The 57671-nt window shown below is 34.9% G+C and carries 51 protein-coding genes and 1 other RNA gene (2 of these 52 cut by a window edge); 24 read left to right on the forward strand and 28 right to left on the reverse strand.

The window, feature by feature from the left end:
• The 3 genes from HGP29_RS24985 to HGP29_RS25000 all read left to right on the forward strand — a co-directional run.
• On the forward strand, nt 1-155 hold the 3' portion of the coding sequence (locus HGP29_RS24985) for a MerC domain-containing protein (protein ID WP_168885191.1). 265 nt of this gene lie to the left of the window's left edge; 155 of the gene's 420 nt are visible here — the last part of the coding sequence; the start codon falls outside the window, past its left edge; its stop codon occupies nt 153-155.
• Between the two features lie 305 nt (nt 156-460).
• Complete coding sequence (locus HGP29_RS24995; RefSeq protein WP_168885193.1) at nt 461-1519, forward strand: YncE family protein; 1059 nt, start codon at nt 461-463, stop codon at nt 1517-1519.
• A 325-nt stretch (nt 1520-1844) separates the two neighbouring features.
• Nucleotides 1845-2849 (forward strand): VOC family protein, encoded by a 1005-nt coding sequence (locus HGP29_RS25000; RefSeq protein ID WP_168885194.1) that lies wholly within the window; start codon nt 1845-1847, stop codon nt 2847-2849.
• A 97-nt stretch (nt 2850-2946) separates the two neighbouring features.
• On the opposite strand, the gene HGP29_RS25005 is transcribed toward HGP29_RS25000, so the two are convergent.
• Nucleotides 2947-3933: a helix-turn-helix domain-containing protein gene (locus HGP29_RS25005; RefSeq protein WP_168885195.1), complete on the reverse strand. Its 987-nt coding sequence runs from the start codon at nt 3931-3933 to the stop codon at nt 2947-2949.
• 233 nt (nt 3934-4166) lie between these two features.
• On the opposite strand from HGP29_RS25005, the gene HGP29_RS25010 reads away from it, so the two are divergent.
• Nucleotides 4167-4655, forward strand: a complete 489-nt coding sequence (locus HGP29_RS25010) for a DUF2391 family protein (protein ID WP_168885196.1) — start codon at nt 4167-4169, stop codon at nt 4653-4655.
• A 51-nt stretch (nt 4656-4706) separates the two neighbouring features.
• Here the strand turns inward: HGP29_RS25010 and mnmE are convergent, their stop codons facing one another.
• The 6 genes from mnmE to nth form a co-directional block, all read right to left on the reverse strand.
• Nucleotides 4707-6086 carry a tRNA uridine-5-carboxymethylaminomethyl(34) synthesis GTPase MnmE gene (mnmE, locus tag HGP29_RS25015; RefSeq protein WP_168885197.1) on the reverse strand — a complete coding sequence of 460 codons (1380 nt, stop codon included), beginning with the start codon at nt 6084-6086 and terminating at the stop codon, nt 4707-4709.
• 168 nt (nt 6087-6254) lie between these two features.
• On the reverse strand, nt 6255-7037 hold the full coding sequence (locus tag HGP29_RS25020; protein ID WP_168885198.1) for a type 1 glutamine amidotransferase domain-containing protein: 783 nt from the start codon (nt 7035-7037) through the stop codon (nt 6255-6257).
• Between the two features lie 73 nt (nt 7038-7110).
• On the reverse strand, nt 7111-7686 hold the full coding sequence (locus HGP29_RS25025) for a Crp/Fnr family transcriptional regulator (RefSeq protein ID WP_168885199.1): 576 nt from the start codon (nt 7684-7686) through the stop codon (nt 7111-7113).
• A 93-nt stretch (nt 7687-7779) separates the two neighbouring features.
• A complete protein-coding gene (locus HGP29_RS25030) occupies nt 7780-9078 on the reverse strand; it encodes a FecR family protein (RefSeq protein WP_211093415.1) in 1299 nt (432 codons plus the stop codon).
• A gap of 52 nt (nt 9079-9130) precedes the next feature.
• On the reverse strand, nt 9131-9760 hold the full coding sequence (locus tag HGP29_RS25035) for an RNA polymerase sigma-70 factor (RefSeq protein WP_168885201.1): 630 nt from the start codon (nt 9758-9760) through the stop codon (nt 9131-9133).
• A 198-nt stretch (nt 9761-9958) separates the two neighbouring features.
• Complete coding sequence (nth, locus tag HGP29_RS25040) at nt 9959-10624, reverse strand: endonuclease III (protein ID WP_168885202.1); 666 nt, start codon at nt 10622-10624, stop codon at nt 9959-9961.
• A 406-nt stretch (nt 10625-11030) separates the two neighbouring features.
• Here nth and nagB point away from each other — a divergent pair, with 406 nt between their 5' ends.
• Together nagB and HGP29_RS25050 are read left to right on the forward strand one after the other, a co-directional pair.
• Nucleotides 11031-12959 (forward strand): glucosamine-6-phosphate deaminase, encoded by a 1929-nt coding sequence (gene nagB / locus HGP29_RS25045; protein WP_168885203.1) that lies wholly within the window; start codon nt 11031-11033, stop codon nt 12957-12959.
• Between the two features lie 185 nt (nt 12960-13144).
• Entirely contained in the window at nt 13145-14392 is a 1248-nt protein-coding gene (locus tag HGP29_RS25050) for an exo-beta-N-acetylmuramidase NamZ family protein (RefSeq protein ID WP_168885204.1), read from the forward strand.
• Nucleotides 14393-14488: 96 nt separating this feature from the next.
• On the opposite strand, the gene HGP29_RS25055 is transcribed toward HGP29_RS25050, so the two are convergent.
• From HGP29_RS25055 to HGP29_RS25075, 5 genes are all read right to left on the reverse strand, one after another.
• Nucleotides 14489-14902: a hypothetical protein gene (locus HGP29_RS25055; protein ID WP_168885205.1), complete on the reverse strand. Its 414-nt coding sequence runs from the start codon at nt 14900-14902 to the stop codon at nt 14489-14491.
• Between the two features lie 31 nt (nt 14903-14933).
• Entirely contained in the window at nt 14934-15359 is a 426-nt protein-coding gene (locus tag HGP29_RS25060) for a hypothetical protein (protein ID WP_168885206.1), read from the reverse strand.
• 75 nt (nt 15360-15434) lie between these two features.
• Complete coding sequence (locus HGP29_RS25065; RefSeq protein WP_168885207.1) at nt 15435-16601, reverse strand: hypothetical protein; 1167 nt, start codon at nt 16599-16601, stop codon at nt 15435-15437.
• A gap of 115 nt (nt 16602-16716) precedes the next feature.
• Nucleotides 16717-17376 carry a nitroreductase family protein gene (locus HGP29_RS25070; protein WP_317169965.1) on the reverse strand — a complete coding sequence of 220 codons (660 nt, stop codon included), beginning with the start codon at nt 17374-17376 and terminating at the stop codon, nt 16717-16719.
• A gap of 66 nt (nt 17377-17442) precedes the next feature.
• Complete coding sequence (locus HGP29_RS25075) at nt 17443-18210, reverse strand: alpha/beta fold hydrolase (protein ID WP_168885208.1); 768 nt, start codon at nt 18208-18210, stop codon at nt 17443-17445.
• A gap of 80 nt (nt 18211-18290) precedes the next feature.
• Here HGP29_RS25075 and HGP29_RS25080 point away from each other — a divergent pair, with 80 nt between their 5' ends.
• The 8 genes from HGP29_RS25080 (at nt 18291) to HGP29_RS25115 (ending at nt 25294) form a co-directional block, all read left to right on the forward strand.
• Nucleotides 18291-18785, forward strand: coding sequence for a hypothetical protein (locus HGP29_RS25080; RefSeq protein ID WP_168885209.1), 495 nt, complete (start codon nt 18291-18293; stop codon nt 18783-18785).
• A 51-nt stretch (nt 18786-18836) separates the two neighbouring features.
• A complete protein-coding gene (pth, locus tag HGP29_RS25085; RefSeq protein ID WP_168885210.1) occupies nt 18837-19397 on the forward strand; it encodes an aminoacyl-tRNA hydrolase in 561 nt (186 codons plus the stop codon).
• A gap of 3 nt (nt 19398-19400) precedes the next feature.
• Nucleotides 19401-20153 (forward strand): SPFH domain-containing protein, encoded by a 753-nt coding sequence (locus tag HGP29_RS25090; protein ID WP_168885211.1) that lies wholly within the window; start codon nt 19401-19403, stop codon nt 20151-20153.
• A gap of 21 nt (nt 20154-20174) precedes the next feature.
• Nucleotides 20175-20702, forward strand: a complete 528-nt coding sequence (gene rimM, locus HGP29_RS25095) for a ribosome maturation factor RimM (RefSeq protein WP_168885212.1) — start codon at nt 20175-20177, stop codon at nt 20700-20702.
• A gap of 259 nt (nt 20703-20961) precedes the next feature.
• Entirely contained in the window at nt 20962-21528 is a 567-nt protein-coding gene (locus HGP29_RS25100) for a hypothetical protein (protein ID WP_168885213.1), read from the forward strand.
• A 104-nt stretch (nt 21529-21632) separates the two neighbouring features.
• On the forward strand, nt 21633-22490 hold the full coding sequence (locus HGP29_RS25105; protein ID WP_168885214.1) for a LytTR family DNA-binding domain-containing protein: 858 nt from the start codon (nt 21633-21635) through the stop codon (nt 22488-22490).
• A 144-nt stretch (nt 22491-22634) separates the two neighbouring features.
• Nucleotides 22635-23060 carry a DUF2141 domain-containing protein gene (locus HGP29_RS25110; protein WP_168885215.1) on the forward strand — a complete coding sequence of 142 codons (426 nt, stop codon included), beginning with the start codon at nt 22635-22637 and terminating at the stop codon, nt 23058-23060.
• Between the two features lie 2 nt (nt 23061-23062).
• A complete protein-coding gene (locus HGP29_RS25115; protein WP_168885216.1) occupies nt 23063-25294 on the forward strand; it encodes an FAD-dependent oxidoreductase in 2232 nt (743 codons plus the stop codon).
• 60 nt (nt 25295-25354) lie between these two features.
• Here the strand turns inward: HGP29_RS25115 and ffs are convergent.
• Nucleotides 25355-25445, reverse strand: an RNA gene (gene ffs / locus HGP29_RS25120) — signal recognition particle sRNA small type.
• Nucleotides 25446-25568: 123 nt separating this feature from the next.
• Nucleotides 25569-28490, reverse strand: coding sequence for a DEAD/DEAH box helicase (locus HGP29_RS25125; protein WP_168885217.1), 2922 nt, complete (start codon nt 28488-28490; stop codon nt 25569-25571).
• 288 nt (nt 28491-28778) lie between these two features.
• Between HGP29_RS25125 and HGP29_RS25130 the strand changes: the two genes are divergently transcribed.
• The 5 genes from HGP29_RS25130 to HGP29_RS25150 all read left to right on the forward strand — a co-directional run bounded on the left by HGP29_RS25130 (nt 28779) and on the right by HGP29_RS25150 (nt 35226).
• On the forward strand, nt 28779-29393 hold the full coding sequence (locus tag HGP29_RS25130) for a DUF4230 domain-containing protein (RefSeq protein WP_168885218.1): 615 nt from the start codon (nt 28779-28781) through the stop codon (nt 29391-29393).
• A 377-nt stretch (nt 29394-29770) separates the two neighbouring features.
• Complete coding sequence (locus HGP29_RS25135) at nt 29771-33244, forward strand: SpoIIE family protein phosphatase (protein WP_211093416.1); 3474 nt, start codon at nt 29771-29773, stop codon at nt 33242-33244.
• A 124-nt stretch (nt 33245-33368) separates the two neighbouring features.
• Nucleotides 33369-33863, forward strand: a complete 495-nt coding sequence (locus tag HGP29_RS25140; protein ID WP_168885220.1) for a hypothetical protein — start codon at nt 33369-33371, stop codon at nt 33861-33863.
• Between the two features lie 81 nt (nt 33864-33944).
• On the forward strand, nt 33945-34877 hold the full coding sequence (locus tag HGP29_RS25145) for a hypothetical protein (protein WP_168885221.1): 933 nt from the start codon (nt 33945-33947) through the stop codon (nt 34875-34877).
• 121 nt (nt 34878-34998) lie between these two features.
• Entirely contained in the window at nt 34999-35226 is a 228-nt protein-coding gene (locus HGP29_RS25150; protein WP_168885222.1) for a hypothetical protein, read from the forward strand.
• An 89-nt stretch (nt 35227-35315) separates the two neighbouring features.
• Here the strand turns inward: HGP29_RS25150 and HGP29_RS25155 are convergent, their stop codons facing one another.
• The 11 genes from HGP29_RS25155 to HGP29_RS28795 all read right to left on the reverse strand — a co-directional run bounded on the left by HGP29_RS25155 (nt 35316) and on the right by HGP29_RS28795 (nt 50184).
• The gene (locus tag HGP29_RS25155; protein WP_168885223.1) at nt 35316-37499 is read right to left on the reverse strand and encodes a L,D-transpeptidase; all 2184 of its coding nucleotides are present in this window, start codon (nt 37497-37499) and stop codon (nt 35316-35318) included.
• 120 nt (nt 37500-37619) lie between these two features.
• Nucleotides 37620-39821, reverse strand: coding sequence for a cation:dicarboxylate symporter family transporter (locus tag HGP29_RS25160; protein WP_168885224.1), 2202 nt, complete (start codon nt 39819-39821; stop codon nt 37620-37622).
• A gap of 162 nt (nt 39822-39983) precedes the next feature.
• Complete coding sequence (locus tag HGP29_RS25165; RefSeq protein ID WP_168885225.1) at nt 39984-41219, reverse strand: dicarboxylate/amino acid:cation symporter; 1236 nt, start codon at nt 41217-41219, stop codon at nt 39984-39986.
• Between the two features lie 176 nt (nt 41220-41395).
• Complete coding sequence (locus HGP29_RS25170) at nt 41396-41806, reverse strand: hypothetical protein (RefSeq protein ID WP_168885226.1); 411 nt, start codon at nt 41804-41806, stop codon at nt 41396-41398.
• Nucleotides 41807-41888: 82 nt separating this feature from the next.
• Complete coding sequence (locus tag HGP29_RS25175) at nt 41889-42503, reverse strand: ABC transporter ATP-binding protein (protein ID WP_168885227.1); 615 nt, start codon at nt 42501-42503, stop codon at nt 41889-41891.
• 100 nt (nt 42504-42603) lie between these two features.
• Complete coding sequence (gene lpxA / locus HGP29_RS25180; protein ID WP_168885228.1) at nt 42604-43398, reverse strand: acyl-ACP--UDP-N-acetylglucosamine O-acyltransferase; 795 nt, start codon at nt 43396-43398, stop codon at nt 42604-42606.
• A gap of 89 nt (nt 43399-43487) precedes the next feature.
• Nucleotides 43488-44888 (reverse strand): bifunctional UDP-3-O-[3-hydroxymyristoyl] N-acetylglucosamine deacetylase/3-hydroxyacyl-ACP dehydratase, encoded by a 1401-nt coding sequence (locus HGP29_RS25185; RefSeq protein ID WP_168885229.1) that lies wholly within the window; start codon nt 44886-44888, stop codon nt 43488-43490.
• A gap of 82 nt (nt 44889-44970) precedes the next feature.
• On the reverse strand, nt 44971-46014 hold the full coding sequence (gene lpxD, locus HGP29_RS25190; protein ID WP_317169966.1) for a UDP-3-O-(3-hydroxymyristoyl)glucosamine N-acyltransferase: 1044 nt from the start codon (nt 46012-46014) through the stop codon (nt 44971-44973).
• A 78-nt stretch (nt 46015-46092) separates the two neighbouring features.
• Nucleotides 46093-47307, reverse strand: coding sequence for an HD domain-containing protein (locus HGP29_RS25195; RefSeq protein WP_168885230.1), 1215 nt, complete (start codon nt 47305-47307; stop codon nt 46093-46095).
• Between the two features lie 4 nt (nt 47308-47311).
• The gene (locus HGP29_RS25200; protein WP_168885231.1) at nt 47312-49075 is read right to left on the reverse strand and encodes an OmpP1/FadL family transporter; all 1764 of its coding nucleotides are present in this window, start codon (nt 49073-49075) and stop codon (nt 47312-47314) included.
• A 122-nt stretch (nt 49076-49197) separates the two neighbouring features.
• The gene (locus HGP29_RS28795; protein ID WP_211093417.1) at nt 49198-50184 is read right to left on the reverse strand and encodes a hypothetical protein; all 987 of its coding nucleotides are present in this window, start codon (nt 50182-50184) and stop codon (nt 49198-49200) included.
• Nucleotides 50185-50381: 197 nt separating this feature from the next.
• Between HGP29_RS28795 and proS the strand changes: the two genes are divergently transcribed.
• The 3 genes from proS to HGP29_RS25220 all read left to right on the forward strand — a co-directional run bounded on the left by proS (nt 50382) and on the right by HGP29_RS25220 (nt 53651).
• Entirely contained in the window at nt 50382-51857 is a 1476-nt protein-coding gene (gene proS / locus HGP29_RS25210; RefSeq protein ID WP_168885232.1) for a proline--tRNA ligase, read from the forward strand.
• Between the two features lie 29 nt (nt 51858-51886).
• Complete coding sequence (locus HGP29_RS25215; RefSeq protein WP_317169967.1) at nt 51887-52594, forward strand: NeuD/PglB/VioB family sugar acetyltransferase; 708 nt, start codon at nt 51887-51889, stop codon at nt 52592-52594.
• Between the two features lie 85 nt (nt 52595-52679).
• A complete protein-coding gene (locus tag HGP29_RS25220; RefSeq protein WP_168885234.1) occupies nt 52680-53651 on the forward strand; it encodes a radical SAM protein in 972 nt (323 codons plus the stop codon).
• On the opposite strand, the gene HGP29_RS25225 is transcribed toward HGP29_RS25220, so the two are convergent.
• The 3 genes from HGP29_RS25225 to serS all read right to left on the reverse strand — a co-directional run bounded on the left by HGP29_RS25225 (nt 53652) and on the right by serS (nt 56662).
• Nucleotides 53652-54872, reverse strand: coding sequence for an acyloxyacyl hydrolase (locus HGP29_RS25225; protein ID WP_168885235.1), 1221 nt, complete (start codon nt 54870-54872; stop codon nt 53652-53654). It abuts the gene before it with no gap.
• Nucleotides 54873-54988: 116 nt separating this feature from the next.
• Nucleotides 54989-55246, reverse strand: a complete 258-nt coding sequence (gene rpsT / locus HGP29_RS25230; protein WP_168885236.1) for a 30S ribosomal protein S20 — start codon at nt 55244-55246, stop codon at nt 54989-54991.
• A gap of 141 nt (nt 55247-55387) precedes the next feature.
• Nucleotides 55388-56662, reverse strand: coding sequence for a serine--tRNA ligase (serS, locus tag HGP29_RS25235; RefSeq protein ID WP_168885237.1), 1275 nt, complete (start codon nt 56660-56662; stop codon nt 55388-55390).
• Between the two features lie 100 nt (nt 56663-56762).
• Here serS and HGP29_RS25240 point away from each other — a divergent pair, with 100 nt between their 5' ends.
• Nucleotides 56763-57566, forward strand: a complete 804-nt coding sequence (locus HGP29_RS25240) for a sulfite exporter TauE/SafE family protein (protein WP_168885238.1) — start codon at nt 56763-56765, stop codon at nt 57564-57566.
• Nucleotides 57542-57671, forward strand: partial view of a hypothetical protein gene (locus HGP29_RS25245; RefSeq protein ID WP_168885239.1) — the 5' end (the start) only. It continues 830 nt past the right edge of the window; 130 of the gene's 960 nt are visible here — the first part of the coding sequence; it begins with the start codon at nt 57542-57544; its stop codon lies beyond the right edge, outside the window. The genes HGP29_RS25240 and HGP29_RS25245 overlap by 25 nt, the downstream gene beginning before the upstream one ends.

Below are 57671 nucleotides of genomic sequence, written 5' to 3' on the forward strand. Positions count from 1 at the left end.
ATAAATTGATGTGGGGAAGTTATATCATTTATGCATTGAGTATGATATCAAAATATATTGGTTTTGAGCCTGTTTGGTTAAGCGGTCTTTCCTATGCCATGTCTTTCATGCTGATAGGTCTTCATTTAAGAAACATAAAGAACTGCGAGCATTAGTAGGCATTGCAGAGAAAAGGTTCAATTGAAAATGAAGATTTCTTACAACTACTTACATTTTTCATTCAAGAGATTCCTTTTTTCAACCTCGATATTTATTTGTGATACAATCAAAATGATGGTGCTCACAGATTTATAAATACAATGAAAAACAATACACTATTTCACATCAATTTGTTTGTTCTAAATGGAGTCAATTTCTCATTTGCTCAATACGAAAATAAAACGATTGAAATAAGTTCTTCGATCTTACCCATCGTTGAAATTCCTAAAAAATTATTAATCAAAAATTAAATAACAAAACAATGAAAACAGTTGAACAATTCATGTCGAACGCCAAATTTAATATCGGTTTCTATAACGTAGAAGACATCATTCAGATACCAGGAACCAATTGGATCGTTGGTGGAGGTATTACATGTTATGGACCTAATTTCTGGGATAAAGTAATCACAACAGGTTATTGGCACTTATTTGACGCTGAAAAAGAAACTGGGTTTAGAGTTGATTCTTCGTCTATTAAAATAACTGCAGAAGAAGATCGTTTCCCATTAACAACCCCTCCAACTTGGAATGCATTTAGTCCTCACGGTTTTGACTTCCATAATCAAACAGAAACTACTATTGAAGTGTACGTAGCTAGCCACGCTAGTGCATCTGGTGAAAGTAGAGAAGCTGTAGAGGTATTTAGAATTGACTATTCAGAAGAAATTCCAACGTTTACATGGATTGGTGGGATTGATGTAGCCAAAGATTTTTGGCCAGATGCTGTTGCCTTATTGCCCGACGGTGGTGTAGTGGCAACATCTACAGGTAACCCGTTAATGCCTCAAGAAGAATCTATGAAATTGGCACTAAAAGGAGCCCCAATTGGAAATACTCGCGTTTGGTATAAATCAAATGGATGGCAAGATATTGAGGGATCAGAAAATATTTCAACACCAAACGGTATTGTGATTTCAGAGGATGGACAACAAATTTATGTCGCCGCTTCTACTGGTTTTTCTGTGGTGAAAATAGATCGAAGTGTATCTCCTGTTAAAGTCACTTCAATGGATTTAGGAGGTATTCCAGATAACTTACGTTGGTCAGCAGATGGAAAATCGATTTTGGCAGGTATCCATGTAGTAGATGAACCATTGGATTTTGCCAAGCAACAAGAAGTGGCTGCCGCTTATGGTGGTAATCAAATGACGACTTTCAAAGTCACACGTATTGATCCTGAAACGCTTGAGTTGACCGAAGTAATGCCGGCTGCTGTTTATGGTGTACTAGGAGCAGGAACAAGTGCAATCGAAGTGGGAAATCGTATTTGGGTAGGAAGTACAAAATCCGATCGTGTAGGGATTTTTGATCTAAAATAAAGAAAACAAATAATTTATATCAAGAGGTAACATATCATACTATGTTGCCTCTTTTTTTTGCTTTTAGGCCATTCAATTGATGTAGGAATCTGCTCTTTAAGCGTGAAGTAGTTTAGAATATTATTCAAGTATTAAAAAGAAAAAAACAAGTTGAAGATTTCTTACAACTACCTGCCTTTTTCCTTCAAGAGATTCCTTTTTTAAACCCTGATATTTGTAATGTAAACAATGAGGGAGATGTCGAAAAGACTTTAAAGTCAGAAGTTTACAAATAGAAAAATTCAAAATATATCATTCGTCTGAAAAGACACAAACAATTAAAATTATGTCAGAAAAAAATTTCAAACCAGTACCAGTAATTTCAATTAATCATGCTTCAATGCGCGTATCAAATCCTAAAAGAATGGTGGAGTGGTTACAAGGCATTTTCGGTTTCCCGATCGTAGCCCGTCAAGGCGAGAGCGTAGTATTCAGAGTAGGCGATGGCCCTCAATATTTCTCTATTTTAGGAGAAGCAACGGACAAGCCGGGTTATACTCACTTTGGTTTCTCTGTAGAAAATTTTGATCCTAATGAATTTATTGAGCGTTTAACAGCTTTAGGTTATGAACAATCAATTTATCCAGATCCAGGTAAATTTACATTAAGAAACAGAGGAACGGATAAAGGTGGTGCAGTTGAAGGTACTCCTGAATTATTTATTGGTGACCCTGATGGAATTATTGTACAGATCCAAGATGAGAAATATGCCGGTGGTAGCGGACTTCTAGGCGATGTTACGTATGCTGTTCCTGAAGAAGCGCCAACAAAAGGATTAGTAGAGAGTATAGAATTAAACCACTGTACACTTGGAGTATCTAATGGAGCTGAGTCTTTAAAATTCTATCAAAGTATTTTTGATCTTCCAGTAGATACATATCAAGGTCCAACACCAGTATTAAGAGTAGGAACGGGTAATGCTTCATTGGTACTTTATGAATTAAGTGGTCCAGAAGCTAAAGGTGTGAAACCTCGTATCGACCATACTTGTTTTGCAGTGAAAGATTTCGATGTAAATCGTATTGAGAAAGATCTTGGAGAGTTCGGAATGAATGTTTTAGGTCAATCTTGGAGAGCGACAGGTCCATTGCAAACTTACTACACACAACGTATGCCTGACCGTGGTGGTGACGCAAATGGAGATACAAAAGAGTTATACCTTACAGATTTTGATAACAACGTCATTCAGCTTCAGGATATTCGCTATGCCGGTGGATGTGGCGCATTGGGTGATGTTCGTGGAACTGGTGTTGACAAGCCATTTGAACCTTGTGGTTGTGGTGCACACTAAGAAATAAATTAGTTTTGGTTTTATTTATGGTAAACCCTCTTGTATGAAAATGCTCATCAAGAGGGTTCTTTATCAAATAATCTTTTTAAGCGATAGGTTATTTTAATTTTCCAGTGTCTTTTTTGTCTTTGAGTTCAGAAGGTGCATATCCGTAGTATTTTTTAAAAACGTTGCTCATATGGGCATTATCACTAAAATTTAGATCCATAGAAATTTCAGTCAAACTTTTATCGGTATAAATAATTTGTCTGTAGACTTCTTCCACCTTTTGTTGTTTGTAAAATTGAAGAATAGGTTGATCGAAAATCGATTTAAAAATACGATTCAACTTAGAAATACTCATCCCAAACTCATCACTTAACTCAGATAAATTAGGCTGTTCAGTAAAATCAGAGAGATATTCATCCTTTAATTGCATCATAGCTTTTAGATCTTCAGGATGTATATTCTTTTTGACATTTGTACTCTCATACTCCAATTTTTCTTGGATAATACCGACAATATCTAATGCCTTACTAAAAAAATAAATATCTCTTCTTTTGTCTTTGTCCACATTCGCAATAATGGTACGCACAAAGTTTTCGATTTCTACATCAAGCGGAAGGTAATGAAACCAAGGAGTGTTATTCTGAAAAAGAGCTTTGATTTTGGAGTTGGCATTTTCTCGGGTGAATTTATTGAAGAAATCAACAGAAAACCGGATAGTAACGTATTCATATTTTGCTCCATGAGGAAGTTCGATTTCAAATTGTTGTGAAGAATTGTAGATAAAAACGCCTAGATTATGAAATTTTTTGGTGTCGCCTTTACTAAAGAAGGATCCTGTAAAACCTATTCTGATACTGATATAAGTTTTACCATCATCAGGTTCATATTTAACGGTAATTGGTTTTTTAGAATTCAGTTCAAAAATACCTACATACATTTCTTCTAAAAAACAGAAAGAATGTCCTTTATACGTGCACCAACCTGTGTCTATATTAAGTTCCTCACCATCCCAAGTACCTTTTAAATCCTTGGCAAATTTTTCATAGCTTCCATGAACTGTGTGTTCACTCGTCTCAAACGTATATTTATCTTCCATTTCCAAAAATTTGTCCTTATTAAAGATACCAAAGAAATTGTTTCATTAAACATCATTCTAAAAAATCAAGTTGACGATTTTACACAACTCCTTAAATTTTTTCATCAAGTGATTCCATTCCGTAAGGCGGACCTTTGTAGGGTGATCAAATGTTTAAGAATAACTTTTTGATACACGATAAATAGAAAAAATCACTAAAAATTTACTTTAGCATGAAACTCAATATTCAAGGAGTGAATCGGAAATATCATAGAATTAATGGAAAGCTTTACGAGTTATTTGAAATTTTGGATGAGCAGGGAAAGATACTTAGAACCATTGATATTCCACTTAAAGTTGAATTTAGAATCAATGATCTTTTAGAAATAATTGTGGGAGCTAGCATCCTTGCAGTTCCGACAGCATTCACAGAAGAAGTATGGACAATGGGTGATGCATTACCATGGCTAAATACTTTGATATTAAGTAGTATATCCATAGTCTTTATTGCTTCCTTTGTCTATTATTCATCCTACAAAATGAAACTAAAACTATTCAGAAAAGAATATGTAATTAGAATTTTCAGCACCTTTGTCTTATCAGTTTTAATTATTGGAATATTACTTACAGTGGTGGATAAATGTCCTTGGATAACAGATTTTAGTTTAGCATTTAAGCGAACTTTAATTGGTGCTTTTCCTGCTTCATTGAGTGCTACTTTAACGGATCAGTTTGGGGAGTAAACAAAAAAAGAGGCCCTAAAGCCTCTTTTTTCAAATATTTTAATAGATAAATTACTTACCGATACAGAACTTACTGAAGATATTCTCCAGTAAATCGTCGGTAGTTACTTCACCAGTGATCTCACCTAAGTGGTATAGTGCATTTCGGATATCCAATGCTAAGAAGTCTCCAGTCATACCCATTTCAACACCATTAATCACATCATCTAATGCTTTCATAGTTTCTCGAAGTGATTGGTAATGACGTGCATTCGTAACCATTGTATTTCCAGACTGAACCTTGTCAAGGTTAACCAAGTGTAAGGCTCTTTCTTTCAATTCTTCCACACCAGTACCTTGATCTGCTGAGATTTTGATCAAGTGGTCAGAGAATTCATTGAAATCAGTAGCTAACCCATTGGCCAATTGGTCCAATTTGTTAGCAACCAAAATATAAGGTACCCCTAACTTCTCTAATGCATCAACTTCTAGTTTTACATCCTCAATTGACGAAGTTGCTGCATCAAACATATACATGATCAATGATGCTTTTTTCATCTTCTCATAAGAACGTTGCACACCAATCGCTTCGACTCTATCTTGAGTTTCTCTAAGCCCTGCAGTATCGACAAAACGGAAAGTAACACCTCCAATATTGATTTCATCCTCAATAAAATCTCTGGTTGTTCCTGCTACATCAGAAACTATGGCTTTTTCCTCATTCAGTAATGCATTTAGTAAGGTTGATTTCCCCGCATTTGGCTTACCTGCAATAACAGTAGGTACACCATTCTTCAAGACATTACCCATAGAGAAAGAATCAATCAATGCTTTAATTACTCTTTTCAATTCATTGATTAATTCTACTAGTTCATCTCTTGAAGCGAATTCCACATCTTCTTCCGAGAAGTCTAATTCCAACTCTATCATTGAAGCAAAGTGAATCAACTTTTCTCTAAGCGCTTTGATATCTCGAGAAAAACCACCTCGCATTTGCTGCATTGCGGCATCTCTTGAAGCGTGTGAATCTGCTGCGATCAAGTCGGCAACGGCCTCTGCTTGTGCTAGGTCTAATTTGCCATTCGCAAAAGCTCTTTGTGTAAATTCACCTGCTTTTGCATACCTCGCTCCTACTTTCATAAAAAGTTGTAGAAGTTGGTCTGCAATAAATTGTGAACCGTGGCAAGATACTTCTACCGTATTCTCACCTGTATATGATTTAGGACCGTAGAAAATTGTAGCTAAAACCTCATCAACAATTACGCCCTCTTCGTCGCGAATCGTTCCGAAATGAGCGGTATGTCCTGCCTGTTTTTCTAGGTCTTTTCCTTTAAATACTTTGTTTACTATTTTAATCGCATCCGGACCAGAAAGTCTTATCACATGTATTGCAGACTGACCGGGTACTGTTGCTAATGCAACAATTGTATCTAATTCTATCGTATGATGCATTCGATTGATTTTAAATTCCTTGCAAAGATACAGCTTATTTTATTAAGAAAACTTTTATTCAGACTCATTCATATATGAGCAATAAAAAAGTGATAAAACTACCATTTGGAGCTTTATCACCTTTAATTTCATCCTTTGAATACAAGGACAAACCGATATTTATAAGTTCTACTTTGTCAGTTTTGCTAATAACTTTTTAGCTACTAACTCTGATGACGCTGGATTTTGACCTGTAATTAATAAGCCATCTTCTACTGCATAAGCAGCCCAATTATCTCCTCTAGAGTAGATACCTCCATTTTCTTTCAACATATCTTCAACTAAGAAAGGAACAACTTCAGTTAAATTAATTGCTGCTTCTTCCTCATCTGAAAAACCTGTTACTTTTTTTCCTTTTACTAGAGGTGAACCATCTTTTGCCTTTGTTTCTTTGAATACTGCTGGAGCATGACAAACGGCAGAGACAGGTTTACCTGCGTTATAAAAAGACTCAATTAAAGCAATGGACGTTTTATCAGTTGATAAATCCCATAAGGGTCCATGACCACCAGGATAGAAAATAGCATCATAATCATCTGCTTTTACGGCAGATAATTTTAGTGTATTCGCCATCTGCTTCTGTGCTTCTTGATCCGCTTTAAAACGTTTTGTCGATGGTGTTTGTGCATTGTCTGCATCACTTCTTGGATCGAAAGGCGGTTGCCCTCCTTTTGGTGATGCTAATGTAATTTCAACTCCTTGATCTTTTAGGAAGTAATATGGAGTGGCAAATTCTTCTATCCAGAAACCTGTTTTCTCACCAGTATTTCCCATTTGGTCATGACTAGTAAGTACAAATAAAACTTTTTTTGGTTGTGCTTCTGTATTTGATTGAGAGGTCTTTTCTGAACCACAAGATTGGAACATTAATAAAGAGATAAGACCGATTAATAAATGCTTTAAATTGATCATTTGAATTTTATTTTTAACAATGCAAAACTCAAAAAATAAATTCACTTATAAAATTGATCTATGATAAGAAAAGTTATTGCTTCGCTAGTTCTCTTCTTATTCTACTTAAGCTTTCTGTAGTGATTCCAAGGTAAGATGCGATATGATAATTCTTAATATGCTTCTCGATTTGCTTATGCGATGTTAGGAAATCCAGATATTTCTCTTTCGCTGTTTTTGAAAGGTTATTAATAATACGCAGTTGAAAAGCTCCAAAGCTATGTTCTAGCTTATCTCTAAAAAAACTCTCGACTTTGGGAATCTTTTCAAAAACCTCTTTTTGAGTTATTCTTGATAATTCTAAAACCGTTGTATCCTGAATACATTCTATTGTAAGTATAGCTGTTGATGCATCAAAATAAGCAGTATAATCACTTATCCACCAATCATGGATTGCAAACTGCAAAGTATGTTCTCTCTCATGAGTATCAATAAAAAAAGAGCGGAGACAGCCTTCTATCACATAATATTGGGTGAGAACTTCATCTTTTTCCTTTAAGAGGATATCTCCTTTTTTAAAATGCTGAAGTGCTATTCTATCCTTTATAAACTGCCATTCCTCTTCAGTTAAATCAACTCCGTTAAAAGCTGCTTTTATCAAATCTTCCATTCAAAATTTCAATCGGTCCGAAAAAATAAGATACAAAAAAAGACTACCCTATTAAAGAGTAGCCTTGATATATTTTGAATGATAATCAGTAATCTATTTTAATAATACTTTACCATCTTCTGTAACACCTGATGAACAACCAATTACTTCAGTTACTTGTTCAATAACTGTTTCAATTGATTTGTTATTAAATGTTCCTGTGAATTTTCTTGCCTCTAAGTTTTGGTTTTCGATAACTATATCAACACCATATGCTTTTGACAATACTTCTGTCACTTCTTTTAAAGTATTTCCTTGGAAAACTAAATTGGACTGTCTTAAAGACAATGCATCATGGCTATCGTAAGTAAGTTTGTTAACTCCTTCTGTAGACAGAATACCTTTTTCGTCTTTAACTAAAACAACATAGTCGCCCGAGTTTTTATCTTCAAATCTTACTTTACCAGTCACTACCTCTACTTCATTTTCTTTCAAATGAAAAGATGTTCCCAATACAGTCGTTTTTGCTTTATCAGTGATAATACTAAACGGCTTTTGTGGATTTCGATGAACATCAAAAAACGCATCCCCCTTTAGAGTCACTTGTCTTGAATCACTAGCAAATTCTTCTGGGTAGGTAATTGAACTGTTTTTATTCAACCATACCTCAGTACCATCAGGTAATTCAACCAATGCTACATCACTTCCTGATTCAAATGTTTTCAGATCAGCCTCTCCAGTTAAAGAGAAGTACAACGTAAAACCAACCGTTAGTAATACAGCCACAGAAGCAGCCATTCTTACTTGGAAGTTCCACATCGATTTCTTGCCCTGAGATACAGCTGTATTCTTTTCTACTTTGAAAGTGGTGTTTTGAGGCTTTTCTTCTTTCTCATCAACACTCATACGAAGCAGCATTTTTGCCATAGCAGCATCCATCTCTTCTCCAGAAACTTCTTTTCTTTGTTTATGACCCAAAGAAGAAGATGCTTTCCAGATGTCAAGAACATCCTGATCTACATTAGAATTATTTTCTTCTAATGAAGCAGCCATTTCAGATTCTTCAGATTCGATTTCTAAAATCTTTTGCCAGATCTGATCTACTTTTTCATCCAAAGCTTCAACATTCGTCCTCGAACGTCGGCCTTGTTCCATGGAGCCTGCTGTATTCCAGATCTCCGTCACTTCTGATAAAACACTTTTGAAAGTAGCATCCTGAGCAGCAACCTCTTTGGCTTTTACAACCGCTTGGTCATCACCGCCCAAACACTCAGCAATCAGTGTCCAATCAATGTTAATTTCCTTATCCATAAAAATTCGGATAAATTTATAATTACTCGTTAATCTTTTTTCTAGTATTTCGTGAAAGTTCTTACCTTTTCGATCCACAGTAGAAACGTAAAGCTTAGGCATAGTTACGCTTCAATCTATTGACAACTAGGTAAATGTTGTGGACAAAAAAAATCTAAAAAAATTTCCCCTCAAGAAGATTTTCTATAATTAATCCAATTATTGCCCATCCACCGAACGACATTAAACTTGGGTCTGCATGCCCTTTTAACTTTTCTCTTAGTTGTTTTAAAGCTAACCCGATTTGATAATGCACTGTTCTTACAGGGATATCCAATGCTTCTGCAATCTCCTTATAAGTTAGATCTTCAAAACGGCTCATTTTAAAAATCTCTCTCATTTTTTCCGGTAGTTCCTCGATAGCAGAAGTTAATCTTTTCTCTAATTCAGAAAAATGATAAGCATCTTCTGTTTCGTTTTTCGAAACTTCCATTCTTTCGGCTACCCCTCTTTGGTATTCCCTTTCAAAGTTTCTTCTTTTTATAAAATTGAGCGTATGGTTTCTTGCCGCTCTATATAAATACGCTTTTAAAGATAAATTAATATTTAGGTTTTCTCTCTTCGTCCAAAAGTTCACAAAGATGTCTTGCACTAATTCCTCAGCAGTTTCCCAATCGTGGACCATGCTGTTAATAAAATTAAGAATCGCTTGATAATATTCCTTTGTGATATATTCCCAAGCCAATCGATCTCCTCCTTTTACTAAGTCGATCAATTCGCCTTCTTCTATATTTTCAAAACTCATTTATACTAATATCACTTATACGAAAGTTTTATTTTGTTGCCTAATATACAAAGTTTTAGGAAGTAAGGTATATGATAAATATCCCTATCCTACTTTACAGGCTTATATTCGGCTTTTTTTTATGTAATGACGAATTATTTTTCCTATTACGTCATTTTAATTTGACGGTTTTAGAAGATTATAGACAAAATTGCTGATTTACTTCTTTGTCTTTTTCTTTTTTGCAGGAGCATTGAAAAGGGACTTTCGACCATGTTTCGAGCAAATAGGACAGGTATTAGGGTCATGTCTCTGTGCCGGACAATACTCTCTACCAAAATAAATGATTTGTAGATGCAAGTCGTTCCAATCTTTTTCTTCAAATAATCGCTTGGCATCTTTTTCTGTTTGGGTAACACTTTTTCCTGTAGAAAGTCCCCATCGGTACATCAAACGGTGAATGTGAGTATCAACCGGAAAAGAAGGAACACCAAAAGCCTGTGACATCACTACAGAAGCGGTTTTATGCCCAACTGCTGGAAGTGACTCAAGGTCTTCAAAATTATCTGGTACCTTACCATCAAACTTCTCTACAATAATCTTTGACATTCCATGAATCCCTTTCGACTTCATTGGAGATAATCCACATGGTTTAATGATTTCTTTAATTTCTTCAACCGTTAACTGCATCATATCATAAGGGTTGTCAGCTTTTGCAAATAATAAGGGTGTAATCTTGTTCACTCTTTCATCTGTACATTGAGCAGATAATGCTACAGCCACTAATAATGTAAAAGGGTCTTTATGATCTAATGGAATAGGTGGATTAGGATATAAAGTCTGTAAAGTATTTACGATATCTTGAACCTTCTCTTGCTTTGTCATTTTATGATTTTGATGTTTGATCTTGCAATTTATATGATTCCGAAAATATTACCCATTTTAAATTTTGCAACCCTTAAAATTGAAGCACAATTGTACTATTAGACGTTTTTTATACACTTAAATTAAGTATCAGCTTTTTAGGCTAAAAAAATTCCGATAATCCTCATTTTGGAGTGTTGTAAGATTATATATTAAATAAATATTAAGATATCGCTCAAAAGCAAACTTATCAACGACCAACGGCGTTTATCTATCGACGAACGTCTTGTATCGAAATAATTATGGATGCGCCCCCCGTATCTCTAATTTTGTAACGTATTCAATGATTTAATCATAACACAATGAATGTGTTACATCTTAAAATCATTTGAATAACCACAATTGATTTAAACAAAGCATTATTAACATGAACACTACAATTTTGAACCAACAAATGATGACAGACCGAGAGTTTGAACGTTTAGAAACACTTACTTTTAACACAAGTGCTGATGCATCAGTTGTTATTGCTCATGAGATCGCTGATTTGATCCGTGATAAAGCTTCAAAAGGAGAAAATGCTGTTCTAGGACTTGCTACAGGTTCTTCCCCTCTTAAAGTATATGATGAGTTAATTCGTCTACATAAAGAAGAAGGACTTTCATTTAAAAATGTGATCACTTTCAACTTGGATGAATATTATCCAATGCAACCTGATTCGGTACATTCATATGTTCGTTTCATGAATGAAAACTTATTCGATCACATCGATATTCAAGAGAAAAATATCCATATCCCTGACGGTACATTAGCAATGGAAGATGTATATGCTTTCTGTGCTGATTACGAAGCAAAAATTAAGCAAGCAGGTGGTTTGGATCTACAGATATTAGGTATTGGACGTACTGGTCACATTGGTTTTAACGAACCTGGTTCTACAGTAAACAGCCGTACTCGTATGGTTACTTTAGCTGCTGTGACTCGTATTGATGCTGCTCCATCATTTGGCGGTATCGAAAACGTTCCAAAACGCGCGATTACAATGGGTGTTAAGCCAATTATGAAAGCTAAGCGTATCGTAATGATGGCTTGGGGTTCTGGTAAAGCTCCTATCGTTAAACAAATGGTAGAAGGAAACATTTCAATGCAGGTTCCTGCAACATTCCTTCAGAATCACGATAATACTTCTGTTTTCCTTGACGAAGCAGCTTCTGAGCAGTTAACTCGTGTAACTACTCCTTGGTTAGTTCGTGAAGTAGAATGGACACCAGCAATGGTGAAAAAGGCTGTTGTTTGGTTGGCATACAAAGCTGAAAAGCCAATCTTAAAACTTACTACTAATGATTATTTAGAAAGCGGTCTTGATAGCTTGCTTTCAACAAAAGGTTCTGCATACGAATTGAATATCGAAGTATTCAACATGTTGCAGCACACAATTACTGGTTGGCCAGGTGGTAAGCCTTCTGCAGACGACTCACAACGTCCAGAAAGAGCTGAACCAGCTAAAAAACGTGTAATTATCTTCTCTCCACACCCTGACGATGATGTAATCTCAATGGGTGGTACTTTCCAACGTTTAGTGGATCAAGGACATGAAGTACACGTCGCTTACCAAACTTCTGGTAACATTGCCGTATCAGATGACGATGCGCGTAGATATGCAATGTTTACTCAGTCAATGATGAAGAACTTAGGTTTCGATTCTGCAGAGTCTAGATCAAAATTCAAAGAAATTACTGGTTTCTTGGATGCGAAAGAAGATGGAGACATCGATTCATTTGCAGTTCGTCAAATCAAAGGTCAGATTCGTAGAGATGAATCTATTGCAGCTTGTCGTTACACAGGTATTCCTGAATCACAAGTTCACTTCTTAGATTTACCATTCTATGAAACTGGTAAAGTTCGTAAAAACCCTGTAGGTGAAGCTGATATTAAGATCATCAATGAGATCATTTCAGAAATCAAACCTCACCAAATCTATGTGGCAGGTGATTTAGCCGATCCACATGGTACTCACCGTGTTTGTCTTGATGCCATCTTCGCTTCTCTTGAAGAGCTAAAAGCTGAAGATTACATGAAAGACTGTTGGGTATGGATGTATAGAGGCGCATGGCATGAGTGGCCAATCGACGAAATCGAAATGGCTGTTCCAATGTCTCCTGAGCAAGTGTTGAAAAAGCGTACAGCAATTTTCTTCCACGAGTCTCAAAAAGATGGTGTTGTATTCCAAGGTACTGATGACCGTGAATTCTGGCAAAGAGCGGAAGAGCGTAACTCAGATACTGCCAAGTTATACAATGCACTAGGTATGGCAGAATATGAAGCAATGGAAGCGTTTGTGCGTTACCATTTCTAAAAATACTAAGTGAGTGCGATAATTGAATTATTAAGCATCCGAGCGTCAGCTTGGATGCTTTTTCTTTGCACATAACTTTCTCATTCTAAACTCTCCCCACTTTGCATTACTTTTAATCATTAGGAATGTTTTTTTAGAATGATTATTTTTTGATTTTAATTCAAGAACGTTTATCCATTCTATTGATGAAAAGGCTGTATTTTTTCTTTTTAATCACTCTACTCTTAATTACAAATACCACTTTAATCGCCCAAGAAAACAACTATGTTAAAGTAGGTATAGAAGTCTTACGCGACCAAAACTTCAAGGCACTAGCCGGTAAAAGAGTTGGATTAGTGACTAACCCGACGGGTGTTGATATTCATTTCACCTCTACCATTGATATTTTACATCAGGCTCCGAATGTTAACCTAACGGCTATTTATGGACCTGAACATGGGGCAAGAGGTGATACCGATGCAGGTGCTCATGTCAACAGCTATATCGATCCAGTTACAGGACTTAATGTTTACTCATTATATGGTAAAACACGAAAGCCTACTCCCGAAATGCTCAGTAATATTGATGTTATTGTCTATGATATTCAAGATATCGGAGTAAGGTCTTATACTTTCATCAGTACTTTAGGACTTGTGATGGAAGCTGCCGCAGAAAATAACAAAGAAGTAATTGTTTTAGATCGACCAAACCCATTAGGGGGAAAGAAAATTGAAGGAAATATTGTTGAACCCGGTTTCTTTTCTTTCGTAAGTCAATTTCCTATTCCTTACATCTATGGTTTAACTGTTGGTGAACTTGCCTATATGATGAACTATGAAGGGTGGCTTAAAGGTAAGAAACAGTGTAAACTGAAAGTGATCCCAATGAAAGGGTGGAACAGAAATATGCGTTTTCAAGATACAGGAAGACCTTGGGTTCCCTCATCACCACATATTCCAAATGTAGCTACCGCTGAACTTTACCCTGCTACAGGTATTATCGGTGAACTGGAAGCTAGTTTTATTGGTATTGGTTATACATTACCGTTTGATGTTTTTGCAGCCGAATGGATCAATGGATTAAAATATGCTGCAGCAATGAATGCTCTAAAATTGGAAGGTGTATACTTCAGACAAATTACATTTACGCCTTATTATAAAGATAAGAAAGGAGTGAAATTACATGGTGTTCAAGTATATATCACAGACTTTGATAAAGTGAGACTTTCTGAAATTCAATTCCATGCCTTAGCTGTTTTAAAGAAATTATATCCAACAAAAAATCTGTTCCAAGGGAAAGAAAACAGATACAGCATGTTTGATAAAGTATGTGGTAGTGATCAGATAAGATTAAAATTCACTCAGAACTTTTCTTTTGAGGACATCAAAGCTTATTGGAGAAAAGATGAAACTACTTTCCTTAAAAAAGCATCCGGTTATATGATGTATCGATAAAACAACCTTACGGTTTGATACAAAACAGTCATCTTATTATGTTACTCACACATAACATAATAAGATGACTGTTTTTTTATTTCCTCCAAGAAGAGTTTAAGCTACTGCTATTCTTCTTTCTTTGGCTTGTGATAGTAAATAAAATATACCTCCAATGGTAAATAAAGTATCTCCTATAGTCACAATCAAGTAATGGTTTATAGTAATGTCGGGTTGTGTAAACATAAAATACCACCCCATTAATGCCATAATTCCCTTTTCAAAATTAGAATATAAAACAGCAGAAGTTCTGTATTTTTTATTTGTTGCAGCCATAAATAAATACACACCAATACAAGTTACCATCATGGCCCAATGTCCATAAAGTGGAGCTGCAAAAGGTAATTGCTGTAAATTTAATTTTAATAAAGCTTCTGTACCCAGAAACGGAGAAAAGATCATAGGAATGTTGGCTACAGCAGTAATAAAGCCTGTAATCCAGAAATAATATTTTATCGCTTTTTCGTTCATTGTTCTTTTATTTTGGGTAATAAATAAGAGTTTAGGCTAATTTTTTTTCTGATAATGTCTGCAGTGTAAACACACCTGAAATTACCATTAATGCTTCCAATACCATAAGCATAGAATAATCTGCTGCTACCCCAAAAGTGTGGATGGAAACTTGATTATAATCTGATAAAATGAACCATACTATACAGAAAACAATATATGTTTTTGATATAACAGCAAATAAAGCCGTAGCCCAACGAATTGTAGGGTGATAATGGGCTGTAATCATAATCCCTCCTAAACCAACTGCCATAACACCCCAATGAATAATAATAGGTAAGTATTCAGTTGGAATATTCGATGTAAAATCAAATAATAAATAGGTTCCCAACTCTGGCGATAACATGACAGGTAATGCACCCAATAAGGTCAGAATACCTGCAACAAGAAAATAATTTTTGGTGATAATGTTTTTCATATCTATCTGATTTATTGACGACTACAAAATTAGATATCAAACATTTTTATTCTATTGAGGTATGGTAAGAAAAACTTATTGACTCAAATTCAATACTTCATTAATTGTAGAAACAAAATCTATTTCACTTAGTAGTCTTTGGTTTAAAGCTTCTAACTCTTTTCTTTTTTCTTTAAAATAAAGACGATCATCTGATTTAGCGGTATTATAATAATTGGGGGCTATATCTCTTGGATCATCATACGGTCTAGGAAAATCATTCCAAAAGTCATTTTGTCCTTCTACACGATTCTTGTACTCTCTTCTTACTTTACCAGTCTTTGCATTATAAACGGGTCCTATATTTTTCATTTTTATAGGCTTTACTACATCAAATAAATTTATAGAAAAATAATAATATGAAGTCACACGTTTACCCGCAATTTTGGCTGGCATCCAAAAACCTAATGTATTTTTTAATCCTTCAATAAACTTATTATTAACCATTTCTGTAAACCCATTGACTACCTCTACATCTCCAACCCTTCCACTACTTTTTACCGTAAGTCGAAAGACCATTTCTTTTTCATAATAGCTTTCATACTGTATTCCCTTTAAGTATTTTTTCAAGTGCTCTTTAATAGTTAGATCAGTGGCTAGAACTTCAACCGGGTTTGTTGTTTCTACATAAATAGTATCATTATCAGAATTGATCAAATACTTACTCACACTGATTCCATCTTTGTAATTTTCAAGGTATCTAGTGTTATTATAAATATTTGATGTGAATACACCATTATAATTATCAACTAGTAATTTCCCTGTTCGATCAATAATTTTTTCAACTCTTTCTCTATTGTTAGAATAAACTGAATACTTGATGAAATGATTTTTATAAAAGTAATCTATCCATAATCCTTCTTTCTTTCCTAACGCATAGTTTCCTTTTTGAGTAACTCTACCCTCATCATTAAACATATAGAACTTTCCATTTTCTTTCTTTTGGGATAATTCTGTAAAACTAATTAATTGATTAGTATTGATTTGATAAGTAAGGGCATATTGTTTTCCATTATCAGCATTTAAGGTTACATAGCTGTAATGGATTTTTCTTTTATCATTCAATAAAATTGCATGATAGTTTTTATCTAACCATTTAATTTCTTTGTTACCAACCTTATTGATATGATAATCTTGGCAGAAACAAAAAAGTGGAGACATGGTCAATAGTAAAGTATACAATGATTTGAAGAGAATATTCATTAGTTTGTTTGCTTTAAATATTTTAGTTGTGGAGTCTAAGGTACAAAATCTGACGAATAAAAAAAGAGCAGAGAATTAACTTCCCTACTCTTCAATTATTTATTTATGAGTGATATTAATACCACTGACTAATTTCTTCTAAAGACTTCCTTGTAATATTAGGTACTGTTGCTTCCTCTTCAGGATAGCCTACCGGAATTAATAGAAATGGCCTTTCATTAGCAGGTCGACTTAATTCCTTCGCTAAGAAATTCATTGGAGATGGAGTATGTGTTAACGCTACTAATCCTGCCTCATGGATAGCATTGAGTAAAAATCCACTTGCTAAACCTACAGATTCATTGACGTAATAGTTGTTATGACGAACTCCAAACTCATCTATTTCATAGACTTGCTTAAAAACAACGATCAACCATGGAGCTTTTTCTAAGAATGGTTTATTCCAATCTGTACCAAATGGTTTTAAGTCTTCCAACCACTCTTCACTCATTCTACCATGGTAGCCTTCGTATTCTTCTTTTTCCGCTGCTATTCGAATTTTCTTTTTTACCTCAGGATCAGATACAGCACAAAACATCCAAGGTTGCTTATTTGCTCCCGATGGTGCACAACTTGCAGCCTTGATTACATTAGCAATCACTTCTTTGTCTACTGGTCTGTCTGAAAACTCCCTTAATGATCTTCTTTTATTTATTTTTTCAAAGTAATCTTTAGCAGACTGAATCATCTCTGCTTTGGATAACTCATCATGTTTATACGGTATAAAATTTTCCACTGAGTATAGATCGTATTGTTTATATCGGTCATTATAGTGACTAAGTACAATATAAACTAACCAAAATTATAAAACAAAATTATATATGGCTTCCAATAACTCCTTAGGTTTTTCGGCATGTACCCAGTGTCCTGCATCAGCAATCATCTCAATTTGGACGGAAGCAAACCTTTCGTCAATCTCAGACATGTCAAAAGCTTGAATATAGTTAGAGTTTGTTCCACCAATAAACAAGGTAGGTACTTCAATAATATGGTTACAATCTAGTGCCTTTCCTACTTCTTCGATTTTTGCTGTAAGAACTGGTAAATTCATTCTCCAAGCAAAGCCTCCAGTTTTTGGTCTATATATATTTTTTAATAAGAACGAACGTTCTCCTAATCCAGGTATATATTCTGCCAATTTTTTATCAGCTTCTCCCCTAGTTTTTATTTCACTAATTGGAATAGCATTCAATCCTTGCAAAATCGTTTGGTGGTGAACTGGATAGAATCTTGGAGCAATATCAACCACGATCATTCTTTTAGCAATCTCAGGGTAATTAGCAGAAAACTGCATCACTGTTTTACCACCCATTGAATGCCCCAAAATAATAGGCTTTACTAATTGATGTTGTTCTATAAACTCTTTTAAATCGTCTGCTAAAATTTGATAAGAGAACTCCTCACTATGCGGAGATTGACCATGATTTCTTTGATCAACTAAAAAAACATGAAACTTCTCAGCCATTTGTTTACCCAATGTCAACCAATTATCACATTGGCCAAATAAACCATGAAGTACAATTATTGGTGTTTTGCCTGCTTCTCCTAGCTCTCTATAAAACAAATTCATTTACTCTGTAATTTTAATTAAAAGACGAAACGCTTAGTTTTGAAGTGCAATTTATAAAATCATCTTTTTCAAAAGAGATAATGAAAAGATTCTATCAAAATATTCTACTTTATAGCATCATTTTTAGCGTTTTTAGTGCCTGTGGACTTAAAACTTCTGATAAAATCAATGCGAATGATGTCAATAGACAAATAAAAGAAAGAAAGATTAAAAGGATTAAAGAACCTGAGATCGCCAAAAGAGCCTATGTTTTAGGTCAAGAACTTGCTAAAACGATCAAAGTAGAGGATTGTAGTTCATATGATCTAAAATTACTACCGGATAGTACCAGCAATTTTATCAATAAGATATGGGTAGAATGCCAACAACCTACAGATGTGATTGAACAACAAGTTTGGGATGCCTATAAATACAATATGGAACATCAACTTGATTTAGACGACAATATCCAACGTAAGAAAGAAGGTGGACGTGTGGTTTCCTACCTATATTCATACCCAAAGGTTGTTAACGATTCTCTAAAACTCCTTCAAATTGAGTTGAATCACAAAGCGTTGGTCTTATCTCTTTACTAAGAAGAAGCAAAAAACTATCTTTGCAGCTTCAAAAGAAAAATCATTAGAACTATGAAATATTTGATCGTCGGCTTAGGCAACATTGGTCCTGAATATGAAAAAACACGCCATAATATAGGTTTTATGGTAGCTGATGCTTTAGCAAAAAAGTTTGATGCTAAATTTGAAATGGACCGATTGGCTTACGTTACTGATTTTAAAAATAAAGGAAGAAGTATTACTGTGATTAAGCCCACAACGTTTATGAACCTTAGTGGTAAAGCGGTAAAGTATTGGGCGAATCAATTAAAAATACCTACTGAAAATATTTTAGTCATTGTAGACGATTTAGCACTTCCATATACTACTCTTAGAATGAGAGGCAAAGGTGGAGCCGCTGGTCACAATGGTTTAAAAGATATAGAAGCACAACTATCCACTTCCGCCTACCCAAGATTACGCTTTGGTATTGGTGATAACTTTTCGAAAGGAAAACAAGTAGATTTTGTTCTTGGAGAGTTTTCAGAAGATGAAAAAATTGATCTTTATGGATTAATTGACAAATCTGTTGATATGTGTCTTTCTTTCTCAGCAATTGGGTTATCAAGAACTATGAATCAATTCAACAAATAATCAATGACTGACAAAAAACTAAAAAGCTTATCTGGTTACTGGATGATAATCATTCAGGCAGCACTTTTTGCAGGAGCGGCCTATGTATTGTCACTTCCAAACTTAGGGGCAGTAGCTATGCTGATTTTCTTTATCGACCTAGTTTTAATAAGAGGGTATTTTACTGCTCAAAATGGTGAGTCAGTTTTAGTTTCTCTTATGGGAAAATATAAGGGGACAGTCATAAACTCTGGTTTTTATTGGACTCATCCATTCAGAAAAATTCAACGACTAAACCAAAAAGATCATATCAATCACATTGGTCCATGGAATACTTTTGCAAAAGATGGTGTTGAATTAGAAATGAGTGTTGAGATCAGATGGAGAGTGGAAGACGCTGCAAAGGTATTTTATGAACTTTCTGATCCACAAGAATCTGCTCAATCTATTGCCAAAGAAACTGCTCAAACGTTAATAGAAATGTATCCATATGAAAATAATGGAACAGAACGCGTTTCTTTGCGTTTACATTCAAGTACTATCAATAGTGCATATGCTACTGCATTAAAGAAGAAGTTTCTTGAAGCAGGTATAGTGTTAGAAAGTGCTCGATTTAATGGTATCCGATCATTAAAGAAAAAGCACAACCCTGAGGAAGCTTTAACGCTTGCTCAACAACTAGTGAATGATATACACGAGTTGAAACCATTGTCAGACAAAGAGAAATCAAATATGCAGGTGCAGTTGATCAGTCTATTAATGACAGAAAAAATTTAAATAAAGGAGAATTCAGATATTATGAACAAAGACGAATGTTTTGAGTTTGGTAAAATCACTAAAACTCACGGTCTTAAAGGTGAAGTATTAATTTTTGCCGACGTTGATGATCCTTCAGAATACGAAGGTTTGGATGTAGTGTTCTTAGAAAGAAAAGGAAACTTGATTCCTTACTTCTTGGAGTACTTATCATTACACAATAATAGATTTATTGCAAAGTTCGAAGATATTGAAACTTTAGAAGATGCTGAAACTCTAAAAGATGTACAGCTTTACTTACCTCTTTCAGCTCTACCTGAACTAGAAGAAGGACAGTTCTACTATCATGATATCATTAACTTTAAGGTAGTCGATCAGAATTTAGGTGAACTTGGTGTGGTTACAAAAGTATATACTAACAGTGCACAAGATCTAATTGAGATGGAACATTTAGGAAAAGAAATCCTTATTCCGGTGAGTGCAGATATTGTACAAAAAGCTGACTATGAAGCCAAAACACTTCATACCAACTTACCTGAAGGTCTATTAGATATCTACCTAGAAGAATAGTTGTTTCACTACAACCAAAACTGTTATAACACAGTAAATTAAAGCCCTTTTTGGATAATTTAATATAATCCGGAAGGGCTTTAATATTTATCTAGATAACAGATGTTTATGTTATCATCCATTTAAACGAATAAACATTCATTTACTCGCCAATCACGTACATTTGTTTGCATACATACTTTAATAATACTCTTCACACTACACTAAAGAAAGAAGAGACTGTTTACAAAGAATCATCAAGTATTTAAACTACTTTTACGTGAAAAAACTACTACTTCTAATTGGATTATTCTTTATTGGTGGCGCGATGTTCACTAATGAAGCAGAAGCACAAACTTCCGTACAATACTATTATGGAATGGGGAACGTTCAACAAATTTCAGTCTGGCAAAACGTCGATGAGAAAAACTTACTGAACTTCCGTGTGGGGTACCAAGACTTTGATAACGAAAACGTTTCATTGTCTATTGGTTATGGCCGTTTAATTGGTGAATTTTTACCTTACTTGGTATACAATAAGGATGTCAAGTCAGATCTAAATAATTATTCTTTTACCAATGGTTATTATTGGGCTCCTGGTGGACGATGGGATTTTGCTATTGGCTGGACGCTAAATCAGCATGAAACATTAAGAGACGGTACAGGTACATCAGAAATCCCTGCAGAGACTTACTCGAGCTGGAGTCAGAGTTATTGGTTTGATGTATACTACAACTTAACTAAGATGAAAGCACAGCTAGGTGTAGAAGCAGGTGTTACTTCATCTGGTCAGTGGTTCTGGGGTATTATGGTATCCAAGGCTTTAGACTTTAAAAAGAAGAAATAAACTGTAGATTATATAATTCTTAAGAAATCCTCTTTTGCTAAAATTTATTAGTGAATGAGGATTTTTTTATTGTACTTGCAATACGAGGAATCCCTAAATTAAATATGACTAATCTACTCAATAAACTAAACGCTGCATTTCCGTTAATCGAAGACAATAAAATAAAAAGTATAGCCTCATTTCTATTCGGTCTTTTTGTCTTTATCTTTCTTTATATCTTCCAGCCCTTTGGCATTGCTGATGTTGTCTTTTATAAGCCTCTATTGATTGGTGGGTACGCATTGATAACAATCTGTAACGTTGCTTTTTGCTTCTTCATTTTACCGAAAATATTCACAAAAATATTCAATCCTGAAAAGTGGACGGTTCTTAAAGCCATTCTTTTTTCTTCAGTAATTATTTTGCTCATCTCTATTAGTAACTGGTTGTATACTTCTACAATTGGGCAAGAGGTTTTATTTATCAGTCATTCATTTATTAAGTTCATAGGAATTACCATTTCTGTAGGTATCTTCCCTACTATTGTTTTTATACTATTCTTAGAATGGAAACTTAGATCAGACAAGGAACAGAAAGCAGAACATATTAATACACAAATTCAAGAACAAGAACTTGAAGAAACGCAAGAAGCTATCTCTTTCCAATTAGAAAAAAAATCATTTTCTATTCCGCTCCATCAATTTTTATGTATCAAATCAGAAGGGAATTATTTAGAAGTTTACAGCGAAAAAAACGGTGCTATTCAAAAGGAAGTGATACGATTATCTTTAAAGAAGGCAAAAGAGCAAATTCAAAAAGACCACAATGTACATCAGTGTCATAGATCTTATATTGCTAACTTTGATAAAATTCAAAAAGTAAGTGGTAATGCTAGAAACTATGAACTACAGCTAGAAAACCTTGATTTTTCAATCCCTGTTTCAAGAAGTTTTTCTAAAGAAATGATCAGTATTTATAAATAATTAGGCCTTCCCATTCGTCCCATTCATCCCAAAAACCTCATTTTTTAGGCCCATACACCCCATTATCTCCTGTTCATCACATATCGGTTTCTTTTTCAAAAAAGTGCTTATACATTAGAGTTACGAACCAAAAATCATACGGTTATGAAAACGACTTTCCTGTTAAGCCTTATATGTATCGTACATACTTTCTTTTCCCTTAAGACAACTACCATTATAATACACGTTAAAGGGATTGAAAATACCCAAGGTAAAATACAAGTAGGCTTGTATGACAACAGTAATGACTTTCCAAAGTATGGACAACATATCGAGGGGGTCTCTGTTGAACCGTCGACTGGTGATGTTTACATTACCTTAGAAAATATTCCTGAAGGGGAATATGCAATAGCTGTGTGGCATGACGAGAATGAAGACAAAGAACTTAATACAAATTGGGTAGGAAAACCAACTGAAAAATATGGTTTTTCTAACAATGTATTTGGCACTTTCGCCCCTCCTAAATTTAAGGATGCTTCATTTTCAATTGAGAATAATGACACTAAAAAGCTTACTATCAATTTAGAATAGAAATGACCTATTATCAATTTGACACTATCATTATTGGTGCCGGTTTAGGTGGTTTAGTTGCCGGTGCTACACTAACGAAAAAAGGTCACAGAGTGCTTTTATTGGAACAACATTATGTGGCCGGAGGATGTGCGACTACTTTTAAAAGAAAGGATTATATCATGGAGGTGGGACTCCATGAGATGGATGGGCTTTATGAGAAGGATATCAAAAAAGATATCTTCGAATATCTAGAAATAGATAAAAATATTAATCTTATTAAAGTACCTGAAGTTTTTAGATTAAAATCAGAAAAACTAGATTTTACACTCCCACACGGAAAAAAGGCCTCCTACGACAAATTGGTAAGTTACTTTCCAAATGAGGCGAAAAACATCCAAAGGTTCCTCACCTTTATGGATAACATACTAACAGAATTACCTCAGTTTCCTTTAGAAAAATGGAAACAAACAATCACTCTGCCGATCATGCCCCTTAAGTTTCCTAACATTGTTAGGGCTGCTAGAAAGAGCTTAGGGGCGTGGTTGGATTATTATTTCAAAGACGAAGATCTAAAGCTATTACTTCAGGCCAACCTGCTTTATTACCATGATGACCCATACTCTATGTCAATGATCTACTTTGCTGCCGCACAAACCAGCTATATCAATGGAGGTGGATATTTCATCAAAGGTGGGTCTCAAAAACTTTCTGACTATTTGGTATCTATCATTAATAATAATGGAGGACAGGTAGTATTGGGCAAAACGGTTAAAGAAGTAATTATTGAAGAGGGTAAGGCAAAAGGTGTGCTTTATCATGATAAGTACCAGAATTCATCGAAAAATAGAGTCTATGCAGAAAACATCATCTCCAATGCAGCTATTCCTGTACTTGAAAAAATGCTCCCCAATAAAGAGGCATTAAAAATCAATCAAAAAGTTGGACACTTAAAACCATCTTGTTCTTTATTGAGTATCTATATCGGCTTTAAAGGAGATATCAAACAATATGGAAGCGTAAATTATTCTACCTTTTTCTCCCATAAAGAAGTAGAAACTCTAAAAGATGTTCACAAGAATTACCAAGGAGATTGGACAAAACGCAACTTTGTTTTTGTAGACTACTCACAAATTGATGCAGGATTAGCTCCTAAAGGAAAATCCTTCGGTGTAATTTGCTGTGCTGATTATATACAAGATTGGGAAAGTTTATCTTCTGATGCTTATAAAGCAAAAAAAGAGGAAGTAGCATCAATATTTATTCAACGCTTAGATCAGAAGTTTCCAGGCATAAAAAACGAAATTGAGCATTATGAAGTAGCCACTTCAAAAACAATTAGAAGCTATATTAATAGCCCAAATGGAACGCCTTATGGGTATGCACAAATAAAAGGTCAGAGTGGTAGAAATAGAACACCATTAAAATCACCCATTCCTAATTTATACTTTGCAGGTTCTTGGTCATTCCCCGGAGGAGGTTTTACAGGGGCAATTATCAGTGGATATTTATGTGCTACTCAAATTCAAGACCAACCTAATGTAGTTTCTAAAGACCAAAATGAACCATCATTAGACACAGAAAACAAAGTAACTCTAATTGAAAAAAAGTTAATAGCAGAAGATACCGTTGAGCTATCTTTTACTAAGCCTGTATCCTTTCAATACAATGCAGGACAATACCTCATCTTAGATCTACTTACGCCGAAATACACAAATTTAGATATATCTCATAGACCTTTATCCATCGTCTCACATCCTAGCGAGGACAATATTCGACTTGCTATGCGATATAGTGACAGCTCTTTCAAAAAATCGATTAAAGAAATGGACTTAAATACCGTATGTAAAATTTATGGTCCTATAGGAAGTTTTTCTACTCAGAATGCTACAAAAGGGATCTCATTTATTGTTGCAGGCATAGGAATTACCCCTATCCTACCTTTACTCAAAGAATTAGAAGACCAGCATTATTCTAACCCAGTATACTTGTTTTATTCAAACAAAAATGAAGTATCAACGGCTTATCATCATGAGTTACAAGAAGTGCAGTTAGAGAACTTCCACTATGTTCCTGTTTTTACAGAAACGGAAGAGAGGATATCTGCAATCACATTATTCTCACACCTTCAACAATGGGATAATTTCCAATATTATATTGTTGGAAACTCTAGCTTCAATAAAGGAATGAAAGAAATGTTGTTGAGTAACCCTAGTATCAACAATGAGGATATCTTAGTAGACGATTTTGGATAAAAAAAGGGTAGACAATTTTAATAACTGTCTACCCTTTTTTGAGGTATCTTTTGGATATAAAAAAACAAGCCAGGAACGCATCGCTCAACCTATTACCCTTGCTTACTTCCGTACCTGGGGGATTCTAGGGAGCAAATCGACCTGACTTGCGATGCAAAGGTACGTACATTTTTTTATTCCACAAGGGTTTTTTCTATTTTTTCATTCAAAAACCATCAAGTTAATTATAATTATTTTATTATCAACAATTTAAAGTTTATTTTTTTTTAAAAATTTATGAAAGAAGTGTCTTGATATCGTCTTTACTCAGTTTTTTCATAAAACTCTCTTCTGTTGTAATTAGTGTATCCGCCAATTCTCTCTTACTTTGTTGTAAAGCAAGAATCTTCTCTTCAACGGTGCCTCTAGTGATAAACTTGTACACGAACACCTGATTTTCCTGACCGATTCTATGTGCTCTATCAACAGCTTGTGCTTCAATTGCAGGATTCCACCAAGGGTCTAGAATGAAAACATAATCTGCTGCTGTTAGATTAAGTCCTAATCCACCTGCTTTTAGAGAAATAAGGAAAATTTGAATATCAGAATTGTTTTGGAAGTCATTTACTTCCTTCTTTCTATCCTTAGTTGCTCCATCTAAGTAAGCATACTTCATTCCTTGCTTATCCAATTCCTTTCTGAAAATAGACAAGTGTTTCACAAACTGACTAAACACTAAAATCTTATGACCTTCTGATATGGCATTACTTAAAGAACGAATCACTTCGTCAAATTTACCTGCAGAATGTCCATAACTTTCTTCTATTAGCTTAGGATGGTTAGCCAATTGTCTCAGTTCTGTAAGCCCTTTTAATAGCATAAACTGCGAACCTGTCACTCCTGTTGTCTCAATATGTTCAAGGATATCATTTCTATAGGATGACTTCACCTCTTCATACTTTTTCTTTTGCTCAGGAGTCATATCGATATACATCACCTTTTCTACCTTCTCTGGCAGCTCAGATGCTACTTGAGATTTATGGCGACGCATAATAAATGGCTTAATCAGACGATATAATTTTGCATATTTTTTTTCGTCCTTCTTTCGTTCAATTGGATTAAGAAACTCTTTCTTAAAGAAGTTCTGACTACCTAAAAGACCAGTATTAGCAAAGTTCATCTGAGACCACAAATCCATCGTTGTATTTTCGATAGGAGTACCAGACAACAGTAATCTTTTTCTACTTTTTAACTGATTTACAGCCTTTGTAACAATAGAAGAAGGGTTTTTAATCGTTTGAGCCTCATCTAGAATAGTATAATTGAAATAGTATTGAGATAAAATTTCGGCATCTATTCTTGCTGTTCCATACGAGGTAATTACAATATCATACTTTCCAAACTGTTCAGGATCTTTTGAACGGTTAGTACCGGTATAATTGAGGATCTTCATTTTAGGCGTGAATTTCTTTGCCTCCATCTCCCAGTTGTATACCAATGAAGTAGGCATGATCAACAATGAAGTTCCGTTCTCAGATACCCTCTCGTATTCTAAAATACTTAGCGTTTGTACCGTTTTACCAAGTCCCATATCATCGGCTAAACATCCTCCGAAGTTATATTCAGAAAGGAATCTCATCCAATTGTATCCTGCCTTTTGATAAGGTCTAAGCTTTCCTTTAAAAGATCTTGGTACTTTATATTCTTCAATTTGATCGAAGTCGTTTAAGCGAGCAAGCTTTCTATCGAAACTCACCTTTGCCAAAGACCCTTCCTGTAATTCCTGTACTAATGCTAAGTGATGTTTATGCAAACGCGGCTCATCACTTTCGTTATCTAAGAAATAAAATAATTCTTGGTATTGAGCAAACCATTCATTGGGTATAACTGCAATTTCTCCATTCGGTAATTCAAATTCATGTCTACCAGAAACAATCAGTTTTCTAATTACTTTAAACGGAATTTCATATTCACCAAAAACTACTTTTGTTTTTATATCAAACCAATCTTTATCTTCTGATACTTCGAGATTTAACGTAGATTCTCCAACAAAGTAAACCTTCTGATCATCTACCTCTTGTTTTATTTCAAGCCCCTGCTCTTTTAATAATTTAGAGTGATGAGAAATCCAGGTAAAAGCATCATTTTTTGATAAAGTAACAACACCTTTCGTTGCAATATCTAATTGAGTATCTTCCATTATTTTCATAATGTTATACTCATAGTCTTTATCTCTCCAAGTCTTGGTAAATGTAAACTCATCATTTGCATATTCGAGAGTTACTTTACTTCTTTTACCAATATCTGCTGCACTTACTTCCTCTCCGGCATAATCAAAGAAAAGACCTAATTCTACATCTGTTGGTATACTTCTATCCACAACATCACCCTCTTCATGTCCTTCAATGTGAAGTTCCTTTAGACGTAAAAATGCATGTGGCTTTTCATTTCTATTGATGATTTCAAAACCAGAAGCTTTTACTTTATAATCTTCGATAAGGTGTGTGATAAACTTTTCATAATAGCTCTCCTCCATTTTTTGAGGAACGGCAATAAAGTTTTTATAGAGGAATGGTTTTATTTTTTTGCCATCCATACCACCTTTAAATGTATACAGCTTTCCTTCTAACAGAAGCCATGCTGGGGTGTTGGATAATAAGACAGCGTTTTTGTATTGAAACTCGACCTTTTCACCATCATGGTACATAAAAGGTCTATAGTTAGTATTTTTCTCTTCTTTATTTCTCCAAAACCGAAATTCGATTTCTGCCTTTTGTTTTTGGACTCGAATCGTTTTAAAAATTGGGTCTCCATCTTTTCCCATTTCAAAAACCATCTTCCCATAAAGCTTGCCCAGGATATTGGAACGTTGCTTTTCAACAAAATCCAGTATCTTTTTCTGTAACACTTTATCTCCTTTATTTTCATCAAAAATCGTTAAGAAAAAAGTGTTAGGCTTCATTCTTTTCTTGCCACCAAAACGGTTGACAATAGCTTCGGGTTGAATTTCATCCATTAGGGTAATCAACTCATAATCTGTTTGGTCTAGTTTACTACTAAACTCATGAGCATTCCTAGAAGAAATGTTTTGATGCTGTAAAGTCAGTTTATTTTCTTTATTTAACTGAACTACAAACGATTCAAACAGATACCCTAAAAACTGGTGTTGAAATAATGAATATACTAACTGAAATGGTTGACTTGTGGAAACCTTCATCTATTCAATACACTTTTCTTTGTGCAGTTTACTCCAATAATAAATTATCAAAACTAGCATATTTCTATTGATGCACAATAGGACAAACCAAAAAAGTATATTTTTTTATTTCAACAAAGCTTAATTGGATTTTGCAGATTGTTAATTATATCTAAAATAAACCCCAATGTTGCACTAAGTAACACTAATTATGCAAACATTTGTAATTCAATGATTTGAATATTTGTTTAAGTTAGTCGTAAACAGGTATTTTTGAGTGAAATAATTCGCTAACGAAGAAGAAATTATATGTCCTCCAAGTTACATACTACAATTCTAACACTACTTGCTGTAATCATGTCGATCTATATCGGCTATGACCTATACTGCGAGAATTACTCTGACAAAGCCAACGAACACCAACTTATTGTTGAAGAACTTGAAGGTTTAGGACGTTTAGAGTTGTATAAAGCGCATGTACGTGATGTAGCGGAATATACTGCAGACAATGAATACCTAGCAGATATACCCGTAGCCAACGAATTATTCAAATCTAAAATTCTTGCTGTTATCGGAGGAGAGATTGTTGCTTATATCAATCTTAATGAGATCCATGAAAAGGATATCCATTTAATGGATTCTACTGTAATTGTTGATTTACCTGTTCTTCATATTGATGGCAGAGTGAATCCTAAAGAAGTAAAAATCTACTCTTCAGAACATGCTGGCCCTGACGCTATGAACCAATTATATATTGAGGCAGAAAAGAAACTGAAAGTTACAGGGCAAGAAATGCAACTTGAAGCTCGCGCAAAAGAAAACGCTAAACAATATTTGGCACCCATATTGTCTAAGATTAGTGGTAATAAAAATATCAAGATCAATTTTAAAGACAGTGTGCATCTAAATTATATGCATAAGTAAAAAAGAGGTAATATATTACATCCTATTTTACTCATTATAAAGCACTTATTTAATTTCTTTTATCTAGATATTAACACTTTTGGTTGATTATTTTTAGTGGACCTAATTATTTTTTGGTGATAAAAACTGGCTTTTCAAAAAGTGATTTTTTATACATTTCTGTACATTAGGCGTTCTTCTCCCATTTTTATTACACTAAATTGATACATTAGGCGTTATATTTTTGATTTTTTTAATAAATAATATTAAAATACAGTCATAAACCAGTGCATTTTTTTATCATTTGGTCACAATTATTCGAACTCTGTCATTCGCGAATTATTGCCATGAGACAAAATTACTTACAACTACACAAAGCGTATTTTTTAATTCTGATAATGCTTTGCTTTGCTAACATCCCATTGTCAGCGCAAAATATTCTCAGTACGCACTATTCAAAAGATAACGGTCTAAAAGCCGATTATACGAAGTATATCGCAAAAGACTCCATTGGCTACTTATGGCTTGCTAGTGATAACGGACTAGTACGTTATGATGGTGACAAATTTAAAAGCCTTGGATCTAAGCACCTTACGAGTAACTATGTAAAGCATATCTTACGAAAGAAAGATGGTTCTTTATATGCAATTACTAATAAGGAGATTGTACAGATTTTCAGTAAACCCAACACTGTAAAATTCAAGACATTAATCAAAATGGAAACGGAAGAACCTACACCTGGTAAACTACACTATGGTAAGGTTTTATTCGAGGACCAGAAAAGTCAGCTATGGGCTGCTGATAATTACCAGATCTTCAAGCAAAATGAAAATGGACAGTTTGAAATGGTCTTTAATGACTTCAATCTTCCTAGTGAAAACGAAAGTAGATCGTTCCAATTCGCAGAAGATATGTCTGGTAACTTATATGTTTTCCATTATTCTGGATCAGTATATAAATACAATGCAGAAGAAAACAAGTTTGACTTAATTACAAGAAATTCTGGATTAAGGAATATCGAACATGTAGTTTGGTATACTGAATCATCATTCCTTGCTGCAGATAGTAAAAAGGGTATATCACTTATTGATGTATTCAAAAACAAAGTAGTAAGAAACCAAATCGGGAAACCATTTGATGCATCATATATCCAGGAGATTGGTACTGACCAATTCTTAATTACTGGTTTTGTATCTGGTTTATACCGTTTAGAATCAACATATGAAGGGTTTAACCTTTACAGAGACCCTGAACTAGGTGTATATAATGGTAATTCTATCTATTATAACGATTTAGATATCTGGTTAGCGAAAGACAATGGTATTTCTCTTTTCCAACAGTTACCATTCAACGTTTTCGCATCCAACTTAACAACATCATACATACAGAATATCAACGGTAACGACGATCATCTATATTTTTCAGATGGTGGAACCTTATATATGGGTACTGTTAACTCGTTGAAAGATTTCAACCTAGAACGTAAAGTAAAAACGTCAGAGGGTAACTCTTTCTTAAGAATCTTACCAACAAAAGAAGGGGTTTATACTTCAGATGCGAATGGTCTGATCCAATTATGGAGAAACGGTCAAGAAGTGAAAAAGATTGACTTATCGAATCTAGGTGGTGCCATTTTCATCTTACAACAAGACAAAGAAGGCAACCTTTGGATCTGTCAGGACGGTGTAGTTGGTGCGATAAAAATTGGTAGAAACAACAAACCAAAGATTTATAGTGTCGAGCAAGGTATTTCTAGTAGACCAATTGTTATTAAAATTAACGATGCGGGGGAAATCTTCGTTGGTGGTACTTCTAAAGATGGTTTAATCTTCCAATACAACGAAGCAGTAGATGCATTTAACAACCTAACTGCTGATGTGAAATTTAAAGTAGAAAATAATATCCAAACGAATGACATCACTACTTTAAAGACAGGTGAAGTAATATTAGGTACTTCTTATGGTACTTTAATCTTAAAAGATGAAGAGTTTAAACGTTTGAATTTTGGTGATTTCACAACAATTACCAACAATGCATTAGCAGTTGACCCTTCTCAAAAACAACTTTGGGTTGCTTCTTCGAATGAGTTAATTCGTTATAACTTCGATCATGATGAGTACCTTGTTTATAACAACAAAGATGGTCTTCCTGATGCTACCTTCAACATTAGGGGTCTATATATTGATGATTATGGTAAGTTATTCATCTCAACAACAAAAGGTATTGGATTCGCTCCTAACCTTCAGGTATTAAAAGAAACTCCTCGACCAATCTTAGAACAGATCAACGTAGGTAGTGACAGAATAGACTTAAACGAAACAGTAGAAGTTCCTTCAGATAGTTACTTAAAAGTAGGTTTCCACATTTCAGTATATCCAACACAAAACGTAGCCTTCCAAAAAAGAATTTTAGGTTACCCTGGAAAGGACGAATGGACAAACTTCGATAAAGAATCAGAAGGTCTATTAATAGACCAGTTAGAACCAGGTTCTTCATATACTCTTGAAATTAGAGGTAGAAAAACAGGTAACTTCTCATGGTCTAGACCTTTAACTTATAGATTCTCTGTATATACTCCATTCTACAAACAATGGTGGAGTAACTTGATCTATATCCTTGTATCGATTTTAATCATTGTGATTACTATCCAATTTAATGCTTACCGATCTAGAAGAGAGCAAAAGCGATTAGAGGAACAGGTAAACAAGCGTACAAAGGAGGTAGAGAACCAAGCGCGAGAATTAACAGACAAGAACTACGAATTAGAAAAAGCCTTTAACCGACTAAAACGATCAGAGGCCATTCTAAACCACAATACAAAAGAACTGGAAAGAGCGAAGAAAGATGCTGAAAAAGCGGCATCAAAACTTCGAGATCAAAACAGTCAGCTTGAGGAAACTTCTCGAACAATTCGTGAACAACACCACGAAATGAAATCTCACCGAGAGCAGATCCTTAGACAAAACGAACTTGTAAAAGAACAAGCCCTTCTACTTTCTCAGCACAATGACAAGGTAAAGAGTTCCGTAAATTATGCTCGTAGAATGCAAACTGCCGTATTTGGTAAACCATCAGATATGGAAGATAAAATGCAAGCAATTGGTACTCACTGGGATGGTTTTGTTTATTTAAAACCAAGAGATATTGTATCTGGTGACTTCCATTGGTTTGGTGAGAAAAACGAAAACTACATTATTGTAGCAGCCGATTGTACTGGTCACGGTGTACCGGGTGCCTTCATGTCACTGATTGGTAATGACCTTCTTAACCAAATTGTATACGAAAGAGGTATTCTTGATCCAGGTAGAATTCTAAAGTTGATGAACGATATGATTCGTCAAGCATTGAACCAAGCTGAAAACGATGATAGCCGTGACGGTATGGATATCGCTATCTGTGTGGTTTCACCAAAGAGAAAAACACTTACTTTCGCAGGTGCAGGTAGACCTCTATATTATATCGAAAACAGCGAACCAGAAGAACTGAAACGTCTCAAAGGTGGTAAATTCGGTATTGGTGGTAAGAAGAATCAGAAAAAAGTCTTTGATTCTTATTCATTACCACTTGAGGAAATTAAAGTATTCTATATCTGTTCGGATGGTTACCAAGATCAGTTTGGTGGCCCGAATGGAAGAAAACTAATGCAAAGACCATTTAAAGAACTTCTGTTCAATATCCATCAGAAAGAAATGAACGTTCAAAGAGACTCTCTTTCTAAGTTCATGGATCAATGGATGCACCAAGGAGATCAGAGACAAATTGATGATATGTTGATTATCGGTGTACGTCCTCACGTTATTATTAACGAAGAAGAAGAAGATGCCTTACTTCTTGCTGATGAGGAGAAAATCGATCGTCATACTATCTTCTAGAAGATATCATTCATAAAATGAATAAAGTAGCGGTAGAATATACATTCTATCGCTATTTTTTTGACTTGTGAAAAATTCTTAAAAATCATTTTTCTATTTTAAAAGTAGGTCGTACCTTTAATCTGTGAAATTAAATAAGAAATATAGACACAGAATAAATCATTACTTCTCTGCACTTACTTTTATCTGCTTATTTAGCTTAACTAAAAATCCCCTTTGTGCACAAACTAGTAATATTTCCTCATCGGTTATTTATAAAATTGATGATGAAGGGTTATTAGACAAAGTAGATGTAACCGAGAGAAAAGTAATCCGCATTTTTGATACTACTCATAATGAACATTGGCATTTCTTCTTTGAAGATGAGAAGCTTATTGCTATAAATTGTCCTACAACCAACCTTCACTTTTTAGAGTTAAAAGAAACAAAAAAGAAGGTCTTTTTTAATGAAGAGAAGAATATTAAACTCTTTACAATGATGAACGATCACAGTTCACATCAAATCAATATTCATATTCCCCACAAGGACATTACAAGACGATTAGTCTTTACAAAAACTGATGATTTAGAGGTAAGTTCCCTATTCAAAAAAATCTCTACGAACTATCCTGTGTTCTAAAATCATTGTTCAAACAAATATTTTTTGTATATTTCACAAAACTTAATCCTATTATTCATTTCTCTCACACAATTTATCGCTATGAAATACTCACTGTTGCTTAAGAGTTCGCTAGCGTTTTTTATGCTTTCAACATTCGTAACAACTAACTACTCAAACGCACAAGGTTGCTCTGATGCTGGTGTTTGTAGCATCGGACCAATGACTCATAATGAAATATCTGAAGATGATCCTTCTAAAGGAGAAATTAGATTTAAGCCATCATATTCATTAGGAGAAAAACAAACCAGTATTATTGGGTTACAAGTTGAAGCTGATTACAACATTAATGATAAAGTTTATTTTCAATTTCTGATGCCTTATGTCATCTCCACAGGTGAATTAGGGACTGCAACAGGACTTGGAGATATTACGCTTTCATTGTCTGTTCCTGTTTATAAAAATGATAAAGTTAGAACTACCATCTTTGCAGGTACAAAAATACCTTTAAACGATGGTAATGTAATGGATAATGGTGTAGCATTACCAATGGCCTACCAACCCAGTTTAGGTACTTTTGATTTATTAGGCGGAGTTGCTGTCAATGTTGATCACTTTTTATTTTCTGTAGGATATCAACAGCCTCTAACTCAAAATAGCAGTACATACATTTCTAATGATCCAGATCCTGATGCAAAATTTAAAACAACAACAGGATATGAAAGAGCTGCAGATATGGCTATTAGAGCTGAATATGCAAAAGCTAACTTCGAAAAATGGTCATGGAAAGCAGGTTTACTTGGTATTGTACATATGGGTGAAGATTCTTATATCGATACAGAAGACAACAACCAACGTAAGAACATTGAAAACTCTAGTGGATTAACGCTGAATATTACTGGCGGTATATCAAGAACAGTTGGTAAATATACTTTTGGTTCTGACCTAGGTTTTCCTGTTATGGCAAGAGAAGCAAGACCTGATGGTTTAACTAGAACATTTGCTTTAAGTATGTATGTTGGTTGGAAATTCTAATCATATTACTCCAAAGTTAAAGCTGTATTAATTATTAAATATTAGCTAATATTAGAGTAAGGAAACTATACTTTTTTGATCAGATTGATTATTTTTAATTAGTAATTAACAAGTCTGTATCATGAGTATAGCAAATCAACAACAATACTTGTGGGAAGGTGGTTTTGAAAATACTGACTCACATACTTTATCCTTTAAAGTAACCCTATTCTTCGACGACAACACAAGCGAATCTTATTTCGAAGAATCTAGTTTTGACCTTACTGAAGATGAACTATTCAAATCAAATTTACTTGAGGAGGATGGCGTCATCGATATCTATATAGAATTGGAAGGAGTTTCTGTCTAAGTACGGAAGCTCCTTTTTTTTATTAGGTATCTTAAAAAAACAAGAGGTAAACCTTATAGAAAGTTTACCTCTTGTTCGACATTTATTTTTTAATCTGCTAATGTTATTGCTTCCCCATTCACTTCTGAGGTAATAACATATTGGTTCGATATCCATTTATATTTTGAATAAAAGGATTCGGCTAGCATGTGTATTCCCCAAAGCATTTCGGCTTTTGGGTTGGTCACTGTTGTGATTTTTATATTATGCGGATTCTCTGAACTATGAGAATATTCGAATAAAGCATAAAGCCCTGCCTCATCTAATAAATTAAGGGTTCCTTCTCCTCCTAATCGCTCTGTAAGGTAATTTTGATACTCTTGCCCACTAATAGGAACCAACTTACCTTCTTTGATGTCTCTACGCTGTAACTCCAACTCTCCTAAAGCATAAATATATGCTTGTGCCAAGATAGCATCATAATAATCAATAGAGCCTTCAAATTGAATTCCTGGCCACTCCTCTCTTTTATCCATAAAGTTATTGATCCAAGTTAAGTGTTCCCACTCTCTAAAACGACTTGGATATTCCATCGCTAAAGTATCTAAGAGCCCCATATAATGCAGTACTCGTTTTCTTTCATCTGATATTGACAAGAACTCTAAACCTCTGATAGAATCGATACCATCCTCGAAATATTTATCGATAACAGTCTGCTGAGAAATATTGATATTTTTAAAAATCAAAGCAGTATCCAAATCTTGGTACTTGACAATTTCGTCACTCAAGTCTTTTACTAGAACATCTTGAGTATCGTTCAAGCGACCTGTAAAATAGGTACTGATCTCACTATAATCATAATTTCTAAAGAACGGATGATTACTCGATAACTTTAATTGATCTTTATAATACTCCCCTCTAAAACCGTAATGCTGTTGAAATGGAATGTCTGATAAATCATCTAAGTCTTGAATATGCAACCAGTATTTCATTGCTGATTCTGGGAAGGGCACATTAATACTGATTGTAATATCGGCAGATTGTTTATCGATCTTAGACATTCGGTAAGCAATTGAACTTGCTAAAGGAGGTAACACTTTAGAATATAACTTTTGATTCAAGGTGATTGAATCCAACATATTTTGTTTACGAATAACAATTTGTTGCTCGTTATAAATAGATTCTAAATCTGTATCATCGAAACCAGGAACTTTAATATTTTTCGGAGGATGTAACGCAACTGCATCCAAAAATACAGGCATCGTCTTCTGTTTTTTCAGAATTTCTTTGATGATAAATGAATTGATATTTGAAACCCTTACACATCCACCAGAAAGAGCAAACCCTAATTGGTCTTCTCTATTAGTACCATGAATATATAACTGACGAATACCAGAATTACTATTATCAATAAAAGCAAAATCATCTTGTGACTTATCCAAGAACTTAGTACCTGCAAGATCAACAAACTCTGACCCCATATTCTGACCAATTAAACCAAACTGATTTGTACAGATAAAAGCCTTCTCTTCTTTCGTTGATTTTCTGTAGATATATTTTGCTTCGCCTTCGTATGTTTGACTATGAATCTTCCAAAAGAATCTTTTAGGTGAAGTTGTTTTAGTTCTTGATTGCCACCCCGGCTGTGAATATTTTTCATAGATCATAAAATACCCGAGTGGTGTTTTTCCTGAGTCTTCCGTAAAACCAACTCCTTTCCATGCAGAAGAAATCGGAATTTCAACCAACTCTCCTGTAGACATATTAACCAAATATCCTTTCTGTCCTCCGACATTGGCCTTTGCAATATTACCAACAAAAGCATACCCTGATCGGATACCTTTGGTTTGTCGTAAATAAATAAATGCTTTGCTTAATTTCTGATGGATTAATTCAAAATCTTTCTCTTCCGACTCTTTAGATAATACTCTCATGCGACAGTATGCATTCTCAGTAAGCATCTGTCTTTGATGTTCCGTCATTTTGGGAAAGTTCTCATACAATTCATTGATGAACTGTTGGGTTAGAGAAGCTAAGCTTTCTGGCATTTTCTCTTTGGCATCGAAAAGCTCCTGCATACCTGTAGATGCACTTACAGCGACCAAGACTTCTTCAGACACCATCGCCCTAGAACTCACATAAACATCTTCACCAGTAAGTTCTCTCCAATTAAAGTCTGGAGTATCAAAAATATCTTGACTACTTACGTCTGTTGTTTGTTGATGTGGAGCACAAGAATTCAAATAGAATAAACCTATGAAAAGGTAAACAAGATAAGAGCATTTAACTTGCATATGCATTGATTTTATAGGAGTTAGTCTAAATAATTTATCATTATAGATTAAAAAATAATGGATAGTAATTTAAAAAAAAATTGTCAAGAAGTAAGAATTTTCTCACTTCTTGACAATTAATTAGTCTACCCAATGTAAAACATCTTTTATTACACTCCAATGTTCCTGTCTTCTCAGCTGATCATCACCCAGAATCCAGTAATCATAGAAGCGTTGTATTGTTCCATCTTTCTTATTGACTTCTATCCAATCTGTAACAAAATTAGCCATTGCCTCATCATTATTACCTACAGGATAGGCAAGTGGTAAGGTAATTTTATAAGGCAGTGGATTGGCAATTTGACATTCTGGATAAAGTAATGTCAAAGCGGCTCCTCTTTCAGCACTGGTTAATAATCCATCTAGGTGTGGCTCAACTCCAGGTTGCTGTTTAAAAAATTGATTTACCGAATCCAACCTTACACCTTTGGCATTTGGGAAGTAATTCAAGAATTTTTTAGCGACATCACTCCTCTCAAAATATCCTATGGTGAAAGAATCTAATGCTGCAGTTTTCTCATATGATTTATAAGCATCGTCATGATCTTTTACCACCAATGCCATGGTTACATCTAGATAAGGCTTAGAGAAAGACAACTCCGCCGAATATTGCGTCGACATAAAAATATCAGACATTACAATATCGAAATGATCTTTCCCTAACTCTTCTGGCATATCGCCAATAGTAATCGGTACAAACTCTAATTCTACATCCAAAGCAGAACCTAATTCATGAGCCATATCAATACCAAACCCTACCAACTCACCTTTTGCATTGAAATAACTAAAAGGGATTTCATCTTCATAAAAACCTACCCTTAATTTTTTTCTACGCTTTATTCTTTCCAATACTGTTTCACCTTCCATTAATGGATCAGGGTTGGGAACTGATTCAGGTAAAACTGTAAAAGGAACGAGATTATGTATTAGCTGCATATTTGCAATTACTTGATCATTCTTATAGGCATCTTTCAAGGAATAAGCCAAGAAGATCCTAAGAGGGATTAGAGTGGCTACAAAGAGACCAACAGTCACGGCCAAACTAAACAATACTTTACTTTTCTTTATTTTAAAGAATCCATGTGCAGATGAAGTTGTAAGAATAGTCAATGTAATTAAGTGCATGGCTCCTAATACTACTCTTACTCTATCTGTAAATACCGTAGATACAACGAAGAGTTGGAACATATCTTTCGGGATTTTCAGTAGATCCAACATAAATGGAATACCCGTCACCGGAGCAACAAAACTACTTAATAGCGTAGCTCCAACGAATACCGGAGTATCTTTAAGTGCAATTCCACTACCTATAAACCAAGCAGCAAAAGGAACAAATATAAAAATCACCAAGGTACCTAAGTTGGGAAATGGATAGGCTAATGGCATTAAAATATCTATACCAGCATTGTTTTCTTCGTTATCTAACTCATATTTCTTGAATAACTCTTTTACGTCTTCTATCAACTGAGGAAGTACAACAATAATTTTACCTGTGGCAAATATTGTAATTAGAGTAGCTTTAGTATACTTAAAAACATCCTTGTATTTGAATGGAGTACATGAAGAAATAATCATAGGCAACACCCAAAATACCATAATGATCACCGCGACAAGATATGTAAGCAAGTAAGCCTGCATTTTTCCTAACTCATCTAAAGTCATTGTACCCGCTGTACTTGCTGCAATGGCAAATACCCCACTTGGTGTTAGTTTTACTACTAGTTTGTTTACTTGGTTTAATGCTTTGTTAAAGGCATCCAAACTATGCAGTAACATTTCTTTATCCTTACCTTTTATCTGCATTACGCCAATACCCACAAGAATACTGAACAGTACCACTGCTGGCACTTTACTTTCTGCTAAAGAGAAAAAGGGATTAGAAGGAATATATAACTCAAGGAAATCAATTTCTGGAGGGGGAGCGACAAAACTGGTACTAAAGAAATTGGCTGATTTCCATTCTGGAAATGCAAAAGGTAAAATCAATACCACTGTAAGCCCTATTGCCAACAGTATTGCTAGAAACTTAATTCCCTGAATAATTAATTTTCGACCTTCTTCTAATGATAGTCTACCAATATTTACGATTAATGAAAAAACGATATACGGTAAAACGGTCATCTGAAGTAGACCAATAAATGCATCACCTAAAATACTAAGGTGTTTACAATACTCTCCAAAAAATAGACCTACAGCAACTCCACTAAAAAGACCAATAAGGATTTTAGTCGATAAAGTCATTGGCTTTTTTTCTTTGACTTCAGTAGATGAGTTAAATGACATAAAAATTGAGTGTAGTTATTAAAGCTGTTACAGAGTACAAAAAAATTATCTGTAAATCTTGTCGTACAATTTAGAAAAAAATAAAATAAGGCTACCCTTTATTAAAAAAGAGTAGCCTATTTTTTTATATCTTTTTTAGCTCTTTAAGCTTTTTATTCACCTTTATGATTGATTCTCTACAGTTGTAGATCCCATATTATCAATTTTCTCCATAACAACAGCACAAGAAGCATCGCCTGTGATGTTTACAGCGGTTCTGAACATATCAAATATTCTATCTACACCAAAAATAAGCGGTAAAGCCTCTACAGGTATCCCTACAGCCATTAAGACCGCTACAGATAACAAAGTAGGCCCGGGAACTCCTGCTGTCCCTACAGCACCTAATACAGAGACAATTGCAATAGCAATATAATCTCCGAACCCTAATGGGATATTATATAATTGAGCAAAGAAGATAGCAACCATTGGATTAAACACTGCATTTCCTGCCATATTTACAGTCGCACCTAAGGGTAATACAAAAGAGGAAATTGATTTTTTCACTCCCATATTATCACATGCTTCATAATTTAATGGCAAAGTTGCTAAAGATGAAGCAGAAGATATGGCGAAGATCTGAGGTGTCATCATCTCTTTAAAAAACTTCTTCGCAGATACATTACTAAATAAATGGACAAAAGCACCAAACATAGGATACGCCACGATTAGTAGAGCGACCATGTATAAAATAAACAATTGACCAATACTTGATAGTACATCAAAGCCAAAAGTTCCAACAGCATCAGCCATTAGTGATAATACTCCAAACGGAGCAATCCACATCACTTTGATAATCATCCAAGTTAATACATCATTGATTCCTTCAATCGTTTTGCTTACTAACTCTCTCTTTTCATCAGGAAGTTTACCAATTCCTACTCCAAAGAATAATGAGAAAAGAATAATTTGTAAAATTGAACCCTCAGTTAGTGATCTAAATGGATTGGCTGGAATAGCTCCTAGCATGGTATCCCAAAAACCTGCAACTTCACCTTTTGATACTAATGATGAGTCCATCATATCTTTCGCGAGGTCTGAAATATCTAATCCAGAACCCGGTTTGAACAGAACAGGAAATATAATCCCAAAAAATACAGCAATGAATGAGGTTAATCCAAAGTAACCAAAAGTAAGCGTACCAATTTTCCCTGCATTTTTTGATTGCCCTAATGCCTGTGCTCCCATAATGATTGAAAAGAACACTAATGGAACAACCAACATCGATAGTAGTTTGATAAAAATTTTCCCTACAGGTGCAATTACAGATACATCTTCACCGAAAATAGCACCCAGTGCTGCTCCTAATACCATGGCAATTAGAATAGCAACCCCTAGGTCAATTTTAAAGAATTTCATATGATAAGTTTAAATAAATATTATATGCTAAAAATAGATGTTTGACTTTAAATTATTAGCATTCTGATTGTTATTGCTTTTAAATAGTTCGGTTTCTAAAAATTGGGCATAAAAAAAACCCCATCACTTTCAGTAACAGGGTCTAAATTTCAATAAGTCTTTACAATCTAAATCCTTTATTGCTTATCAAACACATAAGTGTAAGTTGTTTCCGTTTCTTTTACTCTAGCAGAAGAAGTTACTTCAGTGTAAACTAAAGATACAGTTGCAGCATCTCCAGTGATTGAAGTAGCGTCATCCCAACCTAAGTCAGCAAATTCTGTAGCTGAGAAAGTAGTGTTAGAGAAGCCAGAAGGCATTGGCCATGATGCATCATAACCTGAAACAGTCACATTTCCACTCGATGTATCTACCGTTAATTTGAAGTCTGCAGTAACTTCTGCTGGGTTTGTAGATGAAGGATTCGCAGCATAAACTACAGTAGTAGTACCTGGATCCGGATCATCACTACCTCCACAACTAGTCACCATCGCTATTAGTCCAATTAACGAAAAGAATAGAATTGTTTTTTTCCAAATGTTTTTCATTACAATAGATTTTATAAGTTTTAGAATGTAATAGAGACAATTGAAATAAGGAGACCGACGTTAGCAAATATAATATAAGTTATTATATTTTAAAGCTTTCCACTGAAATAATTTCATCACAGTGCTCATATTCATAGGTTTGATTACTACAGATTACCACTAACCTATCGTTACTTACCTGAGGTAACCATGATTGATACCAATCGATATTTTTCTGGTCTAGATTGGAAGTTGGCTCATCTAAAAACAGTATTTCTGACTCTGTAAAAAAGGCCAAAGCCAGCTTTAGCTTTTGTTTCATACCTGATGAAAAATCTTGTATCTGCTTATTTTTTGCAGACTCAAACCCTAATGTTTCGATGATTTCATCAATAGACTTTGTCATTTTTTTTAGTGAAGTATGAAAAGTCAGTTGTTCCAGCAAAGTATACTCTTCAATCAACTCTGTATAAGGACCTGCTAACACTAAATATCTCCATATCTCCTCTACACCAACGGTTTTATGCTTCGTCTCATAAATGATTTTACCTTTAGAAGGGTCTGCTACTCCAGATAATATTTTTAGCAAAGTCGATTTACCACTGCCATTACCTCCTGTAATTGCATATGATTTTCCACTTTCTAATGTGTAATCTATCCCTCTAAATATCCATTCTCTTGCAAACTTTTTACCTAAACCTTCTAATGTAATCTTCATTTCCAAAAGCCTATTTATCGCTTGTAATATGTAAAGTCTTTGAATAAAAAAACCATCTTCTCTATCGAAAAGATGGTTAGAATATTTTTATATCAATAGCTTAGTATCCTTTAATGATACCACGCTCCGAATTTTTCAAGAATTCTAAGATCGCATCTCTCTCTTCTGAAGGATCTACTTCTTCTTCAAGCTGACGCATAGATTCAGCCATAGTAAAACCTCGAGTATAGATTAAGCGATACATTTCATGAACTTCTTGCAATGCCTCACTCTCAAATCCTCTTCTTCTTAAACCTACAGAGTTAATACCACAGTAACTTAATGGCTCTCTTGCAGCTTTAACAAATGGAGGAACATCTTTTCTTACAAGAGACCCTCCAGCAATAAATGCATGTGATCCAATCTTCACAAATTGATGAACAGCAGCAGTACCTGCAATAATTACATGATCAGCAATTTCAACATGACCTGCAATTTGAGTAGAATTAGAAAGAATACAGTTATCACCCATAATTACATCATGAGCAATATGAACGTAAGCCATCAACATACAGTTGCTACCTACTACTGTTTTCATTTTATCCGTAGTACCGCGACTAACAGTCACACATTCTCTTAAAGTTGTATTGTCGCCAATGTAAGTAAGCGTCTTTTCTCCTTGAAACTTCAGGTCTTGAGGAACACCTGAAATCACAGCACCAGGAAATACTTTTACGTTTTTTCCTAGACGAGCACCGTCCATAATGACCGCATTAGGGCCAATCCAAGTACCTTCTCCAATTTCAACATCACCTTCAATTGTAGCAAAAGGTTCCACTACCACACTATCTGCAATTTTTGCATCAGGGTGGATATTGGTCATTGGATATTTTTCAGTGTAAGGATTTTTTGACATCGTTTAAATCGTGATGAGTTATTCTTACAGTAATTTGCAAGAAAAGGACGAGTAAACGAATTATTTCATTTACTCCTCCCTAATTATTTTTAAGCGTTATTATCTTTTTTTACTAATGAGGCAGTCATGATCGCTTCTGTTACTAGTTTATCACCAACATAAGCTTGACCCTTCATCTTAGCAATACCTCTTCTGATTGGCATTAATAATTCACATTTGATAATTAATGTATCACCCGGCATTACCATTCTTCTGAACTTACACTCTTCAACACCTACAAAGTATGTCCAATAATTTGATGGGTTGTCTACTGTGTTCAATACTAAGATACCACCAGTTTGTCCCATTGCTTCAATCTGAAGTACACCCGGCATTACTGGGTTGCTAGGGAAGTGACCTGCAAAGAATTCTTCGTTGATAGTTACGTTTTTGATACCAATAACATAATTATCTGTCAATTCTGTAATTTTATCTACAAGTCTGAATGGATATCTGTGAGGTAACATTTCCTCAATTTGATTCACATCATAAACTGCAGGCTGTAATGGATCGTAAGTAGGTACATTCTTACGAGCTGATTTTAACATTAAGCTCTTTAACTTACGAGCAAAGGCTACGTTTGCTGCATGACCAGGTCTTGCTGCTAAAATTTGACCCTTAATAGGACGACCCACTAACGCTAAGTCACCTACCATATCTAATAGTTTATGACGAGCAGGTTCATTTGGATGACGTAGTTCTACGTTATTCAAAATACCTTCTTCTGCTACTTCAACACTTGGTAATTCAAATAATTCCGCTAACTCATCTAAAGTTTCTGGCGAAACCACTTGGTCTACTACTACAATAGCATTGTTGAAGTTACCACCTTTGATAAGGTTTGCTTTACGTAAAGCTTCTACTTCATGTAAGAAACAGAAAGTTCTTGATGAAGCAATTTCAGCAGCAAAATCTTCAATGTTATTTAAAGCGGCATGCTGAGAACCTAATACTGGTGAATTATAATCTACCATTACTGTTAATCTGTAATCGTTTAACGGTAATGCTGCGATTTCTACTTTTCTATCATCTTCTTTGTAAAATACACCTTCTGGTACTTCAAAGAAGTTACGTAACATAGATTGCTCTTCTAAGCCCACTTCCATTAAAGCTTCTACGAACTTAATAGAACTACCTTCCATAATTGGAGGTTCAGGACCATCGATTTGAATCAATACGTTATCGATTTGTAAACCTACTAATGCGGCTAAAACATGTTCAACAGTATTTACTCTTGCACCATCTTGTTCGATTGTTGTACCTCTTGATACGTCTACAACGTTGTCTACATCACAATCAACGATTGGTTGACCTTCGATATCAACTCTTTGGAACTTATATCCGTGATTAACTTCTGCAGGTAAAAATACCATTTTACTAATGGCTCCTGTGTGGATTCCAACGCCTTCAACGGTCACTGGTGCTTTAATTGTATGCTGTTTCGTATACATTATCTATATAGATTTAGCAATTTTTCTTGCCGTACTACTTGGTTATTTCTTTTATTAAATTTCGCGATTGTTACCAATGCGACTACAAACTTAATACTTTTTTCTCAAGATCTCTCACAATTCTTTGTAGCTCAGGTAGCTTCCTGTAAACAGCAAAGGATTTTAAGTGCTCCATCGAAGGGATTGCAGGTGATCCCATAATACGAGTTCCTGCTTCCTTAACTCCTTGAGCTAAACCAGATTGTGCTGCAATCATAGTCCTATCTGCTACTTTAATATGACCAGATACACCAACTTGTCCACCGATCATACAATTTGAACCAATTTCACTTGATCCCGAAATACCTGTCTGAGAAGCAACTACTGTATTTTCTCCTACAACTACATTATGAGCTACTTGAATTAAGTTATCAAGCTTCACTCCTTTTTTCAAGACTGTAGAACCCATTGTCGCTCTATCTACCACAGTATTAGCTCCAATATCTACATTGTCTTCAAGGATAACATTTCCTATCTGAGGAATAGTTTTATAAGTACCATCTTTCTGAGGAGCAAAACCAAATCCATCAGATCCAACAACGGCCCCTGCTTGTAAAGTACAGTTATTACCAATTTTTGAACCATGACAAACTTTTACGCCTGCATATAATACACAGTTATCGCCAATTTCAACTCCTTCTCCAATAAATACTTGAGGATGAATTTTGGCATTCTTACCAATTTTCACTCCTTTAGATATATATGCAAAAGCACCTACATAAGCAGTTGCTTTGTCCATCTCAACACTTTCGTCAATAAAAGCAGGTTGTTCAATACCCACTTTAGCTAGACTCAACATTCTTTGGTATTCTGTAAGTAAATCAGTGAAACCAGCGTAAGCATCTTCTACAACAATCATTGCACAAGGTACTTCCTTTTTCGGTTCAAAATCTTTACTCACTATTACCGCACTCACCTTTGTAGAATAAATAAACTCTTCGTATTTCATGTTTGCTAAAAATGAAATAGCTCCTGCTTCTCCTTCTTGGATTTTTGCAATTGTTGAAATTTTAGCCTCAGCATCTCCTCCAACTACTTCTCCTTGAAGTAACATCGCAATCTGTTGTACGGTAATTTCCAATTTCATAGTATGGTCTTCCCTATATGACTTCTAAGAATTATTGATTTTTTCTTTATTTTTCTTGTCTACAGACAAAAAATCACGCTAAGATACAACTTTGGGTTGGCATAGGTAATATTTTGTGACAATTTTCGTTAATGCCTCAATATTTGGCAAGTCAGAAGCATCAGAAATATCAATAATTGCCCCACCTTTCATCTTCACCTTAATATTCTCTCTATCAGTTGTATAAGCAGCATTACTCACACTCCCTTTGAGACAAAGGAAAGACAAATCTTCCTTTTCAAAACCTTTTGATAATAATTTTTCTTGAACAGATTTTAACTTTTCCTCATCGATTTCTTCAATTGACATATCAACATTGAAAAGTTTTCTATTTAATAGACCATCAATAAGTAATCTCAATACTGGATCATCACCAAATTGCCAACTTTTTAAAGCTGTCCAAATATTATAGTCATCCAATTGTAAGTAATGTTCTACAATGGAACTGTCATTTTCAAAATCTGCTTTTGTGATAGATTGAGTTAGAAAGAATTTCAAGTTAGGATCACACACTAAATCAATTCCTTTACCTAATAAATGCTTAGCTCTTCTAATTACACTTTGTAGCATTAACTCTGCCGCCAAACCTGTTCTATGCAAGTAAACCTGCCAATACATCATTCGACGAGCATTTAAAAAACGATCGATGCTATAAATACCTTTTTCTAAGACAACTATATCATCGTTATGGACATCTAACATCCTGATTATTCTACTTGCTCCTACACTGCCTTCTACTACTCCTGAAAAAAAGCAATCTCTCTGCAAGTAATCCAGTCGATCCATATCCAGTTGACTAGAAACCATTTGATGAAAAAACTTTCTCTGATAATCCCCTGTGAACATATCAATAGACATTTGTAAACGGCCATCCATCTCATCGTTCAATCGGTGCATTAAAAATAAAGAAAGCTCTTCGTGATGTACATCCAATAGTATGTGTTCTAAAGCATGAGAAAAAGGACCATGTCCTACATCATGCAATAGAATAGCAATCATTGCTGCCTCTTTTTCCTCTTTTGATATTTCTGTACCTTTTCTTACCAACGACTCGATAGCAGACTTCATCAAATGCATTGCACCTAATGCATGACTAAATCTTGTATGCTGCGCTCCGGGATAAACCACACTTGAGCACCCCATCTGCTTAATTCTAGTCAGTCTTAAAAATATTGGGTGATTAACCAGTTCTAGTATTAGCTCTGAATCAATAGAGACGAACCCATAAATTGGGTCGTTGATAATTTTGTACATAGTATTAAAAGCGTTTACCTATACTTAATTGTAATTCAGTACGAGTATTATTTACATCTGCTATAGGATAAATTAAAATAGTTTGCCCATCCTGAGATGCATTATCAGATAATTGATACGGACTGTCTATACTTTTCCATGTACTGAAGATCACAGCAAAGTCCATATAAAATTTCTTATTCCTATAACCTAATCCTCCTGTATAGAACTGTTTACTTTGGTCAACTCCTAAATTATATTCCTCTTTGTGAGGATCTTGATAATAGGCAAAACCACCTCTCAACATAAACTTAGGATTTAATCTATATTCTGCACCTAGTCTGATATTGATGGTATTTCTATACTCTTCACCTAAAATAAAGTTATCTCCTTCAAAATTTAATGGAACAGTAAATGCATCAAAAGTGCCTTCCAAATATACAGTCTCTCCCTTGTTAATCTTCATTGCAGAGTAACCTACATATTCTACATCAGCAGTAATAAAGCCTTTTTTACCTAAAAATGCTGAGATACCACCAGACGTTTTCCAAGGTGTATTTAAGTTATAGTTTGTTCTTAAACGCTCATGAGAAGCTGTCTTCATTCCATTATATGATCCTGTATCAGAAGCGTTCGGATTGCTCAACAATGCTCCTTCAGGATTATATACATTGGTGGTATAATTTCCATTAGGATCCGTCACAAATTGATTTTGTTGGTATTCAGCATCATCCCATGACTTGTTATCATAATCCCTTGCCATAGTAGCTTGATAATAGTCTGTAAGTGCATACCAAGTTGGAGAAGTATAAGTAGCACCAATTCTAATCGCATCAACTGGTCTCCAAATTAATCCTACAGAAAGGTTAACACCCCAACCATTCGTTTGAAAATCTTCAGCTAAACCTAAGTAAGTTAACTCTTCATTTCTTAACTCATAATATTCAGTTGTTTTTGAGTAGTTCACATTTTGAACTCCAAACTTAGCTCCTAAATATAATTTATCATCATAGTTTGCTCCATAGGCAAACGTTGTCTCATATTGTCCTCCTCTAGTCTTTACAGATTGCTTTCTTTCTTGAATTGGTGTTGAAGGCACTCCATATCCATTATCTCTATCAGCAATAAAGTAATAATTATAACTATCAGGATCATCTCCATATACTGGCTTAATCAAATCAATAGCATAAGCCATTTCTGCTAAAGAGAATAAAGCATAACCATTGTTGTAATCCTGTAATGCTAAATCCATGTTCGATTTTGCAATACCAAAGGCAGATTCTTCTAAGTAATTCAATAAAGAAGTTGGGTTACTTCCATCCTCTGTATAAGTCAAGTCACTATTATAATCAGCAATTCTATTGAAAGTGATGGCAAAAGAACCACCTCTCCATTTACTACCGCTATTATTATCAGACTTTGATTTGGCCCAAACAATACCTAATTCAGGAAGAAAAAATCTAGTTTGGTTAGCATCTCCTGTAATACCATTACCAGAAGCTTCTGTCCCTGTCATTCCTATACCCATAGAAACGTGGTATTCCGACTTTCTGAAAAAACCTAATCCTGCAGGGTTAAGCATGGCATGGGAAATATCACCACCTAAGGATACACCTGCTCCCCCAATGGCTCGGATTCTTGATGACCCTGCTAAATTCTGCTGAGAAAACCTCACTGCATCATTATAGTAACCAATCGGTGGATATAAATTTTGTGCGTATGTTGATAAGCTAAAAATTAGGAATAATGCACTTAAAAAAAATAATCTCCTATAAGTTCTATTTATCATATTTTTATTGATGAGTATTTTCAAAAAAACGAGGAGAGGGCTTGTTGTTTGTTATATACAAATTTATAAAAAAAGGATGTTCCATAACTAGAAACATCCTTATTAATTTCTTTACAGATGAACTATCTTCTTCTAACAGATCTTCCTGCAGATCCTGAGCTTCTACCTGCTCCTCCAGATGGAGATGATCTAAATGATGAATTACTGTTGTAAGATGGTCTGTTAAAGTTGTTATTTTTAAATGGATCAGAAGATGGTCTACTTTGGTTCCAACCAGAATTCTGTCTTGTTCCATTATTAACTCTCGATGAAGACGCTGTTCCTGTAGGTTGTTGATACCTAGAAGGGTAACGCAACTGCTTATTTGCTGGGCTATTTACACGAGTTCTTACATTGTTAACTCTCGCCGTATACTCCGGTGATCTATTAACAACAACTCGTCCGCCTGGATAATATCCATATCCTGGGTATCCATAACCAGGATACATACCCATTCCGTAACCTGGATATCCATAACCATATCCCGGATACATACCCATGCCATAGCCTGGATACATGCCCATTCCGTAACCAGGGTACATTCCCATACCATAGCCAGGGTAACCCCAACCAGGATACATTCCCATACCCATTCCCATTCCAATACCTAAACCAAGCTGGAATGCTGAACTGTTTCCAAAGCCAATACCAATACTTGTTCCTGTACCAAAAGTACCTGCACTCATGCCAAGACTAATTGAAGGATTAGAGAAAAATCCTCCTTTTTTAGATGTACCTGCTTGTTCAGCAATACTTACACCTTGTGTTGCTTCCATGTATGCATTTCCTTCAGTAGGAATAGAAGTAGGGATTACGCCTTCTTCAGTTACATAATAATTATATCCGTATCCTGTGCCTACACCATCAGGATTTGAAAATCTGCTTTGTGGATTTTGCCTGTCTGGTGAAGCCGGAAAATTGTGCGATCCTAAGTCTGCTGGAACAGCAATAGGCTTAGCACTTAATGCTTCTCTGTCCGCCTTTGTAAAATACATGTCGTCGAACTCCTGACCAAAAGAAGTAGAAACGGCAAATAAAGTACTGAGAGCGGTGTATATCCATTTATTCATAATAAACCTAGTTACATTGGTTTTAAATCAGCAAGAGGACAAAAAATTATTATATTTGCAAACCTCTTGTGAAGCACAAAAATTAGGTTAGTGATAGCTTCTTTACAAATATAAGAATATTAAGCAATATATCATTAACTTTAACAGTTCAAGAGGCTTAAACAAAGATTGTAATCAATTTCAGATAATTATATACCATGGCAAAAGGCTTACCTAAGAGAAGCGACGATTACTCAGCTTGGTACAACGAGTTAGTAAAAAAGGCGGATTTAGCAGAGAATTCTGCAGTTCGTGGCTGTATGGTGATTAAACCATATGGTTATGCAATTTGGGAAAAAATGCAACAGACTTTAGACAAAATGTTTAAAGATACTGGTCACTCAAATGCTTACTTCCCCCTTTTAATTCCAAAATCTTATTTAAGCAAGGAAGCAGACCACGTAGATGGTTTTGCTAAAGAATGTGCAGTTGTTACACATTACCGCTTAAAGAATGCAGAGGATGGTTCAGGTGTTGTTGTAGACCCTGAGGCAAAACTAGACGAAGAACTAATCGTTCGTCCTACTTCTGAAACTGTAATCTGGAGTACTTATAAAAACTGGATTCAATCGTATAGAGACCTTCCTTTATTGGTAAACCAATGGGCTAACGTAATGCGTTGGGAAATGCGTACGCGTTTATTCTTACGTACTTCGGAGTTCTTATGGCAAGAAGGACATACTGCACACGCTACTAAAGACGAAGCTGTAGCAGAAACAAAACAAATGCTTGAAGTTTATGCAGACTTTGCTGAAAACTTCATGGGTGTTCCTGTAGTAAAAGGTGTAAAAACGGCAAACGAACGTTTTGCAGGTGCTGTAGATACTTTCTGTATCGAAGCAATGATGCAAGATGGTAAAGCATTACAAGCCGGTACATCTCACTTCTTAGGTCAAAATTTCGCAAAAGCATTTGATGTGAAATTCTCTGACAAAGACAACAAACTAGAGCATGTTTGGGGTACTTCTTGGGGTGTATCTACTCGTTTAATGGGTGCGTTAATTATGGCTCACTCTGATGATGAAGGTTTAGTATTACCTCCAAAATTAGCTCCTATCCAAGTAGTAATTGTACCTATTTACAAAGGACAAGAACAATTGGATGCTATTTCTGAGAAAGCAAAAGAGATCCAAAAAGCATTACAAGCTTTAAATATTTCTGTGAAATTTGATGACCGCGACTCACTTCGTCCAGGCTTCAAATTTGCCGATTGGGAATTAAAAGGTGTTCCAGTTCGTATCGCTATGGGTCAACGTGACTTAGAAAACGGCACTGTTGAGATTGCTCGTAGAGATACAAAAGAGAAGAATACTCATCAACTTGATGGTGTTGTTGAAACTGTTCAGCAATTATTGGATGAGATCCAAGCTGCCATTTACAACAAAGCATTAGACTACCGTGAGTCTCATATCACAAAGGTTGAAAACTTTGATGAATTCAAAGATGTTCTTGAAAACAAAGGTGGTTTTATTGCTGCTCACTGGGATGGAACAACTGAAACAGAAGAGAAAATTAAGGATTTAACGAAAGCTACAATTCGTTGTATTCCTTTAAATAATGAGCAAGAAGAAGGTACTTGTATTTTAACAGGTAAACCATCTACTCAACGCGTTCTTTTTGCAAAAGCGTATTAATTTTTGCTCTATAAAACCTTTAGAAACGGATGGTATTTGTAAATTACAGATACTATCCGTTCTTTTTTAAAAGAACATTAAATCAATTACAAATAGATATTATGGAAATTAATCCTGTTATCATTTTCGGAGCTAGCGGATTAGGAAAAGCAGCTCTGGATATATTCAAGAGTCAAGACATTCTTGTTTTCTGTTTTCTTGATGCAGATGATGAATTACATGGTGCTGAAATTGGTGAAGTAACTGTAATGGGATCTCCATCAAACGATGGTTTCTTAAAGCATATTGGTAAAAAGTGTGATGCTTTTGTTGCTATTGAAGACCATGAAACACGCCAGCGCATTGTAAAAATGCTTAAAGAGCGTCGTAAAGTTCAGCCTGTTAACGCCATCCATAAAGATACTAGTATCTCTGAATCAGCATTTATTGGTTATGGAAACTTTATCAATGCAGGTGCCCGTCTAGGCTATGATGTAAAGATTTCAGACCACTGTATTATCCATTCAAACGCTGTACTAGAACATGATGCACAACTGGAAGAACTCGTAACTGTAGGTTCAGGTGCTATCGTAGGTGCAGGTGCCAAAGTGGGTAAGGGTGCTCTTATTGGTTCGGGTGCTATCATCGCTCCAAATGTAATTATTGGAGAAGGTGCTCAAATTGGTCCTGGATCATTAGTAATGATGGAGGTAAAACCAAATACTACGGTATTTGGAATGCCTGCAAAGGAAATATAATATAGTTATTGATTAGTAGACAATAGGTTATTTCAGCATTTTTGAATATTTCTTACTGTCTACTAATTCCTATTTACTAGTTAAGATGCGTCTCATTTCCCATCCTGTACTTTGTAATTATTACGTTACATATAGATGTAATGCAAAATGCCATTTTTGTGATATATGGGAAAAACCATCACCTTATATTACTCTTGAAGAAGCCGATCAGAACTTCAAAGACCTAAAGCGATTGGGAGTTAAAGTAATTGACTTTACAGGAGGAGAACCCTTATTACATCAACAATTACACGAACTATTATTACTAGCAAAAAAAAGAGGGTTTATCACTACTGTAACAACCAATGGACTCCTTTACCCAAAACGAGCAAAACAACTAAAAGGTCTCATTGATATGTTGCACTTTTCTTTAGATTCTTTCGATAAAGAAGTACATGATAAAGGAAGGGGTGTTCAATGCTATGATAAGGTCTTAGAATCTATCGAGATTGCTTTATCGTTAGGAGAAAAGCCTGATATATTGTTTACTGCTATGGATAACAATATCAGTGAAATACAGCAGATCTACCAGCAAATTACGCTACCAAATAAACTCGTATTAATTATTAATCCAATCTTTGAATACGACAACATAGGATCTTCGTTAGGACCACAAGAAATCAATCATTTAAAGAAGTGGAAAAATAAAAAGTATGTTTTTCTAAATGATGCCTTTCTAGCTCTTAGAGAAGATGGAGGTAACCACATCGACCATCCTATTTGCAAAGCGGCTAGTTCGAGTATCGTCATCTCACCAAAAAATGAATTAATACTGCCTTGTTATCATTTAGGTAAAGATAAATTCCCTATAAATAATCAGTTGTTTGAATTATACCGGTCAAAAAAAATTCAGGCAATTGTCCAACAAGAAGGAAAATTGCCTGAATGTGAAGGCTGTGCAATTAACTGCTATATGCAACCTTCTTTTGGTGTTGAAATCAACAAATATTTTTGGAAATCCCTGCCCAGTACCATTAAATACAATTGGTGGAAAGGGACATGGAAAAATATATTCTAATTACATATTAGGACCTTTCTTCCCATACATTCTGAAACCTATACCCCACTCTACAAAGTCAGCAATAAAGCCTCCTGGAGTTTTTAGTGCTAAGTGAGCAAAGATTTTTCTTGTTAGATCATATCTACCACCTACTCTTGCATACCAGCCACCACGGCCTTCTACATTCATAAATGGAACACCAACTTGTGTCACCAATGTAAAGCGATGTACTAATAACTCATGAGATACATGTATACCTGCATACCATAATTTACTGTTTGGTACTCCATTTGGATATTGACTTTGATATTCTTCTACCAACGATCCATCTCTAAAAATATCTATACCTAAACCGAATTTACCTTTATAACTGTAGTGTCTTGCTACATCCATACCGATAGTAGCCACCCCATAATACTTTTCTCTATCTTCAATATCATACGGTGAAGTACTCCAACCTCCAGCACCAAAAACATAGTATTCCCAGAAAGGTTGAAATTCAGGTAAATCATATTGAATTGTTTTCACTCTTGGATCTTGATCTTTCTTCAAAGATCGTCCTCCTTTTTTAGGGACATAGCCATTAAAGTTATATTTCACTCCTAGATCTAAACCGTATAGGTTTACCCCTTTATTTGGCGTTCTAGTTCTTCCATTAGAGAAGTGAGTAAATAATAGACCAGCTGTACCATCCAATCGTCTTGAAATTTTAAACTGACCTTCTACCGAAACTGTAAAGTATACATTAAACTCACTACCAATTGCTGTTTGATCTGGATTTTCCTTTGGGTCGTAACCAAAGAAATCATAAGCTAATCCTACCCCTAAATCATAATTGAGACTCCACTTATTATACCTTTTAAATGGTGCATTAAAGAATCCATATACGGCAGATGGACTACCAAGAATATTAGCTTCAGGGTAAAATGTTGCTTGATAAAGACCAAAACCATAACTAGGATAACCAAATAGCTCTTGCCACTTTTTTCTACCATAACCTTTCCAGCCTACTCTTAGTTCTAAGGCACTGAAATAGTTATTTTCTACTTCTTCTAAACCATCTACTCCTGTAGAAAAATGTCCGCCCCAATGTACTTTAGTTTGCCCAAAGATTTGTCTCGGCATTGTTTTATTTGAATCCGTCGTATCCGACTTTAAGAAATCATAGGTTTGTGCTTGTATTGTGAGTGAAAACAACAAAATAAAGCAAACACTTAATGATAATTGCTTGATATGCATAGTTAAAAAAGTATGTCGATGAATTGTTGAAAGATAATAGTGAAGATATAAAAAAAGGCCAAGATTTAAATAAACCTTGGCCTGAATGTTTTTTCAACTAGTAGTTGACTTCTAAATTAAGCAGCAAGTTTGTTAACGTGCTTAGCTAATTTAGATTTTTTATTAGCTGCGTTCTTGTTATGAATGATGTTACGCTTAGCTAACTTGTCGATCATAGATGCAACTTTGTTATACAACTCAAGTGCTTCAGCGTGATCTTTTGTCTCACGTAAACGCTTAACAAAAGTACGAGTAGTTTTAAGTTGATATCTATTTCTCAAGCGCTTCGCCTCATTCGAACGAATTCTCTTTTTTGCTGACTTATGATTTGCCATTATATATAAGTATTAAAATTCTTAGATAAAGTCTGGTAGAACAATCCTCACGAACTTCTCCCAAACGGAATGCAAAAATATTGTATTTAAAATTAAAATACAAGTAACTAATACGTTAACAACGATAAATATTGCTATCTATCAGTCAATTATATCAAATCCTGTATATTTTTGAAGAACTTCAGGTACTAAAATCCCTTTTTCTGTCTGATTATTCTCTAAAATCGCAGCTAATACACGAGGCAATGCAAGAGCCGAACCATTCAGAGTATGAAGTAGTTGCGTCTTTTTATGATTATCTCTGTATCTTAATTTCAGACGGTTGGCTTGGTAATTTCCGAAGTTACTAATTGAAGAAACTTCTAACCAACGATCTTGTGCTGCAGAAAATACTTCTAAGTCGAAACAAAGATTAGCATTTACGCTTAGGTCACCACTACATAACAATAATCTTCTGTATGGTAAACCTAATTTTTCAAGAAGCATTTCTACATGTTTCACCATTCTTTCGTGAGCATCTGCCGAATCTTCAGGTTTTTGAATTTCAACAATCTCTACTTTATCAAATTGGTGCAATCTATTTAAACCTCTTACGTGAGCTCCCCAAGAACCAGCCTCACGACGGAAACACGGTGTATGCCCTGCCATTTTCTTTGGTAGTTCATTCTCTTGTAATAGATCACCTCTAAACATGTTTGTAATTGGCACTTCTGCAGTAGGAATCATGTAAAGGTTATCTGCCTCCATAAAGTACATTTGACCTTCTTTGTCTGGTAGCTGTCCAGTACCATATCCTGAAGCTTCATTAATTACAATTGGAGGTTGTACTTCTAAATATCCCGCAGTAACTGCCTCGTCTAAGAAAAAGCTGATTAAGGCTCTTTGCATACGAGCACCTTTCCCTTTGTAGAATGGGAATCCCGCTCCAGAAACTTTATTTCCTAATTCGAAGTCAATAATATCATATTGTTCGATTAAGTCCCAGTGAGGCTTTGCTCCCTCTGGTAAAGTTGGGATATCGCCCTTCTTATACATTTCTACATTTTCCTCATCAGTCTTACCTAATGGCACAGATGGGTGAGGAACGTTAGGAATGTGATATAATTTATCTTTTAGTTCGTTTTCAATCTCAGAAACTTTAGAGCTTAGATCTTTGGCCTTTTGTTTATTTTCAGAGGCAGAAGTTTTAGCTTTTTCAGCTTCTTCTTTCTTGCCTGATTTCATCAACATGCCAATTTCTTTAGCTGACTTATTTGCATCTGCTAAAGCATCATCTCTTTCCTTCTGGAAGCGACGACGATCTTCATCCAAGTTCAATACCTCTTCAATGATTTCTGCAGCATTTTCGATGTATCTTTTTTCTAAACCTTGGATTACTTCCTGTTTATTTTCTGATATATATGAAACTAATAACATTTTTGACCAATTTATTTGAATTTCAACCGCAAATATAGTTAACTTTTAATAGGTGCACTTACTAAATATTTCTAAAAAGAAATTAATCCTAAAACTTTCCATGGATTCTCATCTATTTGACCCATCATCAATTGTTGCCTATGTAATTACTGGTATAATAGCTGGAATTGTAAATACTCTCGCAGGAGGCGGTTCATTATTCACACTATCATTGTTAATGTTTCTTGGTATGCCTGTTGGAATTGCCAATGGCACCAATCGCTTGGGTATTTTATTTCAAAATATAACCGGTACCTATACATTTTCTAAAAGTAACTTATTGGATATTCCGTCTTCAATGAAGTATGTAATTCCATCACTTTTAGGTGCCATTGTTGGGGCATTTACAGTAGCTGATATAGATGAACAAACATTACAATATATTATAGGTTCAATCATGACCGCCATGCTTTACCCAATTATTAAAGGCAATAAACAAAAGACTTCAATACACTTTTCTGCACATCAAAAACCTAGTTTTGTGATATGGAGAGACAATATCATCTTTTTCTGTATTGGTTTTTATGGTGGTTTTGTACAAGCAGGTATCGGAATTATGATTTTAGTAAGTGTCTCTAATCTAGGAAAAATGAGTTTAATTAGAGCTAATGCGGTAAAGATGCTGATCATTGCTGCGTATACATTCCCGGTGTTTTTAGTTTTTGTTTATAAAGGACAAGTTATATGGGTCGCAGCGATACTATTGGCTATTGGTCAAGTGATAGGCACATGGTTTGCAGGTAAGTTTGCATCAGGATCAGAAAAAGTCAATATATTTATAAAATGGCTACTCGTTTCTATGGTTGCTGTCTCAATTTTAAAAATGTTTGGTTTACTAACATGGTTAATAGAATATATCACATAAAATTCAATTCATTTCTTCTTATTGGAGTGATTTCGTTCTTTCTTCTTATCAGCATCAATTCTAATGCTCAAGAGAAAAGGACTGACCATACCTCAAGTCAATCAG

Source organism: Flammeovirga agarivorans, from assembly GCF_012641475.1.
GTDB lineage: Bacteria > Bacteroidota > Bacteroidia > Cytophagales > Flammeovirgaceae > Flammeovirga > Flammeovirga agarivorans.

Bases quoted from the DNA above. Each gene is read 5' to 3' on its own strand.
- HGP29_RS24995 (WP_168885193.1), top strand. From the start codon at position 461: ATGAAAACAGTTGAACAATTCATGTCGAACGCCAAATTTAATATCGGT.
- HGP29_RS25000 (WP_168885194.1), top strand. From the start codon at position 1,845: ATGTCAGAAAAAAATTTCAAACCAGTACCAGTAATTTCAATTAATCAT.
- HGP29_RS25005 (WP_168885195.1), bottom strand. From the start codon at position 3,933: ATGGAAGATAAATATACGTTTGAGACGAGTGAACACACAGTTCATGGA.
- mnmE (WP_168885197.1), bottom strand. From the start codon at position 6,086: ATGCATCATACGATAGAATTAGATACAATTGTTGCATTAGCAACAGTA.
- HGP29_RS25020 (WP_168885198.1), bottom strand. From the start codon at position 7,037: ATGATCAATTTAAAGCATTTATTAATCGGTCTTATCTCTTTATTAATG.
- HGP29_RS25025 (WP_168885199.1), bottom strand. From the start codon at position 7,686: ATGGAAGATTTGATAAAAGCAGCTTTTAACGGAGTTGATTTAACTGAA.
- HGP29_RS25030 (WP_211093415.1), bottom strand. From the start codon at position 9,078: ATGCCTAAGCTTTACGTTTCTACTGTGGATCGAAAAGGTAAGAACTTT.
- HGP29_RS25035 (WP_168885201.1), bottom strand. From the start codon at position 9,760: ATGAGTTTTGAAAATATAGAAGAAGGCGAATTGATCGACTTAGTAAAA.
- nth (WP_168885202.1), bottom strand. From the start codon at position 10,624: ATGACAAAGCAAGAGAAGGTTCAAGATATCGTAAATACTTTACAGACT.
- nagB (WP_168885203.1), top strand. From the start codon at position 11,031: ATGAACACTACAATTTTGAACCAACAAATGATGACAGACCGAGAGTTT.
- HGP29_RS25050 (WP_168885204.1), top strand. From the start codon at position 13,145: ATGAAAAGGCTGTATTTTTTCTTTTTAATCACTCTACTCTTAATTACA.
- HGP29_RS25055 (WP_168885205.1), bottom strand. From the start codon at position 14,902: ATGAACGAAAAAGCGATAAAATATTATTTCTGGATTACAGGCTTTATT.
- HGP29_RS25060 (WP_168885206.1), bottom strand. From the start codon at position 15,359: ATGAAAAACATTATCACCAAAAATTATTTTCTTGTTGCAGGTATTCTG.
- HGP29_RS25065 (WP_168885207.1), bottom strand. From the start codon at position 16,601: ATGAATATTCTCTTCAAATCATTGTATACTTTACTATTGACCATGTCT.
- HGP29_RS25075 (WP_168885208.1), bottom strand. From the start codon at position 18,210: ATGAATTTGTTTTATAGAGAGCTAGGAGAAGCAGGCAAAACACCAATA.
- HGP29_RS25080 (WP_168885209.1), top strand. From the start codon at position 18,291: ATGAAAAGATTCTATCAAAATATTCTACTTTATAGCATCATTTTTAGC.
- pth (WP_168885210.1), top strand. From the start codon at position 18,837: ATGAAATATTTGATCGTCGGCTTAGGCAACATTGGTCCTGAATATGAA.
- HGP29_RS25090 (WP_168885211.1), top strand. From the start codon at position 19,401: ATGACTGACAAAAAACTAAAAAGCTTATCTGGTTACTGGATGATAATC.
- rimM (WP_168885212.1), top strand. From the start codon at position 20,175: ATGAACAAAGACGAATGTTTTGAGTTTGGTAAAATCACTAAAACTCAC.
- HGP29_RS25105 (WP_168885214.1), top strand. From the start codon at position 21,633: ATGACTAATCTACTCAATAAACTAAACGCTGCATTTCCGTTAATCGAA.
- HGP29_RS25110 (WP_168885215.1), top strand. From the start codon at position 22,635: ATGAAAACGACTTTCCTGTTAAGCCTTATATGTATCGTACATACTTTC.
- HGP29_RS25115 (WP_168885216.1), top strand. From the start codon at position 23,063: ATGACCTATTATCAATTTGACACTATCATTATTGGTGCCGGTTTAGGT.
- HGP29_RS25125 (WP_168885217.1), bottom strand. From the start codon at position 28,490: ATGAAGGTTTCCACAAGTCAACCATTTCAGTTAGTATATTCATTATTT.
- HGP29_RS25130 (WP_168885218.1), top strand. From the start codon at position 28,779: ATGTCCTCCAAGTTACATACTACAATTCTAACACTACTTGCTGTAATC.
- HGP29_RS25135 (WP_211093416.1), top strand. From the start codon at position 29,771: ATGCTTTGCTTTGCTAACATCCCATTGTCAGCGCAAAATATTCTCAGT.
- HGP29_RS25145 (WP_168885221.1), top strand. From the start codon at position 33,945: ATGAAATACTCACTGTTGCTTAAGAGTTCGCTAGCGTTTTTTATGCTT.
- HGP29_RS25150 (WP_168885222.1), top strand. From the start codon at position 34,999: ATGAGTATAGCAAATCAACAACAATACTTGTGGGAAGGTGGTTTTGAA.
- HGP29_RS25155 (WP_168885223.1), bottom strand. From the start codon at position 37,499: ATGCAAGTTAAATGCTCTTATCTTGTTTACCTTTTCATAGGTTTATTC.
- HGP29_RS25160 (WP_168885224.1), bottom strand. From the start codon at position 39,821: ATGTCATTTAACTCATCTACTGAAGTCAAAGAAAAAAAGCCAATGACT.
- HGP29_RS25165 (WP_168885225.1), bottom strand. From the start codon at position 41,219: ATGAAATTCTTTAAAATTGACCTAGGGGTTGCTATTCTAATTGCCATG.
- HGP29_RS25170 (WP_168885226.1), bottom strand. From the start codon at position 41,806: ATGAAAAACATTTGGAAAAAAACAATTCTATTCTTTTCGTTAATTGGA.
- HGP29_RS25175 (WP_168885227.1), bottom strand. From the start codon at position 42,503: ATGAAGATTACATTAGAAGGTTTAGGTAAAAAGTTTGCAAGAGAATGG.
- lpxA (WP_168885228.1), bottom strand. From the start codon at position 43,398: ATGTCAAAAAATCCTTACACTGAAAAATATCCAATGACCAATATCCAC.
- HGP29_RS25185 (WP_168885229.1), bottom strand. From the start codon at position 44,888: ATGTATACGAAACAGCATACAATTAAAGCACCAGTGACCGTTGAAGGC.
- lpxD (WP_317169966.1), bottom strand. From the start codon at position 46,014: ATGAAATTGGAAATTACCGTACAACAGATTGCGATGTTACTTCAAGGA.
- HGP29_RS25195 (WP_168885230.1), bottom strand. From the start codon at position 47,307: ATGTACAAAATTATCAACGACCCAATTTATGGGTTCGTCTCTATTGAT.
- HGP29_RS25200 (WP_168885231.1), bottom strand. From the start codon at position 49,075: ATGATAAATAGAACTTATAGGAGATTATTTTTTTTAAGTGCATTATTC.
- HGP29_RS28795 (WP_211093417.1), bottom strand. From the start codon at position 50,184: ATGAATAAATGGATATACACCGCTCTCAGTACTTTATTTGCCGTTTCT.
- proS (WP_168885232.1), top strand. From the start codon at position 50,382: ATGGCAAAAGGCTTACCTAAGAGAAGCGACGATTACTCAGCTTGGTAC.
- HGP29_RS25215 (WP_317169967.1), top strand. From the start codon at position 51,887: ATGGTATTTGTAAATTACAGATACTATCCGTTCTTTTTTAAAAGAACA.
- HGP29_RS25220 (WP_168885234.1), top strand. From the start codon at position 52,680: ATGCGTCTCATTTCCCATCCTGTACTTTGTAATTATTACGTTACATAT.
- HGP29_RS25225 (WP_168885235.1), bottom strand. From the start codon at position 54,872: ATGCATATCAAGCAATTATCATTAAGTGTTTGCTTTATTTTGTTGTTT.
- rpsT (WP_168885236.1), bottom strand. From the start codon at position 55,246: ATGGCAAATCATAAGTCAGCAAAAAAGAGAATTCGTTCGAATGAGGCG.
- serS (WP_168885237.1), bottom strand. From the start codon at position 56,662: ATGTTATTAGTTTCATATATATCAGAAAATAAACAGGAAGTAATCCAA.
- HGP29_RS25240 (WP_168885238.1), top strand. From the start codon at position 56,763: ATGGATTCTCATCTATTTGACCCATCATCAATTGTTGCCTATGTAATT.